The sequence below is a fragment of the Arthrobacter sp. MA-N2 genome (assembly GCF_000517125.1).
Lineage (GTDB): Bacteria > Actinomycetota > Actinomycetes > Actinomycetales > Micrococcaceae > Arthrobacter > Arthrobacter methylotrophus.
The window spans coordinates 2,166,307-2,222,951 of sequence record NZ_KI912155.1 but is presented as its reverse complement, the minus strand read 5'-3'; the positions used below and the strand labels follow the sequence as shown (position 1 = coordinate 2,222,951).

Sequence of the window (56,645 nt, the reverse complement as noted above, 5' to 3'; positions counted from 1 at the left end):
GAGCTCTTCCTTTTCAGCAGGATTGAACCCGGCCGCCGGCTCATCCAGGCACAGGACTTTGGGATCGGTGGCGAGTGCCCGCGCAATTTCCAGACGGCGCTGGTACCCGTAAGGCAGGTGCCGCGACAGGAAATGCGCGTGATCGGCGATCCCCACGAACTCAAGCAGTGCCATGCCTCGTTCAATGGCGGTCTTCTCTTCCCGGACGTGGGTCGGCAAGCGCAGGAGCGCGCCGCCAACACTTGTTCGGTGACGCGCGTCGAGACCGACGACGACATTTTCCAAGGCTGTCATCTCACCAAAAAGGCGGATGTTCTGGAAGGTCCGCGCTAAACCTCGGCGGGTAATCTTGTGCTGCGGCAATCCGTTGAGCAACTGGCCTTCCAGCAAGACCTTTCCCGAAGTTGGCTTGTACACACCGGTCATGGCGTTGAAACAGGTGGTTTTGCCGGCCCCGTTAGGCCCGATCAAACCCAGGATTTCGCCACGGTTGATATCGAACGTGACATTGTCCAGGGCCGTCAGGCCACCAAACTTGACGGTGAGGTTTTGGACCTGGACCAAGGCTTCGCCAACCTTGGTGACGATATCCCTCTCGGGGGCCACCCTCTCGGCAACTTCAAGGTCCACGCCCTGTTCCTTGAGCGCGTCGACATCAATGTCCGGTTCGATCGCTTCACTCATTGCCAGCCTCCTTGCCCGGTTGCGCCACTAATTTGCCCGAAGCGGGGTTACCGCCCACCGCGAAACCCTTGAGCTTGTTGTAAGCCAAACGTCCGTACGCAAGGAGACTCTGGCGTGCCGGGAGCAGGCCGCCGGGGCGGAAGATCATGATGATCACCAACGCCGCACCAAAGATCAAATACTTGAACTCGGCAATCGCTGTGAATCGGAGCGGAATATATGCCACGAGCGAGCCGCCAAGTAGCGCTCCGACCTTGTTTCCGGTGCCGCCCATGACAACAGCGGCAACGAAAAGGATCGAGGTGGCGATATCGAACTTCTGATTATTGACAAAGCCAACCTGGCCGGCAAACAAAGCACCCGAGAGTCCGCCCACGGAAGCACCAATGGCGAAAGCCCACACCTTGTACTTGAAAGTGGGAACGCCCATGATTTCAGCGGCATCTTCATCCTCGCGGATGGCAATCCACGCCCGTCCCACACGGCTACGCTCCAGGTTTCCAGCGGCCAGGAGCACCACGATGATAATGGTCAGCGTCAGCCAATACCACGGAGTTCCGTTCGAGTTCTGGAAGATCGTTTGACCGCTTGAATCCGTTCCAGGAGGATGGCCGACGTTCTGAAAACCAACCTGGCCTTTCATTGCGGGAATGATTGTGGCCAAAATGCGCACGATCTCACCAAAACCAAGGGTGACGATAGCCAAGTAGTCCCCACGCAGGCGCAGCGTGGGGACACCCAGGACCACTCCGAAGAACATGGCCACAGCCATCGCCAGCGGAAGCGTCCACAAGTAGGGGATGTGCACATAAGGCGAGTCCGGGCTGGTGAACATCGCTGCGGTATAGGAACCCAGGGCAAAGAAGGCCACGTAACCCAAGTCCAGAAGGCCCGCGTAGCCGACCACGACGTTCAGGCCCACAGCCACCAAGGCATAGACCGACATTTGCGCGAGCGCAATTTGCCAGTTGTTTCCCGGTTCAGTGGTGATCAACGGCGGATTGAGAATGGGGAGCAAGTAGGCGATGACAACGACGACGATCAGGATCAGCCATTGGGTCTGGCGTGGGAGGGCATTCCATCTATCACCGAGCCCCGGGAACCAACCTCGGCGGGGCCGCATCTTCGCTTCACGGTCGGCAATTTCCTGCGCCGCTGCATCATCCGGAATAAGCGTGGGGCCGTCTGTGGTGCTCATGCCTTACTCTTTCCTAGCGAGCTACCCAAGATACCTTCGGGTCGCACGATCAATACCAACACCAGGACCACGAAGGCGACAACGTCAGTCCATTGTGAGCTGCCCAAAAGCACCTGGCCGTAATTTCCGATCAAACCGATCAGCAAACCGCCCAGCAGGGCGCCGCGCACATTGCCGATGCCCCCGAGAACAGCTGCCGCAAAGGCCTTGACCCCGAGGATGAATCCGCCGTTGTACTGCACTCCCGACGGGATCTTCATGACGTAAAACAAAGCCGCTGCTCCGGCCAAAATACCGCCGATAATGAAGGTTGTCACGATGATTTTTTCCTTGTTGACACCCATCAAAGTTGCGGTGTCCGGGTCCTGCGCGACAGCACGAATTCCTCGTCCGGTCCGGGATCGCCTAATGAACTGATCGGTGGCAATCATCAGGATAATCGCAGCGATGACAATGACCACTTGCTGTGAGTCGACAATTGTCCCGAAGACATCGAAAATCGGCAGTGGCCGGAACATGGTCAAGGCGGCCTCGGGGCTAGGTCCGCGCCACCAGTAGATTGTGTACTGAATGGCAAAGGAAACACCAATGGCGGTGATCAAGAATGCCAAGCGGGGCGCCTTGCGCTGGCGCAATGGTTTATAAGCCACGCGTTCCACGATGACCGCCGTCAAGGCCGAGGCAATAATCGCCACAACAAGGGCAAGGACGAGGTTCCCGACAATTGCCCAAAAAGCCAGTCGTGGAGCGGATGGTCCAAAATTGAGGGCGCTGAGGGTGAAGAACACCCCATAACAGCCCACGATAAAGACTTCCGAATGGGCGAAGTTGATGAGGTTGAGAACGCCGTAGACGAGGGTATAGCCGAGGGCAACGAGCGCGTAAATTGCGCCGAAGGTCAACCCGTCAAAGGTGGAACTCCAGAAGTTCTGGGTAAAGGAGTTTACGTCGAAGGTGATCCACGTGTCGTCCATGGGGACGGAGTGGAGCAGGGCCGGAATTACTTCGCTGATCATGGGCACTTCCTGATGTGATCAAAAGAAATGCTGGGGGTCGGCATGGATGCTAACCCCCAGCATTCACCTGGGCTTCCGTTGTTATTTTCCGATGACGCCGATGGGAACGATCTTGCCGTTCTCAACCTTGTAACCGTAAACATCCGGGGTTGCCAGTTCGCCGGTTGAATCCCACTTGTAGTGCTTGGACAGGCCGTCTGCATCGTAGGACTTAACCCAGGAGAGCAGGTCCGCACGGGACTGCTTGCCCTTGTCGATACCCGAAAGGAGGACAGTGGCTGCGTCGTAACCTTCAATGGAGTAGGTTCCAGGCTCAGCGTTGGCCAGTTTCTTGTACTCCGACTCGAAGCTCGGGATCAGTTCGCCTGGGATGCAGGGGCAGGTGAAGTACGAGTTGGACGAGGCATCGCCGGCTTGCTTGATGAACTGGTCATCCTTCACACCGTCCGGGCCCACGAAGGAACCGGTGAATCCCTTTCCGACCAGCTGCTGGTCGAAGGGGGCGCCTTCTGCGTAATAGCCGGCGTAGTAGACGGTGTCTGCCTTGGCGTTCATGATCTTGGAAATCACGGCCGAGAAGTCCTTCTGACCGGTGACGACCTTATCGGACCCCACCATCGCGGAGCCAAGGGCCTGGGACGTGGTGGTTCCCAATCCGATGCCGTAGTCAGAGTCGTCCTGAACCAGATACACCTTCTTCGCCTGCAGCTTGTCCGTGAGGAACTTCGCCGCAGCAGGGCCCTGGACGGCGTCATTGCCGAGGGCGCGGAAGAAAGTGGTCCAGCCGTTCTTGGTCAGGCTCGGATTGGTGGCGGAAGGCGTGATGTGGACCAGGCCCTTCTGCTCGAAAATGTTGCCTGTGGCCTTGGACTCTCCGGAGAAGGGCAAACCCACCACTCCGATGATGTCCGGTTCGGAAACGATCTGGGTCACCGGTCCAGTGGCCTTGTTCGGATCGCCTTCAGTGTCGAATTTCTTGAACTGGACCTGGCAGCCGGGGTTCGCAGTGTTGTGCTGGTTGACGGCCAGTTGGATACCGTTGAAGATGTTGATGCCCAGCTGGGCGTTGGGTCCTGTCTCTGCACCGGCATACGCAATGGTGGTGGTAGACGGGCATGTTCCCTTGCCATCGCCCGCAGGCAAAACGGCCCCGGCAGGAACGTCGACTTTGGAGATTGCAGGGATGTTGATCCTGCCGCTGGTCCCCGAAGTGTCCGTGCCGCTAGGAGCGGTCTGGTTCGCACAGCCAGCCACTAGCATGCCAAGGGTGGCCGCCGCTGCAATCGCCGAAATGACTTGCTTCCTGTACATAAATAGCCTCCGCGGTGCGTATGATTCGTGGTCATTCGCCCGAAGTCACTTTCACTTCGAACATGTTCCATGAGAGTACTACCAAATATGTGTCCTAGAACACATATATGCAGGTCAGGATCTAATAACGGTGGATCACCGCCGCGCGCGGACAAACACCTCGTATGTACGGAAAGTAAATTTCCCGTCACGGTTCAGCTTGGGGAATCAAGAGGGGGCGGCACGGATCGCATTTCGCGTCCGTGCCCCAGGTGGGACTCGAACCCACAACACGCGGATTTTAAGTCCGCTGCCTCTGCCAATTGGGCTACTGGGGCGCCCGGACAATGGTAACCCAACGCACGCCCCAGTTTGGTCCTAGGGAGTTTGGAACGGCGTTGCGTAGCGGAAGGTGCCGCTGGCGCCGTCGGGCCAGGCTTTGAGGGGCAACAGCTGGAAATGGTCTCCCCACGCGGGCTCGGGCGCCGTCACCCCCAGCTCGCGGGCGGGAAGGTATCCGAAGTGCGGATAGTACTCAGTGCTGCCCAACAGCGCGATTCCCGGCTCGCCCGCGTCCTCGGCCCGGCGGGCGGTTTCCCGCAGGAGCGCAGACCCGATGCCGCGTCGCTGCAGGTGCGGCTGCACACTGATCGGGCCCAGTCCCAGGAGCGGGAGATCGCCGTCCCGGCCTGGGCTACGGATCCAAGCGCGGGTGCTGATGACGTGCCCCACGATCTCCCCGCCGATCTCGGCCACGATGCTGAACTCCGGGAGGTACCCATCGCAGTGGAACAGTTCCTGCAGCAGCTTTACCTCCGCCGGGCTCCCTTCGACCGGCAGTCCGGTGACCGGGCTGATCGAGAATGCGCTGGCTGTCAGCTCCAACACTTCCCCGCGGTCGGCCGGCGTTTCCGTCCGCAACACGACGCCTTGGCCCAGCAGTTCCAGAACCTGCATCGCGTGCCCGCGCTGTGCCGAAGGAACCAAGAGGTGGTCGTGATGGAATCCGGCCAGGACGTTGCAGCTGATACCGGCTGCCGTGAGAGCGGAACTGACGGCGGCGGTGAGTCCCACTGCTTCCAGCGCAGAGTGAACCTGAAGAGTGATCCATGCCGCGACGAAATCGTAGGACAACCCCAAGCGCTCGGCTTCCTCGCGGCGCAACACCACGGTGAGGCCCTCCGCTTCGCGGACAGCGGCTTCGACGCCGCCCTCAAGGGCCTTGCCGTGTGGCCATAGCGCGTAGACGTAGTCACCGTCGCGTGCTATGGGGTGCATGGATCTCAGGAGGGTCGTCAGATCGCTTTCGCCAGCCATACTGCCAAGTCTAAGACACCCCCTCGCGGCCGGGCCGGCCGCGAGACTCCGGCAATTAAACGCCGACGGCGGCCGCCTCCTGCGTGGGAAGCGGCCGCCGTCGGCGGGACTGCTTGGCGTTTGCTACTTGGCGTCAGCGGTGACCGGGGCCTTGGCCGGCTCAGCGGCCGGGGCGGGTGCGGCAGCCGGTTTGGGGGCCGGGGTGGCCGCTGCCACGAAGGCTCCGCGCGGGTTGTCGAGATCCAGCAGTTGGGTGGTGTCGCGGCCCATGATCATGCCGAGAAGCCAGTTGAAGATCACGCGGACCTTGCGCTCACCGGTCGGAATGGCCAGGCCGTGGTACCCGCGGTGCGCCAACCAGGCGAGGCCGCCCTTGAGGCCGATACGGCCCAGGATGTTGATGTTGGCAACACCCTTCCATTCGCCGAAGCCGGCAACCGCACCGAGGTTCTTGTGCTTGTAGTCGGACATGGGCTTGTCCCAGCGGGAGGCCCACAGGTTCTTGGCGAGACGCTTGGCCTGGCGCAGTGCGTGCTGTGCGTTCGGGACGCAGGTACCGTCGGGCAGGCCACTTCCGGTGAGGTCCGGAACGGCAGCAATGTCGCCGGCCGCCCACGCGTTGTCGATGATGCCCTCGTCACCTGCGATACGCAGGTCCGGGAGAACACGGACCCGGCCGCGGGGCTCGAGCGGGAAGTCGGTGGAGCGGATCATCGGGTTGGCTTGCACGCCTGCAGTCCACACAAGGGTGTCGGCTTCGAATTCCTGTGCAGGGGTCTTGTCCGGCAGGTTGATGAGCTTGAGGCTACCCTCGGCGTTGTCCAGGGAGGTGTTGAGGAGGACCTCGATGCCACGGCTGCGCAGGTGTCCGACTACCCACTCGGCTTGGGCTGCAGTGACCTCGGGCATGATGCGGCCCATGGCCTCGACAAGGACGAAGCGGACTTCTTCCTGGCGGATGCGCGAGTTGTTCTTCACGGCAGCGCGGGCAAGGTCTTCCATCTCGGTGATGCACTCGATACCGGCGAATCCGCCACCTACAACCACGAAAGTCAGGGCCTTGGCGCGCTCAGCGGCGTCCGTCATGGTGGACGCGACCTCGATGCGTTCAAGGACCTTGTTACGCAGAGCCACTGCTTCTTCGATGGTCTTCAGACCGATGCCTTCGTCAGCCAGGCCCTTGATGGGGAAGGTGCGGGTAATGGCGCCGGCGGCAACCACGACGTCGAAGTAGGGGATCTCGAAGGGATCTCCACCGTCGGCCGGAGCAACAACGGCGGTGCGGTTCTGGTGGTCGATGCTGGTAACGCGGCCCTGGATGAGTTCCGTCTGCTTGAGGTGCTGGCGATGGGAGACGACGGCGTGGCGTGCCTCGATGTTGCCGCCGGCCACTTCGGGAAGGAAGGGCTGGTACGTCATGTAGGGAAGGGGATCGACGACGGTAACGATTCCGCCGGCATTAGCGATCTTCTTCTGCAGCTTGAGTGCTACGTACAGGCCGACGTATCCGCCGCCGACAACGAGAACACGGGGACGGTCAATGAGCTCAGGGGTGGTTGCCATAAGACTAGGGTACAGCACCTTGTGAAAATCTTCACTAACTAGATTCCGAGGCCTCCCACGGCGTGGGACGCTACTTCCTGGTACCCGGATCGACAACCTCGACACCGGAGGTCCGGGGTTCCTTACGAAGCCCGTGGGAAATCCGGTAAGCGCGCGTCAAGTGGATCGAGGCACCCGCAATAATCCCCGCGAACAGCAGCCCAAAGCCAAGGACCACTGTTGCCGGAACGGCCGTATCGGCCTCGGTTGGCGTCTTCGCGACAGGAACCGTGGGGTCCGCCAATGCGGCCGGGGGGCTGCTCGGTTTGGCGCTTGGACTAGGTGTGGGGTTGCTGAGGTCGCCGCGGCGATGGACCCGGATCCAGTCCGCGATGGACCCCTCCGGATTGCTCGTGGCCTCGGGAACATCGGCCGTGAGCGCCGCCTCGGCGTTGAGGATCCCGTAGCCGTAAATGGGATCCTTGCCGGCCACTCCGGCATCCTCCGCGGTGGACACAATCCGGTTGATGACCTGCTTGGCGCTCATATCCGGCCATTTCGATCGGATGAGTGCCGCAACTCCCGAGACAATCGGCGCGGAGCCGGACGTGCCGGCCCAATCTTCGTAGCTTCCCCCGGGGAGTCCACCCACCAGATTTTCCGCCGGGGCCGAAACGCCGATGCTGATCCCCTGCGAAGAAGCGTCGACGCTGGCCGTACCGTTCCGGTCAAGACCTGCCACGGTCAAGACCCCCGGAATGGTGGCAGGTGCGCCCACTTGGACATTTCCGCCGATCCGATTGCCTGCAGCGGCCACGATCACCACGTCCTTCTGTTCGGCATAGAGGAACGCCGCGTCCCAGCTCTGGGGCCAATCAGGGGAAGTACTGCCGAGGGAAATATTGATGACCTTGGCCCCATTGTCCACCGCCCATCGAACGGCTTCGGGAATCTGTTCCTGGTCCGTCTTTCCCGCCGGGTTCGGCGAGCCGAGCCATGCGGAAACGGACAAAATCTCGGCTTCGGGGGCAACGCCGACGATTCCGTCCGGACCGACGCCGGAAGCGGGCGAGGGAGAAGCCGACGCCGATGCGTCGGCTGAAGCGTGTCCGCGCCCGGCCAACAGCGTAGCGACGAGGGTCCCGTGTTCCGGTTTGGCCCCGATGCTCTTTTGTCCGTCCGGATCGCCGGCGCCGGAAGCGTCAGTTCCGCCGACCACCGCACCCTTGAGATCCGGGTGTTGCCCATCCACCCCGCTGTCGATGATGGCCACTTTCACGCCCGCGCCCTTGGATACCTGCCAAGCGGCGGAAATGCCGTAATCGTTGAGCCAGTATTCCTTGTCCCGCCAGGAGTCCGCGGACGCCGCTTGCGCAGTGAGCAGGGTCCCTGCCAGGCTTCCCCCGGCGAGCATGGCGGCCAGCGTGGCCGACGCGGCTCGGCGGCGCCAGCGGTGTTGCAGCGTCATCAGCGAATACTCAGGGCGATGCCGTCGAGGATGTCATGTTCGCTGGAAACAGCCTCGCTGATGGAGCCATCTCCGAGCTCAGCCACGCGCTGAAGGATGCGGCGCCACACGAGTGCTCCGGCCCCGATGACATCGACACGTCCCGGATGCATGTAGGGCAGCCGGGCACGCTCTTCGCGGCTCATTTCCAGTAGGCTCGTGGCCGCGTCGCTGATGGTCGCCAAGTCAAGGCTGGCACCGTGGATCAGCGCGGGATCGTACTCATTCAGGCCCAGGGCATGCGCCGTGATCGTGGTGATGGAGCCCGCAACGCCCACGACGGCGGTGGCCTGGCCAAGCGGGACCGTGCGGCTCGCGAGGTCAATGGCTGCGTCGACGTCGGCTTCCGCTGCGGCGATCTGCTCCGCCGTCGGAGGATCGTTGCGGAGGTGCCGTTCGGTCAGCCGAACGCAGCCGATATCAACGGATTTGGCGGCGATGACCCCGTCGGAGTCGCCCAGGACGAACTCAGTGCTTCCACCTCCAAGGTCCACGACAAGCACCGGGTCCTTGCCGCGAGACGGCAACACGCTGCTTGCGCCCGCGAAGGATAAAGCGGCTTCCTCGTCGCCGGAAATGACCTCGGGTTCAACGCCCAGCAGATCCCGGATTCCGTCAACGAAGACGTCCCGGTTGCGGGCGTCGCGGCTCGCGGAGGTGGCCACGAAGCGGACCCTCCCGGCTCCATGATGGCGGATCATCTCGGCGTAGTCGCTGGTGGCCGCAAAGGTGCGCTCAAGGGCGTCCGGGGCGAGCTCGCCGGTCGCGTCCACTCCCTGTCCCAGGCGCACCACGCGCATCTCACGGACAACATCATGCAATGGGGATCCTGCATCGATACCGTTGGAATCCGCGATCAGGAGGCGGATCGAATTGGTGCCACAATCGATGGCAGCTACCCGGCTCATGCGTCGCGCTCCCCCACGATTGATTCGTCCAGCGGCTGTGTTGCCGAAGAGGACTTGGATTTGCGGACCGGCGCGGGACGGCCCACGATGTCCGGCAGGCCCTGCGGCCCGTGACGGCTGAGGTCTCTGGACGGTACCTCTCCAGCGCTGTCCCACGCACCGTCGCAGTAGCAGCGGTCCGCGGTCCACCATTCACTGATCGCCTCGATGGCCTCGTCGCCGAGCGGATTGACCCCGGGGCCAGCGGCCAAGGAATGGCCAACCAGGACGTGCAGGCACTTGACGCGGGTGGGCATGCCTCCGGCAGAGACGCCTGCGATCTCGGGGACTTCTCCGGTTCCGGCACGTCCGGCGATCTCGTCACGGGCCCGGAGATAGGCTTCGTGGGCGTCCCGGTATGCCGCGGCCAACGGTTCCTCGGCCGTGAGCCGTTCGTTCATCTCATTCATGAGCCCACCGGCTTCAAGCCTTGACACAGCGGCGGTGATGACGGGGTGGGTCAAGTAGAACGTCGTGGGAAACGGGGTGCCGTTGCTCAGCCGAGGCGCGGTGGCGGCGACGAGCGGGTTGCCACACACACAGCGCGCCGGGATTTCGACGACGTCGCGCACCGGCCGTCCCAGCTGCCGGCTAAGGATTTCAAGATCGTGTGCTGATGGCTTGCGGGACTCCTGCGATGCAGGTGCCGAGTTGTTCTCCACTGGCGCTGCCATCCTTCCTGCCCTGTTTGGCCGCACCCTTCCGGGCGCGACGGCGGCGGGCACCGCGTCTAGTCTGTTGCCGAGCGCCTGATGGATTCCCACAGCCCATCTACCCAAGGCAGATTGCTCGGGCTTCCGGAAGCTCCTGAGCCGGTGCTTCCGCCCGGTGTGCCGGCGGGAACATCTCCACCAAACACCCAGTAGCCTGCTTCACCCGGCATAACCATGTTAATGCGGTCCCGGGCCTGTTGTTTCACATAGTTGGGGTCCTGCCACCGTGTGATCTGCTTCTCAAGGCTGGCTTGCTCGGTCTTTTTGCTCGCGATGTCGGCTTCCAGTCCGGAGATTTCCGCCTTTTTCTCCAACCAGATTTTGACCGTGGGCGCGAGCATGATGGTGATCGCGATCATCACCACGGCGAGGGCAATCATGCGGCCGGAGAAGGCCTTTGCCGGTACCGGGCGGGCGCTTTTGTGGCTGTCGCCCGGATTCGAATGTCCTGGCTTCGGCGCCGGAGATCCAGCCTTAGCGGCAGGCTGTCCTTTGTTTTGCGCGCCGCCGTTCCGTGTGCTGTCTTCGGCGCTGGCATTGGACGCCGAGCTGGAGCGCGCGTGCGCCGGAGTCTCCGGCTGCGCACGGGTTGGATTGCGGGGCTCACCGAAGTCGGCACGGATAACGTGACCGCCGTCGGGGTTCTTTTGGGGCGAGCGGCCCAGGGCATCTGCCCGGGGGACCTTGGGGCGGCGGGTGGCCATGACACTCCTGTAATGCCTGGTGCTTGCCTGGCGGGTTGCTGCGCGTTGCGTGCCTCACGGAGCCTGCGGTTGCCGAAGTGCTCGCACATTTCGTTAAACAGAACCGGTGGCTATGGTCTTTCCACCATAGCCACCGGCCAGCTGTTTCAGCGGATACTAGCCCTTGAAACGCGGAAAGGCGCTCCGGCCGGCGTAGCGTGCGGCGTCGTCGAGTTCTTCTTCGATGCGCAGCAGCTGGTTGTACTTGGCAACACGCTCGGAGCGGGCCGGGGCACCGGTCTTGATCTGGCCGGCGTTGGTGGCAACGGCGATGTCAGCAATGGTGGTGTCTTCGGTTTCGCCGGAGCGGTGCGAGGTGATGGTGGTGTAGCCGGAGCGCTGGGCCAAGGAAACGGCGTCCAGGGTTTCGGTCAGCGAACCGATCTGGTTGACCTTGACGAGCAAGGAGTTGGCCGTAGCCGAGTCGATGCCCTGCTGCAGCCGGACCGGGTTGGTCACGAAGAGGTCGTCGCCAACCAGCTGGACCTTGTCGCCGATGGAGTCGGTGAGGGTCTTCCAGCCTTCCCAGTCGTTTTCGTCCAGCGGGTCTTCGATGGAGACCAGCGGGTAATCGGCAACGAGTTCGGCGTAGTAGGCGCTCATCTCGGTGGCCGAGAGTGCCTTGCCTTCGAACTGGTAGGCGCCGTCCTTGTAGAACTCGGAGGAGGCGACGTCCAGTGCCAGGGCGATGTCCTTGCCCGGGGTGTAGCCGGCGTTCTTGATGGCTTCCTGGATCAGGTCCAGTGCGGCGCGGTTGGACGGCAGGTTCGGTGCGAAGCCACCCTCGTCACCGAGACCGGTGGAGAGGCCCTTGGCCTGTAGGACGGACTTGAGGTTGTGGTACACCTCAACGCCCCAGCGCAGGCCTTCGGAGAAGGTCTCGGCACCGATCGGGACAATCATGAATTCCTGGATGTCCACGTCGGAGTCGGCGTGGGAGCCGCCGTTGAGGATGTTCATCAGCGGGACGGGCAGGACGTGGGCGTTCGGGCCACCGAGGTACTTGTACAGGGGAAGGTCTGCGGACGCAGCAGCTGCGTTGGCCACGGCGAGGGAAACGCCGAGGATGGCGTTAGCGCCGAGCTTGCCCTTGTTCGGGGTCCCATCGAGATCGATCATGGCCTGGTCGATGCTGCGCTGGTCCGTGGCGTCGAAGCCGATCAGGGCCGGGGCGATTTCATCGATAACGGCGTCAACGGCCTTCTGGACGCCCTTGCCGAGGTAACGGCCCTTGTCGCCGTCGCGCAGTTCAACGGCTTCGTGCTCGCCGGTGGAAGCGCCGGAGGGAACTGCCGCGCGGCCGATCTGGCCATCGGAAAGCAGAACTTCAACTTCTACTGTCGGGTTTCCGCGGGAGTCAAGGATCTCGCGGGCGTGGATGGCATCGATAAGCGCCATGGACTGCTCCTTATGGTGAAGCGATTTACTGGGAATCTTGAGGGAAATTCTCGACGTCCTCGTCGCCACTAGCCTAGTCGAGACCGGCCAACGTTACGGAACAGCGTCGGGCTCCTCACGTTTTGTGGCTTCTCCGTCGCGTCCCTGGTAGCGGCGGACGGCGCCGCGCAAGGCCCGTTCGGCGTCGAGCCCCTTCTCCCGTGAGCCCGCGACGACGGCAAGCAGCAAGTCTCCAAGCGCAGCTTCCGAGTCGGGAACCTCCGCCGCCGCAACGGGGCGGCCACCGCGTTCCGCACCACCCGAGCGCGCCGCGCGCTCGGCACGGTCAAGGGACTTTTGCGCCAGGGCGAGGGCCGGCAGGTGGGGTGGAATGCCCTCGAAAGGATCCGAGCGTTCAGGTTTTTCTGCCTTCTTCACGGCATCCCACTTTTCGACGATCTCCTCCACGGTGGCCGGGAAGGAATCCTGCAAGCTTCCGTCCGGCCTGAAGACATGGGGATTGCGCCGCACCATCTTTTCCGTAATGGTCCGGGCGACGTCGTCGAAGGTGAACTGTCCGCGTTCCTCGGCGAGCCGGGCGTGCAGCACCACTTGAAGCAGCACATCGCCCAGCTCGCTACGGAGTTCGTCGGCAGTATCGGAACCGGACGCGCCGGCCTCGATCGAGTCGACCACCTCGTACGCTTCCTCGATCAGGTACTCCACCAAGGATTCGTGGGTCAGCGCACCCATCCACGGACAGTGCTCCCGCAACGAGGCAATTTTCCCCAGCAGCTCCCCAACCTCGCAAGCTCGGCCGGGGACCCCTGCAGGCGTCTGGTTAGCCAAGGTTGGCGTAGGCGTCGTTGATGTACTCCACCAGGGCTTCCTTTTCGTCGAGCGGTAGGAACGAAGACTCGGCAGCGTTCAGGGTCAGCTCCAGGAGATCGTCGAGATCATAATCGAAGGTCTCCACGAGAAGTTCGAACTCGTCGGTGAGCGTCACGCCGCTCATGAGCCGGTTGTCCGTATTGATGGTGACGTTGAAGCCGAGCTGGTAGAGCATGTCCAGCGGGTGGTTCTCGATGCCTTCGCCGAAATTCGCGATCGCTCCGGTCTGCAGATTGGACGAAGGGCAGATTTCCAGCGCAATGCCACGATCGCGGACCCAACCAGCCACTTCACCCAACGTGACCATGCCAACGGTATCCTCGGCGTCGTCGGCGGCTTCTTCGCCCTCGGCGTCCTCGAAGTCCACGGTGATGTCCTCCGCGATACGCACGCCGTGGCCCAAGCGCAGGGCACGTCCGTCCACAAGGGCGGACTGGATGCTTTCCAGTCCTGCTGCCTCGCCGGCGTGCACGGTAGCCGGGAAGTTGTGCTGGGCCAGGTAGGTGAACGCATCCTTGAAACGGGAGGGCAAGAAGCCGTCTTCGGCTCCGGCGATGTCGAAACCGACGGCCCCGTTGTAGCGGTGACGCACGGCGAGCTCAGCGATTTCCTGGCCGCGGTCAGCGTGGCGCATCGCCGTGATGAGCTGACCCACCTGGATCTGGCGGCCGGACTCCTCCACGGCGTCCACGCCGGCGTCGAGCCCTTCCTGGACGGCATCCACAACCTCGTCCAGGGTGAGACCCTTCTGGAGATGCTGCTCAGGTGCCCAACGGATCTCGCCGTACACGACTCCGTCGTCAGCCAGGTCCTCAACGAACTCCTTGGCAACCCGCGCCAGGCCTTCCTTGGTCTGCATGACGGCGATCGTGTGATCAAAGGTCTCGAGGTAGCGGACCAAAGAACCGGAATCGGCCGACTCACGGAACCACTGGCCCAGCGCTACGGGATCCGTCGAAGGCAGTGTGTGGCCGACGGCCTCCGCCAGCTCGATGATGGTAGCCGGGCGAAGTCCCCCGTCCAGATGGTCGTGAAGGGAAACCTTCGGCAGGCTCTTCAGGTCGAAGTCAAGGGCAGGGGCGGCATCAACAATGGGGTCAGTCACCCCTCAACTCTAGGGGGACGGAAGGTGCTTAGCCAGCGCGCTTCGAGCGCTCGACGCCGGCCGTCGCGTTGACGGCGGCATCTGCATCTTCCGCGGTAGCCGCTTCCGCGGGAGCCGCTTCCTTCTTTTCGGCGTCTTTCTTTTCGAGGTGCTTGTGCCACCAACGCAGCGTGTGGTCGACGATCACACCGAGCACCACAGCGAATGCCACGGCAATTCCGACTCCCAGGAGCGGATTGTTGTGCACCCAGTGGCCGGCTAGTGAGCCGACCCCGATCGAATACCCCACCCAGGTGAAGCAGGCGAAGGCATCCAGCCAGAAGAAGGTCTTGTGGCGAAATCCTGTCTGTCCAGCCACGTAGTTCACCGCCACACGGCCCCAGGGGATATACCGTGCGGTGAAGATAAGGACTGCGCCGCGCTTGTCCAGTTCGTAGTGGGCCCAAGCGAACATCTTCTGGACCTTCGGCTTGCGCATCCATTTCCAACGGTCCAAACCGATCTTGCGGCCAAGGATGTAGGCCATGTTGTCACCGGCCATGGCCCCGACAAGCGCGGTAGCGCCGAGGAGCCACAGATTGGGCTCGCCCCGGTGCATTGCCAGGGCCGAGAGCCCGACGATCGCGGTTTCACTCGGAAGGATCGTGGCAAAGCCGTCAATGAAGAAGAAGACCAGGAGGACCGGATAGATCCACGGTTGCCCGGCGGCGTGCTCGAGCATGTGGTTCATGAATTCCACGCAGGCATTGCTCCTCAAGGAAAGTCACACGGTTTGGTGACATAGGTCGCTATCCAGTGTCCCACGGCCGGAGCGTCGTTCGCTACGCCCCGGCCGGAGAGGAACACAACTTAACGCTAGTCCGGAAGACCCGGCCAAGGCATCCTCCCCGGGATGGATCTTCCCGTACGGACGGTTCATACCCAGGGAGGAGACATCGCCGCCCCAGGTTTACGATCCCGCCTACTGGACCGGTTCCCCTTCGGGTTCGCCCGCTTCTTCGTCCACTTCCGTGGTGGGCGTTGCACCGCGGAGTTTGCTGATGATCCGGTCCACGATGAGGCCCAGGATGACTGCCGCGACGATCGCGATGATTGCCCCGAGCAGGTGATTGTGTTCGAACCACTGGCCGAAGAACAAACCGATAGCCACGGAGTAACTGGCCCACAGGACGGCAGACACGGCCGTGAGCGCCACGAACATGCCGTGTGAGAAATGCGTGGCACCGGCCGTGAGATTGACCGCCACACGGCCGATGGGAATGAAACGGGCCACAATGATCAGTGACGCGGCCCGGCGTCGAAGTTCCCGTCCAGCCCACCGGAAGGCCCCTTGCATCCTTTGGGAACGCATCCACCTCCAGCGCCGGACACCTATTCGGCGGCCGATCAAGTAGGCAATATTGTCCCCCGTGAAAGCCCCCAGCGCTCCCACGAGAATCAGCAGCCACGCACTCGGCACCCCCGTCGTCGCGGAAACGGCCGCGAGCCCCACCACCACCGACTCGCTGGGGATAGGCGGGAAGAAACCGTCGATCACGCAGCAGGCAAAGACCAGAAGCAAGACCCAGGGCTGCCCGGCTGCGGCGAGGATGAAGTCGTTGATGGCTTGCACAGTCTGCCCAACGAACGGCGGTGGGGATTGTCTCCCCGACGTCCGAAAATGCGCGGGAGACCCGCCTAGGAGATCCGGTCGATGATGAGCCGTTGCGCCGGCCGTGAGCCTTCCGGCGCGATGAGCACGGCTTCTTCCAAGGCTTCCTTGGCTCTTTCGAATCTTTCCGGCGTGTCGCTCAGCAGAGTCATGAGGGGCTCCCCCGCCCGCACCAAGGCGCCCGGCTTGACATGCATCCGCACCCCCGCACCGGCCTGGACGATATCCTCCTTCCGAGCCCGTCCCGCACCGAGGCGCCACGCAGCCACACCCACGGACAAAGCGTCCAGCTCCACCAGGACGCCGTCGGCCGGAACCGGGATGATCTCGGATTCCCTGGCCACGGGCAGGGCGGCACGCGGATCGCCCCCTTGGGCTGTGATCATGCGGTTCCAGACGTCCATCGCGCGGCCATCCTTGAGGGCGGCCGCGGGATCGGCGTCGTGCACTCCAGCGCAGGCGAGCATCTCCTCGGCGAGCCTGATCGTCAGTTCGACGACGTCTTCCGGACCGCCGCCGGCCAGCACCTCTACCGATTCCTCCACCTCGATGGCATTGCCCGCGGTCAGGCCCAGCGGAGTGCTCATATTGGTCAGCAGGGCCACCGTGTTGACACCCGCATCCTTGCCCAGCGCCACCATGGTTTCCGCCAGTTCGCGGGCGCGGGCTTCGTCCTTCATGAACGCCCCCGAGCCCACCTTCACGTCAAGCACCAAGGATCCTGTGCCCTCGGCGATCTTCTTGCTCATGATGGACGAGGCAATCAGCGGAATGGCTTCCACCGTGCCCGTCACGTCCCGGAGGGCGTATAGTTTCTTGTCCGCCGGAGCCAAGCCCGTGCCGGCAGCGCAGATCACCGCCCCCACGTCCTGCAGCTGCGCCAGGATTTCCGCATTGCTTAGGTTCGCCCGCCAACCGGGAATCGATTCGAGCTTGTCGAGGGTGCCCCCGGTGTGGCCCAGTCCCCTGCCGGAAAGCTGGGGAACCGCCACACCGAAGACGGCCACCAAGGGCGCCAGTGGAAGCGTGATCTTGTCCCCGACGCCCCCGGTGGAGTGCTTGTCGGTGGTGGCTTTCACGCCGCCGTCGGGCCGCCGAAGGCTGGAGAAGTCCATCCGCTCACCCGAGGCGATCATCGCCGCGGTCCAGCGCGAGATCTCGGCACGGTCCATCCCATTGAGCAGGATGGCCATGTTCAGGGCCGCCATCTGCTCGTCTGCGATGACACCACGGGTGTAGGCATCGATGGTCCAGTCGATCTGTTCCGGGCTCAAGGTGCCCTTGTCCCGCTTGATGCTGATGATCTGAACGGCATCAAACGCCTCAGTCTGTGTCACCGGTTCTCCTTCAGGTTGTCGGGACCGAAGGCATCGGGCAGCACTTGGTCCATGGTCTTGATGCCTTGCGTTGTCATGAGCTGCATGCCGGGTGCCCGGAATTCATACAGCAATTGCCTGCAGCGTCCACACGGCATGAGGACATTGCCCTTCGCGTCGACGCAATAGAAGGCCCGTAGCCTGCCGCCGCCACCCATATGGAGATCTCCCACCAGGGCGCACTCGGCGCACAGCGTGAGACCATAGCTGGCGTTCTCCACGTTGCAGCCACTGACGATCCGGCCGTCCTCGGTGAGGGCTGCAGCCCCCACCGGGAACTTCGAATACGGAGCGTAGGCCTTCTCCATGGCGGCAACCGCGGCAGCCTCGAGGGCAGCCCAGTCCACGTCGGTATCCGTGATGGCCACCGTCAACCCTTGACGTACGGTATGCCGCTTGCCGCCGGTGGACGGGACCTACCCACCAGTCCAGCGACGGCGAAGACCGTCAGCGCGTAGGGCAGCATGGCCATGAACTGGCTCGGCACGGGAGATCCGATGATGGTGATGACGCTCTGGAGGTTGTCTGCGAAGCCGAACAACAATGCGGCCAGGAAGGCGCCGATAGGGTTCCAGCGTCCGAAGATCAACGCCGCCAGGGCGATATAGCCGCGACCACCGGACATGTCCTTGCTGAATGCATCCACGGATACCAGCGTGAAGAACGAACCGCCAATGCCCGCGATCGCCCCGCCCATGAGCACGTTCCAGAAACGGGTCCGGTTGACGTTGATGCCCACGGTGTCCGCTGCCTGCGGGTGCTCACCGACGGCTCTCACTCGAAGCCCCCACTTCGTATGGAAAAGGCCGAGGTAAACGACGATCACGGCGACATACATCAAGTAGCCCACCAGGGATTGGTGGAACAGGATCGGTCCGATGATGGGGATATCGGACAGGAAGGGAATATCGACCGGAGGCAGGCGGCCGGGCTTGTTCAGTCCGTCCGGGTTGGCGGTCAGCAGCGTCGAAAAGAGGAAGCTCGTCAGGCCGCTGATCAGGACGTTGAGCACGACGCCGACGATGATCTGGTTGACAAGGTACTTGATGCTCACCACGGCCAGGACCAAGGAAACAAGGGCTCCGGCAACGGCAGCCGCGACCAGTCCGGCGTAAACGTTTTGTGTCACCGTGGCAACGACCGCAGCGGAGAACGCTCCCAGCAGGAGCTGGCCTTCAATGGCGATGTTCACTACGCCGACGCGTTCGCACAGGACGCCGGAAAGGGAGCCGAAGACCAGCGGCACGGCCAAGGTGACAGATCCGGCGATCAGCCCGGCGAGGGATATCGACGGAGCGTCGCCATTTCCACCGGCCACGATCCAGACCATGAACCCAATGAGGAACACTGCGGCAAAGGTACCTCCCACCCAGCGCGGTGTGGCCTTCTTCGCCTGTGTGCGGTAGACGGAGTAGCCAGCCAAGCCCAGGAGAACCACCGCACTGATCCAGCCGATGGCGGCGGAAGGAAGCGTTATCTTTGCAACCTTCGCGACTCCCAGCGCAGCAAGGCCCAGAATCGCAACGGCGGCGACCGTGGAGGCGGGCAGCCAACGCGGTACTGTGCCTCCCCCCGGCGTGAGGCCAGCACGACGCCGGACGAACCACAAGTAGCCGAGCCACGCCGAAAGCAGGAGGGCCAGGACCAGCGTGACCCACGCAGCTACGTTGGAGGCCGCTTCGTTGGCCGCCTCGGCGATGCCGAAGCCTGCGGACTTCGAATCGGACATGAAGCCGAACAGCACGGTTCCCAGGATGGCGAGCAGGGACAGGCCGATTCCGGCTTTCCAGCTCACCAGCTCGCTGGAACCCGTCTTGGCGGAGCTCGCAGGTGCGCTGCCGGCGGGCGTACCACTACCGGACTGGGTTGTTGTAGTGCTCATGCTGTCGCAGCTCCGCTCTCGATTTTTCCGGAGGTGACGGATCCGGAGCCAGGGCCGCCAGTGGCCTTCTTCTTTTTCCGGGGGTTGAGTCCGAAGATCGCGCGCACAAGCGGCGGTGCCGCAATGAACAGGACGATCAAGGACTGGATGACCAAGACGATGTCGATCGGCGTCTGGGTCTCGGCCTGCATCGCGACGCCTCCCGCACGGAACGCACCGAAGAGCAGACCGGCGAAGAAGGTTCCCCACGGCGTCGAACGTCCCAGCAGCGCTACAGTGATGGCATCGAATCCGATGGAAGCCGCTACGCCTCCCGAGAGGTATTTTTCCGTTCCGGATACCTGCGCGATGCCTGCCAGTCCAGCAAGGGCACCCGCGATCGCCATCACCAGTATCACGGCGCGCGGCACGTTGATGCCTGCGGTGCGTGCGGCGTTCTGGTTTGCACCGACGGCCCGGAATTCAAAGCCGAGCGTGGAGCGTTTCAGGAGCCACCAGACGAAGACCGTTGCCAGCACTGCCAAGAGGAATCCGGCGTGGAGCCTGAATTGGGGCCCCAGGAGTTCGGGGAAAAGTGCCGACTGGTCCAGGAAGGGCGAAATCGGGTTGGTCGAGCCCTTGCGCTGGAAAGCCGGAGTGGTCAGGAGGAACAGGAGCAGGAAATTGGCGATGTAGTTGAGCATGATGGTCACGATGACCTCGTGCGCACCGGTCCGGGCCTTCAGGAGTCCTACGACGCCGCCCCACACTGCGCCGCCAACAAATCCGGCAACGATGACAAGCAGCAGGTGAACCAGGAACGGCAAATGCCAAGTGAAGCCGACGTAAGCGCCGAACAGGGCGCCGAAGATGATTTGCCCTTGCGCGCCGATGTTGAACAGCCCCGCGCGGAAGGCCAGGGCCACGCCGAGTCCTGCCAAAATCAAGGGCGTGGAAACCGTGAGTGTCTCCGTGATCGGGTACAGCTGGGCTGCGGCGTCGGCCCCGGCCCAGTTGAACAGCGAGCCTTGGACCAGTGCCACGTAGGGCTTGAAGACCTCAGTGAGCATGTCCCCCGGCTGTGCGAAGAAATATCCCGCAGTTTCGGCCACTCTGGGGTTTGTCACAGCCATCAGGATTCCGCCGAGCACAATCGCGAGAACAACGGACAACACCGACACCATGGCGTTTCCCGTCACGATCTGACGGAAGAGAGAAGCACTTGGGGCATGCGGGATCCGGCCACCCTGGCTAGTGGCCGGAATCGCAGACGGCGCCTTGGCACCGTCCGCGGTGTCCAAGGCGACATCCAGGACGACCTCATCGCTTAGTGTTTCCGGGCGCTCCGGCTCCACGCCGTTTTCTTGCCGAGGGGTGTTGGACTCAGACATGTGTTCCTCCCTCGAGGGTTTTGTGCGCGGCCAGTTCAGCCTCATGTTCCGGAACGCCGGCCATCATCAAGCCCAGCACATCGCGGGAGGCGCCGGCGGGAACAATTCCAACCAGCTTTCCGCGGTAGAGAACGGCGATCCTGTCAGCGAGCTCAAGAACTTCATCGAGCTCCGTTGACACGATCATCACCGGAGTTCCGTTGTCCCGTTCGGCAATGACCCGTTTGTGCACGAATTCTATGGAGCCGACGTCGAGGCCACGTGTGGGCTGGGATGCGATGAAGAGCCTCAATGGCCTGGACAGCTCCCTCGCCAGCACCACCTTTTGCTGGTTACCGCCGGAGAGCGTGCCCACGGCGGCATCGATCGACGGCGTCCGAACATCGAACTCCTCGACCTTTCTCGCCGCATGGGAAGCAATCAGGGCCGGTTTCATGCCGATCCCCTGGGCAAAGGGCGGCTTGTCATAGAGGTCCAGGATCATATTCTCGGAAATGGAGAACGTACCTACCAGGCCATCGATCTTGCGGTCCTCGGGGACGAATCCAACGCCGGCGGAGAGGACCTCTTTGACGCTCTTGCCGAGCAGTTCGACCCCGTCGAGGGTGATGGACCCGGTCACGTGGGGTTGGACGCCGAGGATGGCCTCCGTCAGCTCCGTCTGGCCGTTGCCTTGGACACCGGCGATGGCGAGCACTTCGCCCTTGGCGATGTCGAAGCTCAGCCCGTCCACGACGTGTTGGCCATTGTGGTCGACGACGGTGAGGTCCCGGACCTTGAAGGTCACCTCACCCGGTTGCGCGGGTTTCTTTTCCAGGGTCAGGTTGACCGCCCGGCCCACCATCGCCGAAGCGAGCTCCGTCGGGGAGGCTGAAGGATCGGCCGAGCCCACCACTTTCCCCCGACGGATGACGGTGATGATGTCCGAAATTTCCTTCACCTCACGCAGTTTGTGCGAGATGAAGACAATTGATTTTCCGTCCGCTTTGAGCTGTCGGATGATATCCAGGAGTTCATCGGTTTCCTGCGGAGTGAGAACGGCTGTCGGCTCATCGAGGATGAGGACTTCGGCGTCGCGTACCAGCGCCTTGATGATCTCAACCCGTTGCTGCACGCCCACGGGAAGGTCCTCCACAAGGGCATCAGGGTTGACGTGGAATCCGTACTGCTTGGAAATCTCGGAGATCTTGCGGCGCGTTTCATCCAGGTTCAGGAATCCGCCTGCCTTGGTGGCTTCATTTCCCAACGCGACATTTTCGGCCACGGTAAATACCGGAATAAGCATGAAATGCTGGTGGACCATGCCGATTCCGGCCGCCATGGCGTCCCCTGGGCCCTTGAAGACGACCGGCTTGCCGTCGACCAGGATTTCACCGTCACTGGGGTCATAGAGTCCATAAAGAACATTCATCAGGGTGGATTTTCCGGCACCGTTTTCGCCCAAGAGGCAATGGACTTGGCCGGGTTCAACCACGAGGTCGATGTGGTCATTGGCTACAAGGGATCCGAAGCGTTTCGTGATCCCTTTCAGTTCGAGTTTCAAAACTCCAACCCATCTATAAAGGATGGCTCCTCGTCATCACCGTGCTCTCAGCATAGTGCCCGGCCAATGAGTGTCGAAGAGCAAAATTGAAGGCAACACAGAACACGCTGCCCTTCTGCCAAAACTCGGCTAAAGGGCAGCGCGACGTGGTTTAGCCCAGATTCCTACTTCGGGCTGGACTTTGATTCGACTTTGACTGCGCCGGAGATAATGTCCTTCTTCAGCTGGTCAAGATCGCTCTTCATGTCAGCCGGCACTGCGGAGTCGAGATCGTGGAACGGGGCAAGCGCCACACCCCCGTTGTCGAGCGTGCCGATGTACGGGCTGGGGTCGAACTTGCCGTCCTTGTCCGCCTTGATGACCGTTTCGACGGCGGTTGCCATGGTCTTCTGGACGGAAGTCAGGATGACCGACTTGTAGGCGGGGGCGGTCAGGTAGCCGTCAGAGTCGACCCAGATCAGCTTGGCGTCCGTGCCCTTTGCCTTGGCGTCGAGGATCGCACTGCCGGCGCCCGCGCCTACCGGCCCTGCGACAGGAAGGACAACGTCGGCGCCCTGGTCCAGGAATCCCTGAGTGAGGACCTTGCCCTTGTCGACCTGCTTGAAGTCGCCAACGAACGTCCCGTCCTGCTTGTCCTTGTCCCAGCCAAGCAGTTGGACGGACTTGCCCTTCTTCTGGTTGTAGTACTTCACGCCATCGGCGAAGCCGTCCATGAAGATGCTCACGGTGGGGATGTTGAGTCCGCCGAAAGTGGCGACTTTGCCGGTCTTGGAGGTCCCAGCGGCCAGGTAACCGGCCAGGAAGGCGGCCTGGGCCGTGTCATAGACAATCGGCTTGACGTTCTTCGGGAAGGTGGGGTCCGAGTAGTCGATGATGGCGAAGTGGCTGTTCGGGTTTGCCGTGGCGATGTTCTTGGTGGCGTCGCCCAGGAGGAAGCCGACAGTGACCGTCAGCTTGCAGCCCTGCTGGACCATCGAACGGAGGTTGGGATCATAGTCCGTGTCGGCCTTGGACTGGACGTGCTTTTCCTGGATGTTCAGGTCCTTCGCTGCCGCCTGAAGTCCCTCATAGCCTGACTGGTTGAACGACTTGTCATCGAAGCCACCGGAATCGGAAACCATGCACGCGGTGTAGTCCGATTTGGTGGCGCTGCCCGAGCTGGACGCAGACGGTGGGCTTCCGCAGCCTGCCAGCAAAAGAGCAGCGGCACCCGCAGTTGCGACGCCTGCAAATGAACCGCGCTTGAGGGTGCCACGCAGTGATTGCTTCAATTTTCCTCCAAGAAGAAAGTGATTGATGCTACGACAGTCGGTCAATGAGTGTCCGTTTCGAAAACTCGAGGTTGAAATTCTGTTTTCACTGATGCTTCGCAGCACTGCGCCGAGACGCACTGATGGCACAACTTTAGTGGGATGAAACACACCCCGCTAACACAAAAGCTCAACAATCCGAAGATTGTTGAGCTTTTGTTACCAAGCAGTAGAGGAACTCCCAGCTAGCGGTCGTAAGATCCGGCCCCTATGCTTTAGCACTCAGGGCAGGCGGACCAGCATCTTGCCCGTATTGGCCCCATCCAGGAGATCAATGAAGGCCTGCGGGGCGTTTTCCAGCCCGTCAACGATCGTCTCGTCATAGCGGACCGTTCCGTCGGCCAGCCATCCGGCCATCCGCCCCGCGAACTCGGCGGCGTGCTGGCGCTGCCCGCTCACCAGGAAGCCCCGGAGGGTCAGTTGCTTTCCAATGGCCACCGCCAGATTCCGAGGGGCAGCACTTGGCTCCGTGGAGTTGTACTGCGAGATCGCACCGCACATTGCCACGCGACCGCCTACTGTGAGGACTGAGAGGGCCGCCTCGAGGTGTTCGCCGCCCACGTTGTCGAAGTAGACATCGATGCCCCGCTCCCCGGCCGCTTCACGGAGCTTCTCCACAACGGGACCGTCGTGGTAGTCGAAAGCGGCATCGAAGCCGAGCTCCAACAAGCGCGCCACCTTTTCCGGGGAGCCAGCGCTGCCGATGACTTTGGCGGCACCCATGGCTTTGGCGATCTGGCCAACCATCGAGCCGACGGCGCCTGCGGCACCGGAAACGAAGACGACGTCCCCGGCTTTGAACTCGGCCACCTTGAGCAGGCCGGCGTACGCCGTCAAGCCCGTCATGCCGAGCGCGCCTAGGAATGCCGAAGTCGGCGCCATACCGGCCGGGACCGGCGTCGCGCTTGCGGCGTCCACCACGGAGAAATCGCGCCAACCGAGCTGGTGTGCGACGACGTCGCCCACCTTGAGTGCCTCGGAACGGGACGCGATGACCTCGCCGACCGCACCGCCGTCGAGCGCTGTATCGAGGCGGAAGGGTGCGGAGTAGGACTTCACGTCATTCATGCGGCCGCGCATGTAGGGATCGACCGACATGAACTCATTGCGGACCAGGACCTGGCCGTCCTGAAGCTCCGGCAGATCGGTTTCGGCCAGCCGGAAGTTCTCCTGCACAGGGCGTCCCTGCGGGCGGGACGCCAGCTGGATTTCGCGGGTGCTGCGGGGAAGTGCGGTGCTCATGCGGCCACCTCCACAAGCTTGATGTCGACGGCGATGTTGCCGCGGGTCGCGTTGGAATACGGGCAGATCTGGTGGGCCTTGGCCACGAGCTGCCCGGCCGTCTCGCGGTCTACGGCGGGAAGGGCGATTTCAAGTTCGGCGGCGAGACCGTAGCCTTCGCGGTCTTCCAGGGCGCCGAAGCGGATCTTCGCTGCGACCGCGGAATCGCTCAGATCCACCCGTGCCTTTCGCCCCACCAGCCTGAGTGCGGAGTGGAAGCATGCGGCGTAACCGGCGGCGAAAAGTTGCTCCGGATTGGTACCCAGGCCGTTTCCGCCCAGTTCCACCGGGCTGGCAAGAGCCACATCCAGCTTGCCGTCGTTGCTGCGTGCGTTGCCGTCGCGGCCTTCGCCGGAGGCCAGCGCCTCGGCCGTGTACAAAGTCTTCACTGTTGGTCCTGTTCCTTTGAAGGGGATGGGTGATCAGATGGCTGAATGGAGGGCGGCCGTGAGCCGGCCAAGGGTCTCGTGAAGCTGCGCAAGCTCAGAGGCACTCAAGCCGGCGGAGTCGGCTAGCCGTTGCGGCACCGTCTTCGCCCGACTGCTGAGGGCATGTCCCGCATTGCTGAGGTGGACCTCGACGCGGCGCTCATCCTCGGCCGAACGCCGGCGTTCCACGAGGCCCACGGATTCAAGCCTCTTGAGCAGCGGCGACAGGGTACCCGAGTCGAGTCCCAATTCCGCGCCCAGTTCACGGACGCTTCGTGGCTCGTTTTCCCAGAGGACCAGCATCACGAGGTACTGCGGATACGTTAGCCCAAGCTCGTCCAGCACCGGCCGGTAGACCGCCGTCGCCGCCTTCGAAGCGGAGTAGAGGGCGAAACAAACCTGGCGGTTGAGACGGGGGGTGTCACTCATAAGACAAACGATAGCCAACAATTAAATTGTGCACAACTCAACTCGCATAAAATAAGCGCGAACTGGCATCAGATGACCGCAAAATCGCGGCAAAGGGGCATCTGCTGCCAGTTCGCGCCGAGGTTTTAGAGATCCCTGATGGTGCGTAACGCGGCGGCGGCCAGGACTTGGATCGCGAAGCCGAGCGCACGTTCGTCCACGATGAAGTCACCCCGGTGGAGATCGTATTCTTCACCGCCTGGCGTGTGGGTTCCGAGCCGCATCATGGCGCCGGGCAGGTCAGCCAGGAACCAGGCGAAATCCTCACCACCCATGGACTGCGGCGTCAAGACGACGGCATGCTCGCCGAGTTCGGCACGTGCCGCGGCCTCAATAAGGGCAGTTTCGTGTTCCGAGTTGACCACGGGAGGGACGCCGCGCGTGTGCTCAAGGTGGACATCCACCCCGTACGGCGCAGCAACTTGCTGGACGACATCGTCCAACAACTCCCCCGCACTGTGCCAGGCGTCACGATCCAGGCAACGCATGGTACCGGCCATGTAGCCGCTGGCGGGGATGGCGTTGGGTGCCGAACCAGCCGTGATCTGGCCCCACACCACCGAGACGCCGCTGCGCACATCCACGCGACGCGACAGCACGGCCGGGACATTGACCGCGATCTGGGCAAGCGCGAAGACCAGGTCCTCGGTCAGGTGCGGACGGGACGTGTGGCCACCCCGCCCTGTCAGTTCAATCTTGATGGTGTCCGACGCCGAGGTGATGGCGCCGATGCGCGTACCTATCTTGCCAACGTTGATACGCGGATCACAGTGGAGTGCCAGGATCCGCGGAACACCCTCAAGGACCCCCTGTTCGATGCAGGACAACGCCCCGCCGGGCATGGTTTCCTCCGCCGGCTGGAAGATGATGCGGACCGTGCCGCCCAGCGGGGACTCCTGGTGCATAGCATGCAGCACCAAGGCGATGCCGAGCATACTGGTGGTGTGGACGTCGTGCCCGCACGCGTGGGTGACACCATGGTTCTTCGACGCGAAGGGAAGCCCGGTCTCCTCGATGATGGGGAGGGCGTCAATGTCACCGCGCAGCGCGGTGGCGATGGGTCCGTCGCCGACGTCGACCGTCAGCCCTGAGCCTTCGAGCCTGCGGGGTTTCAGCCCCGCAGCTTCGAGCCGTTCCGCCAGTTTTTCCGTCGTTCGGAATTCCTTGAAGGAAAGTTCCGGGTGCGCATGCAAGTCCCTCCGGAATTCGATGAGTTCCGGCAGGAGGTCTTCAAGCCACGGCTTCACCACGGGGGTCGGCTCGGTTTCAGTAGTGAAATTGCGCACCTCACAACTCTAGTCATCCGCGCCCCCCGAATATCGAAAGAGGTCTCTTGGTTACGGACGACGCCCCCAGCGCTTGGGCTGGAGCCGAGCTAGAGAACGTCAGTGTCCCCGCTTGCCTTGAGCGCGTCCACCGCGCCCTTGACGCGCTGCGCATGCTCCTTGGTGGTGACCAGCAACGCATCCGGCGTGTCCACGATCACAACGTCCTTGATCCCGATGAGCGCGATCACGCGCTTGGTATCGGAAACAACCACGCCGCTCGCGTTCTCGGTGAAGACGCGCGCACCTTCGCCGAGAACCGTCACTTCGTCGACGTCGCCGGCGTTGTTGAGGCGACCGATCGCGGCGAAATCTCCGACGTCATCCCACCGGAAAGTACCGGGCACGACGGCGACGTCCCCCGCCGCCGCGGCGGGTTCTGCCACCGCATAGTCAATGGCGATCTTGGGCAAGGTGGGCCACACCCGGGCCGTCACCTCGTCGCGTTCCGGAGTGTCCCAGGCGTCCGCAATTTCCTGCAGCCCGGCAAACAGGACCGGCTGGTTCGCTTCAAGGTGCTTGAGCATGAGGGCAACGGGCGCGACAAACATTCCGGCATTCCAGACGTAGTCGCCGGTCTCCAGGTACTTCTTGGCGATGTCCTCGCTTGGCTTCTCGACGAATTCCACGACGGCATGCGCGTTCGGTGCATCGTCGATATTGAGCAAATTGCCGGTGCGGATGTAACCGAACCCGGTGGAGGGATGCGTGGGCTTGATGCCGATCGTGACTATCTTTCCCGCGGCCGCGGTGTGGATAGCCTCTCGCACCGTCTCCTGGAACAGGTTGTCCGGGCTGATGACATGGTCCGCGGCGAAGGAACCCATGATGGTGTCCGGGTCGCGACGGTGCAGGATGGCGGCGGCCAGACCGATTGCCGCTCCTGAGTCTTTGGGTTCGCTTTCGAGGACCAGCTCATCGTCGCCCACTTCGGGAAGCTGGCGGCAGACGGCTGCACGATGGGCCACGCCTGTGACCACCAGAACCCGATTGCCGGCCAACGGCTCCAAGCGGTCATACGTCGCCCGGAGAAGGGTGCTCCCCGAGCCCGTGAGGTCGTGCAGGAATTTGGGCGCAGCGGCACGCGACAGCGGCCATAGGCGCGTGCCCACTCCGCCGGCCGGAATGACCGCGTGGAAGTGGCGCATTGGCGATTCGGGGCTTACCGCGTTGTCTATACTCACCGCAACACCATATCGGACACCCGCGCAAGTCCCACTTTGTGGTCTTCGTCTCACCCTTGCGGCGAAAAGCGCGGAATTCAGGCAAACACCCGCCATCTCGTTGCGGGAAGGCGGGTGTAAATTGAATAAGCTGTGAGCGAAGCCTAGATTTAGGCTGAGCTACGAGTGCTCTCGCAGCTGGCGTTCCCCCCGCATGGATCCCGTGCCAGCGCCGCTGTGTTGCAGGAAGGTTTATTCAGTGCCGACAAAACCAGCTGGCACCTTGTACCGCGGCCGTGAAGGCATGTGGTCCTGGGTTGGACACCGCATTACCGGTGTTGTGATCTTTTTCTTCTTGTTGGTCCATGTGCTGGACACCTCATTGGTGCGTGTGTCCCCGGAGGCCTACACGGCCGTTATCGGCGCCTACAAGAACCCCCTCATGGCCCTGGGCGAAACGGGCCTCGTCGCAGCGGTCGTCTTCCACGCCTTCAATGGCCTGCGAGTGATCGCCATTGACTTCTGGAAGAAGGGCGCCAAGTACCAGCGTCAAATGCTGTGGACCGTCCTCGTATTGTGGCTGGTCGTTTTCGGGGCCTTCGCCATCCGCCACTTGTCCCTCGCTCTGGGAGGCCACTAAGCCATGAGTACTGAGATTCAGAACCCCCGCAGTGGAAAGATCGCGCCCAAGTACCGTCGCGGCGCCGGTTCCAAGGGCAACTTCGAAATGTTCGCCTGGCTGTTCATGCGGCTCTCCGGCGTCGTGCTGGTGGTGCTGATCTTCGGCCACCTCTTCGTTAACCTGATGGTGGGCGAGGGCATCCACGGCATCGACTTCGGCTTCGTGGCCGGCAAATGGGCCGATCCGTTCTGGCAGTTCTGGGATCTGGCCATGTTGTGGCTCGCCATGTTGCACGGCACCAACGGCGTCCGCACCATCATCAACGACTACGCCGAGAAGGACGCCACGCGATTGTGGCTCAAGGTGGTCCTGTACGCGGCCTCGGTCGTCACCATCGTTCTGGGCACCCTGGTGATCTTCACGTTCAACCCGTGCCCCGTCGTCAACGGCGTTCAGCTGCCGGGCGGGTTCTGCCCGTTGCCGTAGCGGCTTCGCTGCACCACCGGGAATCTCCGGCGGTGCGTAACACGCGGAGCAGGCTCCGCCGACCATCTGACTTAGAGAGAAAGAGCATCTGGTATGCAGGTCCATAAGTACGACGTCGTTATTGTCGGTGCCGGCGGCGCCGGCATGCGCGCCGCGATCGAATCCGGTCAGCGCGCACGCACTGCAGTACTGACCAAGCTCTACCCCACCCGTTCCCACACAGGCGCGGCCCAAGGCGGCATGTGTGCAGCTTTGGCCAACGTCGAAGAGGACAACTGGGAGTGGCACACGTTCGACACCATCAAGGGTGGCGACTACCTGGTTGACCAGGATGCAGCCGAGGTCATGGCGAAAGAAGCCATCGACGCCGTGCTGGACTTGGAAAAGATGGGACTGCCGTTCAACCGGACCCCCGAAGGCCGCATTGACCAGCGCCGTTTCGGTGGCCACACCCGTGACCACGGCAAGGCTCCCGTCCGTCGCGCCTGCTACGCAGCAGACCGCACCGGGCACATGATCCTGCAGACGCTGTACCAAAACTGCGTCAAGCACAATGTTGAGTTCTACAACGAGTACTACGTCCTGGACCTGCTGACCGTCGAGGAAGACGCCGTCCGCGAAGACGGCACACCGTACAAGCAAAAGCGCGTTGCCGGCGTCGTGTCCTACGACCTGGCCTCGGGCGAATTGCACGTGTTCCAGGCAAAGTCCGTGGTGTTCGCCTCGGGAGGCGCAGGAAAGGTCTTCAAGACGACTTCCAACGCCCACACCCTGACCGGTGACGGCATGGGCATCGCTTTCCGCCGCGGAATTCCGCTGGAGGACATGGAATTCTTCCAGTTCCACCCGACCGGTTTGGCAGGCTTGGGCATCCTCCTTTCGGAAGCTGCCCGCGGTGAAGGCGCGATCCTCCGGAACTCGGAGGGTGAACGCTTCATGGAACGCTACGCCCCCACTATCAAGGACCTCGCGCCCCGCGACATCGTGGCCCGCTCCATGGCAAACGAAGTCCGTGAAGGACGCGGCTGCGGCCCGAACAAGGACTACGTCCTTCTTGACCTGACGCACCTCGAGCCAGCTCACATTGACGCGAAGCTTCCGGACATTACCGAATTCGCACGCACTTACCTCGGCGTCGAGCCGTACACCGAACCGGTTCCCGTGTTCCCGACGGCGCACTACGCCATGGGCGGCATACCAACCAACATCACCACGGAGGTCCTGCAGGACAACGACACGATCGTGCCGGGCCTGTACGCAGCCGGTGAGGTTGCTTGCGTCTCCGTGCACGGTTCCAACCGTCTGGGTACCAACTCACTGCTGGACATCAACGTCTTCGGCAAGCGCGCCGGCATCGCCGCCGCCGAATACGCCAAGACTGCTGACTTCGTGGAACTCCCGGAAGACCCGGAGGCATACACGCTGGATCTGCTGAACCACGTCCGCACTGCCGACGGCGGCGAAAGGGTTGCCGCGATCCGCAAGGAACTGCAGGACACCATGGATGCCAACATGCAGGTGTTCCGTACGGCGGACACCCTGAACCAGGTGCTCAAGGACATCGCGTCCCTCGAAGAGCGCTACCAGCGCATCAGCGTCCAGGACAAGGGAAAGCGTTTCAACCTTGACTTGCTCGAAGCGGTGGAGCTGGGCTTCCTGCTGGAACTGGCCAAGGTCATGACAGTTGCTGCCCTGCACCGGGAGGAGTCCCGTGGAGGCCACTTCCGGGAGGATTTCCCGGAGCGCGACGACGAAAAATTCATGAAGCACTCCATGGCGTATAAGGATGAGCACGCCCCGGCGGACGGATCTGCGGAAGCAATCGCGGGCATCCGACTTGGCACCAAGCCTGTCGTCTTTACGCGCTACGAGCCGATGGTGAGGAAGTACTAAGATGTCTGCTGAACTTGCTGAGCCAGCATCCAAGATCGAGCTGCCCGCACACATTGGTGGTGGTGGGGAAATTCCCACCTTCAACATCACCTTGCGAGTACGGCGCTACAACCCCGAGGTCTCGGAAGAGCCCGTATGGGAAGACCACCAGCTCACGATGTACGGCACCGACCGCGTGCTGGACGCCCTGCACAAGGTCAAGTGGGAGATCGACGGCTCGCTGTCCTTCCGCCGTTCCTGTGCACACGGGGTGTGCGGCTCCGACGCTATGCGCATCAACGGCCGTAACCGCCTCGCCTGCAAGACCCTGCTGAAGGACCTGGACACGTCCAAGCCCATCACCGTTGAACCGATCAAGGGCCTCCCGGTGGAGAAGGACCTGATTGTGGACATGGAGCCGTTCTTCCAGTCCTTCCGCGAGGTCATGCCCTTCCTGATCAACAAGGGCCACGAGCCCACCAAGGAACGCCTGCAGTCCGTCGAGGACCGTGAACGCTTTGACGACACCACCAAGTGCATCCTGTGCGCTGCGTGCACCTCGTCGTGCCCTGTGTTCTGGACCGACGGGCAGTACTTCGGGCCGGCCGCCATTGTGAACGCGCACCGCTTCATCTTCGATTCCCGCGACGATGCCGGCGACATGCGCTTGGAGATCCTCAACGACAAAGAAGGCGTGTGGCGCTGCCGCACCACCTTCAACTGCACGGAGGCTTGCCCGCGTGGCATCCAGGTGACCCAGGCTATCGCCGAAGTCAAGCAAGCCATCCTGGCACGCAAGATCTAGTTTCCGAAGTTATAAGCACGACGACGGCGCCGCCCACCTTTGGTAGGGGGCGCCGTCGTCGTTTGAAGTGGAAGGCAAGCGCATGACAACGTCCGTCAAGGTCAACTTCGAGGGCACCACCGGGGAAATGCTCTCGGGGTTGCTGGACGTGCCTGAAGGCCCGGTCCGCGGCTGGGGTGTGTTCTCCCACGGTTTTACCCTGGGGAAGGACAGTCCGGCCGCTGCGCGGATCTGCAAGGGCCTGGCAGCTGCCGGCGTAGGGATGCTCCGCTTCGACAACGTCGGTCTGGGCGGCTCGGGCGGGGAATGGTCTCAAGGGTCGTTCAGCCATAAGGTTGCCGACACCGTGCGCGCCACCGAGTTCATGCGGTCCGAAGGCAAGACGATTTCCCTGCTTGTCGGCCATTCCTTCGGCGGAGCGGCCGTCCTGGCCGCCGCGCGGGACATTCCGGAACTCCGTGCGGTGGCGACCGTCGGCGCACCCTTCTCGCCCAAGCACGTTGAGCATGTCTTTGACTCAGCAATGGACAAGATCCTCAGCGAAGGAAGCGCGGAAGTCGATTTGGGCGGCAAGCGCGTCGAGATCCGCCGCCACTTCGTGGAAGATCTCCAAAACGCGGACCTCAGCGACTGCATCCGGACCCTGCACAAGCCCCTCATGGTGCTGCACTCCCCCACCGACAACACGGTGGGCATCGAAAACGCCAGCACCATCTTTCAAACCGCCCGGCACCCGCGTAGCTTCGTGTCACTCGAAGGCAGTGATCACCTGTTGACAGGCAAGGGCCAGGCGGCACGGGTAGCCAAAATCATTTCGGCGTGGGCAGGTCAGTACCTCGGCGACTAGGCCTTATGTGCCTTTGGCGGGGAAGGTTTCGTGGGGAAGGAATGGGGCGTAGGGTGCCGTGATCCGAGAGCCGGTTTGCGATGTGGCCCTTGCCCCTCATCTGATTCCCTGATGGCCGCCCATGCAGCGGAGACCAAGTAGACCTGGCTGACCAGGTTGAACCAAATGAGAAGGCCGATGATGATGGCAAATGAGGCCAAAAGGGGATTCCGTCCGGCATTCGCCAGCAACTCGGTGCTGAAAATCTGGAGAATGGTGGTCCCGATGCCGGCCAGCACTGTCCCTTCGAAGAACGCTCGACGGCGAAGCTTCAGCCGGCCTGCAAAGCGGAACATGATAACCGCCGTCGCCCAATTGAGCACCAGTGGAACGGCCGTGCGGACGAGCCAAGTGACGGGGCCGCCCACGGTGTCAGCCAAGCCGAGCCTTTCGATGATCCATCCGGTCGCCGTCCCGAACACCAGCGAAACACCGGCGCTGACCACCAAGGCGACGCCCAACAGCAGGAGGGTACCGGCGTCGCGGGCCTTCATCAGCAGCGGGTTCTCTTGGAGGGGGTCCAGCCCGAAAACGCCGCGAAGACCTTGCCGGATTCCGGCGATCCAGCCGAGCGCGGAAAACACCGTCACGACGGCGGCAATGGCAGCTGTCCAGCCAAGGCCTGTGGGATTCAAGAGATCATGCGGATCTACCAGGCCGTTGCCTCCTCTGGTTTTCAGGAGCCCGGGAGCCGACGTGGCGACGCTCGAGACGATTGAATCAACCAGTTGGGGTTGCCCGCTGAGAACCAGGCCGGTCACGGCGAATCCCGTGGCCAGCAGAGCTGTGATGGAGAAGAACATCGTGAAGCCTATGCCCGCGCTCAACAGCGGGCCATTGTGCAGATTATAGAGATTGAATGCCCGCATGGGCCGGAAATTGCTCAGCCGCGCGAGGACAAGGTTGATGAATGCCGGTATCTTGGCGCCACCATTGCCTGAGCGGCGAGCCTTTCCCCATTCCACCTGCCGCTGAATGAGCTGCAGCCTGAGCTGCGCGCCTTCAGTGGGCACGGGCGGCCTAGCCGCTTGCTGCCGATCGGGGTGCGTTGCTTTCACGTGATTGGTCTGTGTCGCCGCCAAAGTCGAGCTCTTCCCGTAGCTGCCAGATGCCATTGTCGTCGTGCTCGTAAAGTCCCATGCTAACCACAGGGAAAGTGGCGGTGTAGTTCTTGAGCGCCGTTTCGGCTTCGTCAAGGCTTTCGGGTGCGACGTCGTGGGCTACCGTCACGTGCGGGTGGTAGGGGAACGGAAGCTCGCGTTCCAGAGGGCCGCTCTGCAACTGTTCGTGCAATCCCACGCACTCCGCAAATCCATCTTCGACGTTCAGGAATACCACCGGGGACACCGGCCGGAAGGAACCTGTACCGGAAATGGTGATCTTGAACGGTGCCTGCCGGCGGGCAACCTCCCGGACATGCTCCCGCGTGGCTTCCCAGTCCCGGGCGGGCGTAGTGGTGACGAGGGTGATATGGGCAGGAATGACGTCCGCCATGGGGTCCCCGAAGGAGGCACGCCATTGTTGTAGTTCCCGGGCCACGTCCTGGGGGAAACCCAGGATGATGCCCACGCACAGGCTGTCGCTGCTCGCGCTGTCGGCCTCGTGTGCAGCCGAATCCGTGCGGGCATCAGTGACCTGGCCAGCGCCCCTTGGAAGGGAGCCGACCCGGACGCTGAGCTTGCCAGCAGCGCACATGTGCTTAGCGGATCCCTGTCCGCCCGGCAAGGGCAAGGAAGCCCATCCGTTTGTAGACCTCGCTCAAGGTCACGGAAGCAACTTCCCGGGCCCTCGCAGCCCCCTTGGCCAAGAGACGGTCAAGCTCAGCGGGATCGCCCATGAGTTCGGCCGTGCGGTCCCGCAACGGAGTGATGAAATCCACCATCACGTCGGCCAGATCCACCTTCAGGTGACCGTACATCTTGCCTTGGTACTCCCCTTCGAGGTCCGCAATCGTCTTGCCCGTCAGGCTGGAGTAAATCGTCAGGAGATTGGACACGCCAGGCTTGGCTTCGCGATCAAAGCGAATCACAGTGTCGTCGTCCGTCACGGCCGACTTGATGCGCTTGGCGGCGACCTTCGGGTCCTCCAGCAATTGAATGGAACCGTTCGGCGATTCGCCGGTCTTGGACATCTTGGCAGTGGGGTTCTGAAGGTCGTAGATCTTGGCGCTGCTCTTCAGGATAGTGGCCTCGGGCACCGTGAAGGTCTTACCGAAACGGGTGTTGAATCTCTGAGCCAGGTTTCTGGTGAGTTCAAGGTGCTGGCGCTGGTCTTCCCCCACAGGAACCAAATCCGCTTGGTAAAGCAGGATATCCGCGGCCATGAGCGTGGGATAAGCGAACAGGCCCACCGTGGCGGCGTCCGCCCCGGATTTCTGCGTCTTGTCCTTGAATTGCGTCATACGCGACGCCTCGCCGAATCCTGTGATGCAGTTGAGCGCCCAGGCGAGCTCGGCGTGCTCAGGCACGTGGGACTGGACGAAGAAGATGCACTTCTCGGGATCGATGCCGGCGGCGATGTATTGGGCGGCGACTGTCCGGGTGCGCTTGGCCAGCTCTTCGGGTTCGAAGTCGACCGTGATGGCGTGCAGGTCCGGAATGAAAAAGACCGCGTCGTACTCGGACTGCATGTCCACCCAGTTGCGGACGGCGCCAATGTAGTTTCCCAAGTGCAGGGAGTCCGCCGTGGGCTTGGCGCCTGAGAGGATCCGTTTCTTGGGCTCGGTTTTGGTAGTCGCTGCCATGGTTGCAGCCGCAGCGGGTTCAGTTGTGGTGGAGCTGGTCATGTGGAAACTTTCGAAAGCCTAGAGCCGGTAGTCGACTACCAGCGGTGCGTGGTCGGAGAAGCGGGTGTCCCATGACGGTGCCCGGTCAACGACGGCCGACAGAGCGGCTGCCGCGAGTCCGGGAGTGGCCATGTGGTAGTCGATGCGCCAGCCCGTGTCAGTATCAAAGGCCTTACCGCGCTGGGACCACCAGGTGTAGGGGCCATCGACATTTCCTGCCAGGCCCCTGTGGACATCCCTCCATCCGATCTCGTCGCCGAAGAAGCGGTCGAAGTACGCCCGCTCCTCAGGAAGGAAGCCTGCACGCTTGGTGTTGCCCTTCCAATTCTTGATGTCGAGCTCAGTGTGGCCCACGTTGAGGTCACCCACCACCAAGGCGTGCTCGCTGTGTTTGGCGAGTTCCGGAAGCCTGGTGCTCATGACATCCAGGAAGCGGTATTTGTCCACCTGTTTGGGCGTGTCCACTTCGCCGGAATGCACGTAGGCGCTGACGACGGTCAGGGTGGTGTCCTCGCCACCGCTCGTCTTCACCGCATAGTCGGCCTCGACCCAGCGACCGGTGGTGGCAAAATAATCGTCGCCGATTCCCACGCGGGTAGCGTCGGGCTCCTGCCGCGAGGCGATGGCTACGCCCGCGCGCCCCTTGGCCTCGGCTTCGGCGTGCAGGATGTGCCAGCCTTCGCCGATGAGCTGGTGGACCACCTCATCGGGCGCGCGGACCTCCTGCAGACACAGGATGTCGACGTCGCGCGGCTCAAGCCACTCCGCCATGCCCTTCTTGTAGGCGGCGCGAATGCCGTTGACGTTGACCGTTGCGATGCGAAGGAAGTCCTTCTTCAATGCCGAGCTCACCCGCCTACTCTAGTCGATGATGGTGCCCGAAACGGGCTCGTCGGCGCCACCGGAGGACTTGATCATGTCCCGGGCGTTGCTTGAGGTAATTGCGATGGTCTCCAAAGCGCGGCTGATGGTGTCCTGATTTGCGGACTCACCCTTCGCCCGTTCGTCCTCCACGACGCGAACCTGCACCTGGACAATCTTGAACGAATGGTCCAGTTTGAGGTCCCGCATTTCATCCGCTTCGCTGCGTTCCGAGACCACACGTGTGCCGCCATGGTCAGCGCTCGACGACGACGGCGCCCGGCCGGTGGCCGCGTTGAAGGCGTTTTGTGCCTCAGCGAGTTTTTCTCCAGCCCGTTTTGCGGCCCTCTGGATACTGAAAACGACGAAAGCGGCAAGAGCGAGCCAGCCGAAGGAAACAACGGCGACAATCCAACCGACGACGTCGTTCTGGTTGGCCGCGAAGATGACGGCCACCAGGAACGCGATGAGCACTACCGTCATGCCCAGCCCGCCGACGCGGAAGCCTTTAAAGGCGCTCTTTGCGGAAGCGGATGAGGGAACAGATGACGGGGAGTCGCCGAGAGATCGCATGCACTAATTGTCGCAAACTCCGGACGGCGCACCGGCCGCTTCCACCCCGGGCGAACAGCACGAACCGCTATTTCAGAAAGAGCTTGCGCAACCTTCCGGTGGTGAGCATGATGCCGAGCACGATCATGACGAGGTAGTAACCGACGTGAACTGCCGTGGCCGGGCTGAAGGAAGCAATGCTGATCTGCCGCAGGAGTTCTACGCCGTGCCAGAGGGGAAGCGCTTGGATAAGCCACTGGATGTATTGGGGATAGACGCTCAGGGGGTAGAAAGTGGCGCTGAACAGGAACATCGGCAGCATGAAGAAGTTGATCCAGTCCATCTGCTGGAAAGTCTTCATAAAGCTCGTGATGCCCATCCCGAAGCTCGCGAAGCCGAAAGCGATCAGCACGGACGCAGGGATGACCAGGAGGGCCCACGGGGTAGTGATGAGCCCCATGACGGCCATGACGGCCGTGAATCCTGTGGCGTAGAGGAGTCCGCGCAGCAGGGCCAGGAAGATCTCCCCGATGGCTACGTCCAATGGACCGAGTGATGTGTAGAGCATGCCTTGGTACAACTTGGCGAAGTTCATCTTGAAGAAGACGTTCCAGGTGGAGTCGTACACGGCGCCGTTCATGGCGGACACGGCAAGGAGTGCCGGCGCTATATAGGCCGCATAACTGATTTCCTGGCCGCCCGGTCCCGTCACGCTCCCGACAATCGAGCCCAGTCCTACGCCCATGGAGATCAAGTACAGCACCGGCTCGAAGAACCCGGACACCAGGATCAACCACGTGCTGCTTTTCGCCGCCATGAGGCCCCGGGCCACAACGGCGAGCGCGTTGCGGGAGTACAGCGGACCGAACGTGCGCTCACGGGCAGCGTCCGTGGCGCTATGCGGTCCAGTCAAAACGCTCATGTTCCCATCCTCCTGACGAACTGGCGCCGCGTCAGCATCCAACCTGCCGCGGCCGCACCCACAAGGAACACGACGTGCGTCACCGTCAGCACGGGGTTTTCCTCAAGTCCGTAGGTGAAGACGCGCCCCAACTGCGTACCGTGCCAGACCGGGGAGATCCAACCGATCCAGCGCACTCCAAGCGGCAGCGAATCCAGCGGGAAGAAGGTTCCCGAAAACAGGAACAGCGGCACCACGATGAATCGCTGCACCAAGGCGAACTGCCCGGAATCTTTGGTGATGCTCGAGGCATAGGCCATGAGCGGCAGCCCGAAGGAGAGCCCGGCTACCGTGGCAACCACCGCCGACACCCAGCCCCACGGACTGGGTGAAGCACCGAACAGGGCCACGATGAAGAAGTAGAGCAGCGATTGCGCGAGGAACTTCAAGGTACTGGCCATGATGTGGCCCGCAGCGATCTGCTGCGGAACCAGCGGAGAAGCATGCGGGCCGTAGAACACGCGGCGCCACTTGAAGCCGTCCATGATCGGGTAGGAGAAGTCCCCTGATGCTGTCATGACCGCGGAGGAGACCAGCAGCGCAGGCGCGATGAAAGTCAGGTAGCTCACTCCGCCGAACACCGAAGCTCCATTCGCATCCACCAGGCTCGCCAAGCCGATGCCCATCGCGAACAAGTACGCCACGGGCTGGCCCACGCTGTACAAGAACACCGACCAGCCATATCCACGCATCACCCTGAGGACCTGTTCGGCATAGAAGAACGACCCCCAACGCCGAGCCCGGCTGGCCGAGACGGCCGGCGAGTGGGCGCGCAAAGGGCGGTCCGCCGTCGGGAGCTGAACGTCAGCCATAGGTCCTCCTACTCAGCTGTCCCCTCATCAACACTCCCCTAATCAACAAGGCTCCGTCCGGTCAACCGGAGGAAGACGTCCTCCAAGGAAGAGCGCCGCACGAGGGACGTCAAGGGCCGGAGCCGGCGTGCGGAGACTTGCTCGAGGGCCGATTCGCCGTCGTTAGCGTAGATGAGCACCCGGTCCGGAAGCGTCTCGACGCGTTCGCCGATACCGGCGAGTTCGCTTCCGATGGTCGCGTTGCGTTCCGAACCGAAGCGGAGTTCCAGGACCTCGCGCGTGGAGTATTCCCGGATCAGGCTTGCAGGCGAGCCTTCAGCCATGATCCGGCCCTTGTCTACCACGATCAACCGATCACAGAGCTGTTCGGCTTCGTCCATGTAATGCGTGGTGAGGATCAGCGTGACGCCTTGTTCCTTGAGCCTGAACAACCGGTCCCAGAGAATATGCCGGGCCTGCGGGTCCAACCCCGTGGTGGGTTCGTCCAAGAGCAGGATCTTGGGTTCGTTGATCAGCGAGCGGGCAATCGTCAGACGCCGTTTCATGCCGCCCGAGAGGGCATCCACCCTGGATTTGGCTTTGTCTGTCAGCTGGGCGAACTCGAGCAGTTCGTCGGCCTTCGGGCGCAAATAGCTCATGGGCAGGCCGAAGTAGCGGCCATAGACAATCAGGTTTTCGCGGACCTTCAGTTCCTCGTCGAGGTTGTCCTGCTGCGGCACTACGCCAAGGTGCGCGCGAACTTCGGGCCCATGGGTTTCGGGGTCGAGGCCCATGATGCTGAGCTTCCCGGAGGTGCGCTGGGAGACGCCGCCGATCATCTTCATGGTGGTGGACTTACCCGCTCCGTTGGGACCCAGCAGCCCGAAGGACTCCCCCGCCGGAACCTCGAAGGAGATCCCGTCGACGGCGGTGAGCTCGCCGTAGCTCTTGGTGAGTTTTTCGGCTGTGATGACTGCAGGTGGGTTCATCTGGAAGCTGGCTGAAGTGGAGAAGGAGCGTGTGGCTTCATTGTGCACCCCAGCAGACTAGTAGAGCCAAGGAATACGTGAAAGAGGTATTGCGCAATTTTCTGGAATAACCCCTGTGGAACGCTGCCCCTTGTGACATTCTGCTGGATCATTCCGCGCATCAAGCCCCGGAAACCGCGTGGTTCCGGGGCTCGATGGTTGAGTCAGAGCGAATGATCCAGCAGAACCCGCCGATTCCTCACTTGGTCGGATGTGCCCGTAGCACTTCCAGCCGCTGGCGGTACTCGGTCTCGTCGATCTCGCCACGCGCATAACGCTCCCTCAGCACACTCTCGGCCCCCTGGGTTGCTGCCCAGTCATGGTTACGACGCCACATCCGGCGACCGAAGAGAATGAAGAATCCGATGACCAGGATCCAGAACAACGGGATCAGGAGGAAAAACGGCCAGAAGACGAATCCGCCCCCGGGTCCGTGGACGACGTCGGTGGGCAGCTGGGCGGCCGCGGCGCCGAGGGTGGTGCTCAGTGATGTCAACATGTCCAGTCCAAACTCTCAACGGGCCGTATCTCGGCTCTGGTTCCAGTCTGGTTTTCCGCCCCTCCAAAGGCGTCGGCCACCGGGAGTCACTTGCAGCCGGCCACCTACTCCTCCGGGAGACTGCGCGGACGCGCTAGCTGCTCCAGCCCGGTCGGACCAGACCGGATTCGTACGCGAGAACCACCAATTGCGCCCGGTCCCGGACACGGAGCTTGGTCATGATGCGGGAAACGTGGGTCTTGGCCGTCAAAGGAGTGATGAACAACCGCTCGGCGATCTCGGCATTGTTCAGGCCTTCGCCCACCAGCGCCAGGACCTCCCGTTCGCGTTCGGTGATCTGGTCCAGCGGTACGGCCTTCGACGCCGCCCTGCTGTGCACGGCGAGCTGGGCCATGATGCGGCGCGTCACCGACGGCGAAAGGAGGGCGTCGCCGTCGTGCACCACCCGCACGGCGCGGATCAGTTCCTCCGGCTCGGTGTCCTTGACGAGGAAGCCGGCGGCACCGGCGCGCACCGCTTCGGCGATGTATTCGTCCAGCTCGAAGGTGGTGAGGATGATGATCCGGGTGCTCGTAAGTCGGGGGTTGGCCAGGATCTGCCGGGTTGCGGCCAAGCCGTCGCCGTCCGGCATGCGGATGTCCATCAGGACGACGTCGGGCACCTGGCTTTCGGCCAGCCGGACCGTCTCGCGGCCGGTGCCGGCCTCCGCCACGACCTCCATGTCCGGTTCGGCGTCCAGGAGCGCCCGGAATCCCGCCCGGATGAGGGTCTGGTCGTCGGCAAGGAGCAGGCGGATCATGGCTGGTCCCCTGTCCTTGCAGGGTCCGGCGGGAGCATCGCTTCCACGCGCAGTCCAGTTTCCAGCGGCGTCAGGCGCAGCGTGCCGCCGAGGGCCTCGACGCGCTCGCGCATGCCTCTCAGGCCGTTACCTGCGGGGGCCCCGCGAAGGCCTGCGCCGTCGTCGTCGATCCTCACCTTCAGTGCGTTCCCCGCCCATTCCAAAAGTACGACGGCGGACGCCGCGCCCGAGTGCCTGCGGACGTTGCTCAGCGCTTCCTGGACTACTCGATAGGCCGTTTCCTGCTGTGCCGTTCCTGCTGGTTCAGGGGCCACGGAGTTTTCAAGCCGGACATCCAAGCCACCGCGCCGCGCGTCCTCCACGAGTTCCGGGATCCGCGCGAGATTTGGCGGGGCCGGCGGGCTCAACGGGGCATCGTCGCGGAGCACACCGAGAAGCTGACGGACTTCGGTCAAGGACTCCTTGCTCGCGGCCTTGATGGCTTCGAGCGCCGGCCGGAGCTTCTCCGGATCGTTTGTGCCTAAATGGAGCGCCACCGAGGCCTGGACATTGATCATCGAAAGGGAGTGTGCCACCACATCGTGGATATCGCGGGCGAGCGTGAGCCGGTACTCGTCCCGTTCGGCCTGTTTCGCAGCCTCGCGCCGGCGCCGGTATTCGGCCATCCGCTCGCCCCGCCGTCGGAAGCCTTCACCGATCAGGACGAGGATCGCCGCCCAGGCAACACCGGCGGAGGCGCGAATAAGCGCGGGATCGTTGCCGGCGAAAACGGCGGTCAGCACGATGGCGGCGGCGCAGATTCCAGCTCCCAGCCAGGCCTCCCAGCGCAGCCCGGCGGATGCCGTCAGGATGATCGACACCGCCAAGGACAGCACAATCGGGCCCCATGCGTAGCCGAGGAGCACGTAGCTGAACGTGGCCGCGAGGGTGATCGGCAGCATGACCACGGGCTTGCGGGTCCGGAAAGCCAAGGCGGCGGGCCCTGCCAAGAGCAGCATGAAGGCGAGGGGATCCAAGGGGCGCAGAGTTGCCTGGTGGTTTGCCGAAAACACGGTTCCCAGCACTTGAATCAGGGCCACCGCGATCACGATGAAGCTCGTGGGGGGACCCTGGAAACGCCGCTGCATGCTCCGAGCCTAGCCGCGCACAGCTCCGGCGTCGTCGTGTTAACGGCGTAGGGGACCTACTCCTACGGGAGTAGGTCCCCTACGTCGTTCACGTCCGGTGCTAGGCGATGCCTGCGTGCCGTTCGGCGGTCTCCACCACATTGGCGAGCAGCATGGCGCGGGTCATCGGGCCTACACCGCCAGGATTCGGCGACAGCCAAGACGCAACGCCGGCAGCGGCCGGGTCCACGTCCCCGGTGACAACAGCCTTACCGTTGCCGTCGTCCACACGGCTCACGCCGACGTCGAGCACGATGGCGCCCGGCTTGAGGTCCTCAGCTTTGATCATGTGCGGCACCCCGGCAGCTGCAATCACGACGTCGGCCAGCTTGAGTTCGGCGGGCAGGTCCACGGTGCCCGTGTGCGCCAGGGTGACCGTGGCGTTGACGTCCTTGCGGGTGAGCAGGAGCCCGATGGGACGGCCGATGGTGACGCCACGGCCGACCACCAGGACCCGCTTGCCCTTGAGTTCGATGCCATGACGACGGAGCAGTTCCACGCAGCCCTTGGGGGTGCAGGGCAGCGGGGACTTCATGACACCGCTGACGTTGGCCACGAGCCGGCCAAGGTTCATGGGATGCAGGCCGTCGGCGTCCTTTTCGGGGTCCATGGCCTCCAGGATCACGTCCTGATCGATGTGCTTGGGGAGCGGCAACTGCACGATGTACCCGGTGCATTCCGGGTTTTCGTTGAGCTCACGGACCACCTCGAGGAGCGCTTCCTGGCTGACGTCTTCAGGCAGGTCACGCCGGATCGACGTGATGCCGACCTCGGCGCAGTCCTTGTGCTTGCCAGCCACGTACCATGTGCTGCCCGGATCCGATCCCACCAGGATGGTGCCGAGTCCCGGCACCACTCCCCTTTCGCGGAGGGCGGCTACGCGGATCTTCAGTTCGGACTTGATGGCGGAGGCGGTGGCCTTGCCGTCAAGAACTTGTGCGGTGGACTGGTATGTCATTCCATCAGCTCTTTCTCGTGGGTGGCCTGCGGCTTACCACTGCTCGTGTTGCGGATAGAGCGGGAAGTCCGCGGCGAGCTTGTCGACGCGGGCCTGCAGGGCTTCGACGTTAGCGGCTGATCCGGACTTCAGTGCCGAAGCGATGATCTCGGCAACCTCGGTGAATTCGTTGGCACCAAAGCCTCGGGTGGCCAGGGCCGGGGTACCGATGCGCAGTCCGGAGGTGACCATCGGCGGGCGGGGATCGAACGGAACAGCATTGCGGTTGACGGTAATGCCCACCGAGTGCAGGAGGTCCTCTGCCTGCTGGCCGTCCAGCTGCGAGTTTCGCAGGTCAACGAGAACCAGGTGGACATCGGTGCCGCCGGTCAGGACGGACACGCCTGCTTCGGCCACGTCCGCTTGGTTGAGACGGTCGGCGATGATCTTGGCACCTTCCAGGACGCGCTCCTGGCGTTCCCTGAATTCCTCGCCCGCAGCGATCTTGAAGGCAACAGCCTTGGCAGCGATTACGTGCATGAGGGGACCGCCCTGCTGGCCCGGGAAGACATTGGAGTTGAGCTTCTTCGCCCATTCTTCCTTGGCCAGGATCACGCCGGAGCGAGGCCCTGCGAGCGTCTTGTGCACCGTAGAGGTGACGACGTCGGAGTGCGGCACCGGGCTCGGGTGCAGGCCTGCTGCCACGAGGCCGGCGAAGTGCGCCATGTCCGTCCAGAGGAGAGCGCCGACTTCGTCTGCGATGGAGCGGAATGCTGCGAAGTCGAGGTGGCGTGGGTAGGCCGACCAACCGGCGATGATGACCTGCGGTTTCTCGGCAATGGCCTGTTCGCGGAGCTTGTCCATGTCCACACGGAAGGTGTCGTGCTCCACCTGGTAAGCAGCCACGTTGTAGAGCTTGCCGGAGAAGTTGAGCTTCATGCCGTGTGTCAGGTGGCCACCGTGCGCCAGGGACAGGCCCAGGATCTTGTCGCCCGGTGTGATCATGGCGGACAGGGCCGCGGCGTTGGCCTGCGCACCGGAGTGCGGCTGCACGTTGGCGTACTCGGCATCGAAGAGGGCTTTCACGCGGTCAATGGCCAATTGCTCGGCGATGTCCACGTATTCGCAGCCGCCGTAGTAGCGCTTGCCCGGGTAGCCTTCGGCGTACTTGTTGGTCAGCACCGAGCCTTGGGCCTCCATGACGGCACGGGGCGCAAAGTTCTCGGAAGCGATCATTTCCAGGGTGCCGCGTTGGCGGCCGAGTTCCTGGTCCAGAACCGCTGCGATCTCGGGGTCGAGTTCGGAAAGCGGCTGGTTGCTGATGGTCGCGGAGGTGATGGTGGTGGTCACGAAGATCTCCTGGATAGGCAACGGGTATTTCTACAGGTCAGGCTACCGGCTGGGTTTTTTCCATGCCCGTTGATGACGGGACGGGGCACAGCGACAGTAAAACGTGACCCTCGGCCCAGGCGTACGATCCGTGGTCTTCATCAATGCCGCTCCCTGGTGGTACACCACCCAACGCCAGTCGCGACGACTTAAACAGTACAACAGGTGCGCAACGGTAGGCTTTGCGTGTGACTGACTCCACCCTGCCTACGTCTTTTGTTGTAACCCTGTCCTGCCCGGACCGGCCCGGGATCGTGCACGCTGTTGCAGGCGCCTTGCTGGAGGCGGGCTGTAACATCGCCGACTCTCAGCAATATGGCAGTCCCAGCACGGGAAACTTCTTCATGCGCGTGGAAGCAACGACGTCCTCGACCCAAGCAGAACTGAGTTCGGCGCTGGCCCCCGTGGCCGAAGCATTCGGCATGAAGTGGCAGATCAACCCGGTGGGCCAGAAGGTCCGTACCCTCATCCTGTGTTCCAAGGACGCCCATTGCCTCAATGATCTGCTTTTCCAGCAACGCACGGGGACCCTTCCCATCGAGGTGCCGGCCATTGTGTCCAACCACCGGGATCTCGAAGGCCTGGCCGAGTTCTACGGCATTCCTTTCCACTACATCCCCGTCACGCCGGACACCAAGGCCGAAGCCGAGGCGAAACTCCTCGCGCTCATCCACGAGCACGGCATCGAGCTGACTGTCCTGGCGCGCTACATGCAGGTCCTCTCCAACGATCTCTGCACCGAGCTCAACGGCAGGGCCATCAACATCCATCACTCCTTCCTGCCGTCCTTCAAGGGTGCCAAGCCCTACCACCAGGCCCACGCCCGCGGTGTGAAGATCATCGGCGCCACGGCCCACTACGTGACGGCCGACCTCGACGAGGGCCCGATCATCGAGCAGGAAGTCATCCGTGTAGACCACGCACGCACGGCCGAACAATTCGTGCAGATGGGTCGCGATGTCGAGGGCCGCACCCTTACCCAGGCCGTGCAGTGGCACGCCGAACACCGCGTCCTGCTCGACGGCACCCGCACAGTGGTCTTCAACTAGCTCGCATATCTTGTCGTTATGAGCCTTCATAACGACATCTACTGCTAGTTAGTTGGGTGCTTTACGCTGGGGACATGACGCCGCGCCTGACGGAATGCCGCGATTGGTTCATCCGTCTGCTCAAAGAGGAACACAGGCACTCGCTGTTCGAACTGGGCTGTGCGACCGGCGTCGAAGGATTGGAATTCGTGCGGGCGGGCCTGCACTACACCGGTGTCGACCTGTCCGAGGAAAGCATCCACCTCGCCCGGGCGAAGGGCTTGGACGCCAGTGTGGCCAACGGCCGGTCTCTGCCCTTCGCAGATGCCTCGTTCCCCGCCGTGTGGACTATGGGCACCCTCATGCACGTCCGCAACACTCGAATCAACGACGTCGTCAGCGAACTTGTGCGGGTCAGCGCGACTGGCGCGCCGATCGCCGTCGGGCTCTGGTCAGGTGACGATGAAGAAGTCCTCAACCAAGACGACGAAGACGAGCAGCGGCGGTTCTTCAGCCGGCGGAGCGACGCAACCGTGCTGCGGATCTTCGGGGCCCACGGCGACGTCGAGCACTTTGAGACGTGGCCCGAAGGCATGGGAATTGAGTCCGGGCCGGGAGCCGGGCAATGGGTGCAGCACTACCAGTTCTTGGTCCTTCGGACGCCTCCGGGCCCAACTAGCTAACAGTTGTTGACGTTATGAAGGCTCAAAACGACACCTACTGCGAGCTAGTTGGCTCGGGGCCAGGGTGATCTAGGCTTGCCGCATGACTCCTATTTACACCTTTGCCGGGGATACCCCGGTCATCCATGAAACCGCCTTCGTAGCGCCCACAGCATCGATCATCGGCAAGGCTACCCTCGGCGAGGACTCCAGTGCCTTCTACGGGGTGTCGGTCCGTGCAGACACCGAAATTATCAGCGTCGGCGCAGGCTCGAACCTCCAGGACAATGTGGTCCTGCATGCCGATCCGGGTTTCCCCTGCACCGTCGGCGAGCGTGTCAGCGTGGGACACAGTGCAGTGGTGCACGGATGCACGGTGGAGGACGACTGCCTCATCGGCATGAGCGCCACCATCCTGAACGGCGCCGTCATCGGCACCGGTTCGCTCGTGGCGGCGGGCGCCGTCGTGCTCGAGGGAACCGTTATCCCGCCGCACTCCTTGGTTGCCGGCGTGCCCGCCAAAGTGCGCCGCGAACTGAGCGAAGACGAGCTCGACGGCGTGAAGCACAACGCGGCCCACTACCGGGAGTTGGCGGCGGCGCACCGCGAGATGCACGCGCAGGACTAACGCGGGCGGCCGCAAATTGATGGTTGGTACACATCGGAGGCAAAGTCCATGGTCTCGACACAAGTCCGCCCCGTTGCGTTAACTTCTTGACTGCAAACGTGATTTGAGGCACGCTTCATGTCATGCCCGCAACCTCCCGCTCGACGAAGAGCCACCGCAAGAATCCTGGCTCCCAGTCGGCGTTGCGCCACTTGAACCAGCAGCGACTCATCGAATGCCTGTTGAGCGGCCCTTCCACTCAAGCCGAACTCGCAAGGCAAACGGGACTTTCCACGGCCACAGTGTCCAACATCGTCAAGATCATGCAGGACGCCGGGCTTGTCTCAACCGAACCGATAACCAGCTCCGGACGCCGGGCACTGAACGTCAGGCTAAACAGCAACGGTGCCGTGGCAGTCGGAATCGACTTTGGCCGCCGCCATCTGCGGGTGGTCCTGGCCTCGCTTGGCTATCACATCATCATCGAGGAAACCGTGACCCTACCCCTTGGCCACCACGCCGAACAGGGTATCAGCGCAGCGGTCTCGCTCCTCGACAAACTGCTGGTCGAAAGCGGCGTTGACCGAAGCGCCGTAGTAGGCGCGGGCGCCGGCATCGCCGGCCCCATCGACCGCCGTTCCGGCACCGTGGCGCAAGGCGCCATCCTGCCGGAATGGGTGGGGATCCAGATTCTCGAACGACTGGAGGAAGCCCTCAATCTTCCCGTCTACGTTGATAACGACGCCAATCTGGGCGCCCTGTCCGAGGTGACGTGGGGCCCGCACAGCGGAATCAGCAACCTCATGTTCCTCAAGATCGGTTCCGGCATCGGCGCAGGCCTCATTATCAATGGCGCGCCGTACTACGGGGCGGTGGGAATCACGGGAGAAATCGGCCATGCAACCATCCACGAATACGGCGCCATCTGCCGCTGCGGCAATCGCGGCTGCTTGGAAACGATGGCTTCAACCACCACCATGATCGAGCTCCTCGGCAAAGGGTCGGGCCTGCACCTCGAACCCGCAGATATCGTGCGCAACGCCCTGGCCAGGGACTCAGCGACCCTCCGCGTGGTGGACGACGCAGGTCTCGCGGTGGGGCGCGCCCTGGGCAATGTGGCGAATCTCATCAACCCGGAAGTCATCGTGGTGGGCGGCCCGCTCGCCGGGCTCGGCGACGTCCTCCTCGACCCCATCCGACGCGGCCTCGTCCGCCATGCAGTGCCCGTGATCGGCGAGACGACGCACTTGGCGATGTCCTCGCTCGGCGCCCGGGCGGAAGCGCTTGGCGCGGCCGCTTTGGTGTTCCAGCACGCCGGTATCAAGCAGTCCTGAGTATTTCGTTACCACGCTGTTATCCCCGTCTTGCGTTAAAGTCTTGACGGCAACCGGTGTGATCCAGTTTACTTTCTCATCAGATGGGCTCGCCATCCCCGAGCCGACAACGACGTCAACCATTGGAGGCGCGAGGGTATGTCAACCCCCACAACGCACCCGGACCCGATCCTTCTCGAGATGCGGTCCATCACTAAGGAATTCCCCGGAGTGAAGGCTCTCTCGGACGTCAGCCTCCGGGTCAAGGTGGGCGAAATCCACGCCATCTGCGGCGAGAACGGTGCAGGAAAGTCCACGTTGATGAAGGTGCTCTCCGGGGTGTACCCCTACGGCAGCTATGACGGCGACATCGTGTACCAGGGCGAAGTCCAGCAGTTCAAGGACATCCGCGCGAGCGAGCATGCTGGAATCGTGATCATCCACCAGGAACTCGCGCTGATCCCTGAACTGTCCATCACTGAAAACATCTTCCTCGGCAACGAGCCCGTCCGCCGCGGCATCATCGACTGGACTGAGGCACGCAAGCGGTCCATCGAATTGCTCGCGAGGGTTGGCCTGCGAGAGGACCCCGATACCCCCATCAAGGAAATCGGCGTCGGCAAGCAACAACTGGTGGAAATCGCCAAGGCCCTGAACAAGTCCGTGAAGCTGCTCATTTTGGACGAGCCCACAGCCGCCCTCAACGAATCGGACTCCCAGCACCTGTTGGACCTCATCCTGGGGCTCAAAGGCCGGGGTATCACGTCCATCATGATTTCCCACAAGCTCAACGAAATTGAGCAGATCGCGGACGAGATCACCATCATCCGCGATGGCAAGTCCATCGAGACGCTCAACGTGAAGAAAGACGGCGTCGACGAGGACCGGATCATCAAGGGCATGGTTGGGCGGACGCTCGAGTCCCGCTTCCCCGACCACACACCGAAGATCGGCGAGGTGTTCTTCGAAGTCAAGAACTGGAACGTCGGCCATCCCCAGATCCAGGACCGCTTGGTCTGCAAAAACTCCAACTTCCACGTGCGCCGCGGCGAAATCGTGGGGTTCGCAGGTCTGATGGGCGCTGGCCGCACCGAGCTTGCCCGTTCAGTCTTCGGTCACTCCTACGGCCGGTTCATCTCGGGACAGGTGTACAAGGATGGCAAGCCCATCACCATGCGGAGCGTCCGCCAAGCAATCGACGCCGGTCTCGGCTACGTCACCGAGGACCGGAAGACCCTGGGCCTGAACCTCCTGGACGACATCAAGACCACCACAGTGTCCGCCAACCTTAAAAAGGTCAGCCGGGGAATCGTCGTAGACACCAACAAAGAGTTCATGGTGGCCGAGCAATACCGGAAGTCGCTGCGCACCAAGACTCCCTCGGTGGAAGAAGGTGTCTCGAAGCTCTCCGGTGGCAACCAGCAAAAAGTGGTTCTCGCGAAATGGATGTTCACCGATCCGGACCTTCTCATCCTGGATGAACCCACCCGCGGAATCGACGTCGGGGCCAAGTATGAGATCTACGGAATCATCCAACAGCTGGCCAACCAAGGAAAGGGCGTGATTGTGATTTCCTCCGAACTCCCCGAACTGCTGGGCCTCTCCGACAGGATCTACACCATTTTCGAGGGTTCCATCACTGGCGTACTCAACAAGGATGAAGCCAGCCAGGAGAGCCTCATGAAGCTAATGACATCCAGCCGCAAAGCCGCCTGACCCCGGTCATCTCCAGAAACACACGGACACAAGGACCCAAACAATGAACGCGCTCAAGAAGCTATTCGGTGGCAACACCCGCCAATTCGGCATGATCTTCGCCCTGGTTGCACTCGTCATCTTCTTCCAGATCTTCACCGAGGGCCGGACGCTCACCCCCGGCAACGTCATCAACCTTTTCAACGGCAACTCCTACATCCTGATCCTGGCCATCGGCATGGTCTTGGTCATCATCGCCGGCCATATCGACCTTTCCGTAGGTTCCGTTGCGGCCTTCGTCGGCATCTCGGTGGCGCTAGCCATCAGGGACTGGCACCTACCGTGGTATGCGGCCGTGCTCTTCGGACTCCTGCTTGGCGCCCTGATCGGAGCCTGGCAGGGATTCTGGACGGCATACGTCGGCATTCCGGCGTTTATCGTGACTCTGGCGGGTATGCTGCTGTTCCGCGGTTTCAACCAGTTCGTCGGAAAGTCCAACACCGTTCCAGTTCCCGAGGACTTCCAGTACCTGGGCTCCGGCTACCTGCCCGAAGTAGGGCCTAAAACCGGGTACAACAACTTGACGATCGTCTTGGGGCTTATCGCGGTCGCCTTCGTCATCGTCAGTGCCATCCGTTCCCGCCGTACCGCCCAGGCGCTGGGCGCCGAGGTACAAGAAAGCTGGGTGCTGGTCACCAAGCTCGTGCTGGTGAACGCTGCCATCCTCTACGCGACATACCTCTTCGCCACCGGCCGCACCGGCACTTCTTTCCCGATCCCGGGACTCATCCTCGCCGTCCTGGTCCTGATCTACGGATTCATTTCCGCCAAGACCGTCATCGGCCGCCACATCTACGCAGTCGGCGGCAACCGCCACGCGGCCGAACTCTCCGGGGTCCAGTCCAAGAAGGTCAACTTCATGGTCATGATGAACATGTCCATCCTGGCGGGACTCGCCGGCATGATCTTCGTTGGCCGCTCCACCGCTTCGGGCCCGTTCGACGGCGTCGGCTGGGAACTTGACGCCATTGCAGCCGTGTTCATCGGTGGCGCGGCTGTCACCGGTGGCGTGGGCACCGTGATCGGCTCGATCGTCGGTGGTCTTGTCATGGCTGTGCTCAACAACGGCCTGCAACTCCTCGGCGTCGGCGCCGACCTCACCCAGATCATCAAGGGCCTCGTGCTGCTGGCAGCGGTCGCCTTCGATGTCTACAACAAGTCCCAAGGCAAGAAATCGATCATCGGAATGATGATGAAGAACTTCGGCCGGAGCAGCGAAAGCGCTCCGGACGAGACGACCTCAACCAGGGAAGCCATCTCGAGGGAAGCCTGATCGGCTTCACAGCAACTTGTTCCATCCACAACAAAGAAAGCGAACCAAGTTATGCGAATGTTTGGTAAAGCAGGAAAGGCAGCAGCAGTAGCTGCGATCGCGGCACTGGCGCTGACGGCCTGCGGCCGTACGGACAGCGGCAGCTCCGGTGGTTCATCGAGCGGCAGCGAGGCGTTCCCCAAGGGCTCCTCGATCGGCGTCGCGCTCCCCCAGAAGACCAGTGAGAACTGGGTCCTGGCGGAGAAGCTCTTCAACGACGGGCTCACGAGCGCAGGCTTCAAGCCCGATGTGCAGTTCGCCAACGGCGGCGTGTCGGAGCAGCAGAACCAGATCAGCGCCATGATCACCAAGGGTGACAAACTCATCATCGTCGGTGCTATTGACGGCGCTCAGCTGGGCACGCAACTCAAGCAAGCCAAGGACGCCGGAGCCACGGTCATCGCGTATGACCGCCTGTTGCTGAACACCGCCAACGTGGACTACTACGTGGCTTACGACAACTTCAAGGTCGGCGTGCTGCAGGGCCAGGCCCTGTTGGACGGTCTCAAGTCCAAGAAGCCCAACGGCCCGTACAACATCGAACTGTTCGCAGGTTCCCCCGATGACGCCAACGCGAAGGTCTTCTTCGACGGCGCCATGAGCATCCTGCAGCCGAAGATTACTGACGGTACCCTCAAGGTGGTTTCCGGCCAGACGTCGTTCGAACAGGCCGTCACCCAGGGCTGGAAAGCAGAAAACGCCCAGAAGCGCATGGACACCCTGCTGGCAGGTACCTACACCAGCGCGTCGCTGGACGGTGTCCTCTCACCGAACGACACCCTTGCCCGCGCCATTCTGACGTCGGTCAAGGCCGCCGGCAAGCCGCTGCCGATCGTCACCGGCCAGGACTCGGAAGTTGAGTCCGTCAAGTCCATCATGGCCGGTGAGCAGTACTCCACCATCAACAAGGACACCCGCAAGCTCGTTGAGCACGCCATCACGATGGTCAACGACATCCAGTCCGGCAAGACCCCGGAAATCAACGACACCAAGTCCTACAACAATGGCGTCAAGACCGTTCCGGCATACTTGCTGCCTCCGGTCATCGTGACCCTCGCCAACGTGAAGACTGCCTACGTGGACGATCCGGTCCTCGGCCCGATCACCAAGTAGTTTCCGCTTCAAGTACCACAGCGACGGCGGCCATCCCCACTTCCGGGGGTGGCCGCCGTCGTCGTGTCCGGGTTCATCCGCCGCGTGGACGCTGCTTCACAGGCGCCGCATAGCAACAGCTGCACAGTCGCACAGCCGCAGTGAGCACTGTTAGGTGAGCAGGCGCGCCGCTGGGGCGGGCCAGGTCCAAAAGGAGAATCGTGAGCGTCCTCGCCCGGAGTGTAGGCAATGCCTTCCGCAACAAGATAAGAACCTCGGCTGTGGTGGCAGTGCTGGCTGTCGCGATCGGGCTGGCGCTGGCCATGCTCGTGGCCAACCAAGCCGTCGCCGGCAAAGTCCAGGAGCTCAATGCCTCCGTGGGCACGGTCCTGACCGTGAACCCCGCCGGTGCGCAGGGCTTCGACGGCGGCGGCGAGCCGCTCACCACGGCACAGACCGCGACGGCGGCAGCCGTACCGAACGTCGTCTCCGTGGTGGGCACCAAGGCTCTGCGGCTGCAGACCGCCACGGCGGCCTCAAGCTCAACCACCGGTACCACCGCGCAGCAGGCCGGACCGGGTGGTGGCGGTCCTGGCGGCGGCACCAGCGTTACCACGAACCTTCAGGCAGCCATCGAGGCCGGGACCCTCGGCAATCGCAACAACGCCAGCGGCAGCACCGGCAGCGGAACCGCGGGTGCCGGAAGCACCGGAACCGCGCCAAGCTTCTCGCTGCCCATCACGGCTACTGGTATCGGCGCCGAGGTGGACACGGCTGGCAAAGCCCTGAACATCACTAGCGGCACCGGCCTGGGCGACTACACCGTTGCCAGCACCAAAGCCCTGGTAGGGACCACGCTCGCGACAAAGAACAACCTCAAGGCCGGCTCAACCTTCACCATCGCCGGCAAGACGTTCACGGTGGCAGGCATCTTCGACGCCGGCACCACGTTCGGCAACAACGCCGTCTACACGACCCTCGCGGAAGCCCAGGCCCTCGCTGCCACACCGGGCGAGCTCTCCAGCATGGTGGTGACCGTCAACAGCATGGCGAACGTGGACGCGGCCAAGACGGCGCTGCAGACTGCCCTCGGCTCCGGCAAGGCGGACGTGACACAGGGCCAGCGGAACCTCGAGACCGCAGTCAGTTCCCTGGACAGCGTCAAGAACATTTCGCTCCTGGCCTTCATCGCAGCGCTTGGCACCGCCGGACTGATCATCCTGCTCATCATGGTCATGTTGGTCCGCGAGCGCCGTCGTGAGATCGGAGTCCTGAAGGCCATCGGCGCCCGCAACCGCACCATTGGACTGCAGTTCGTGCTCGAAGCCCTGGTCCTCGTGGCGCTCGGCAGTGTCGTAGGTGCCGCCATCGCGTCCTTCGCGAGCGGCAGTATCGCATCGGCGCTGATCAGTTCGAACAGTTCGACGGCGGCCACGGGCCAGCGCGGCCCCGGCGGCGGAGGCTTCGGGGGCGCTGGTCTTCCCGGCGGGAGCCCCTTCGGCGGCGCTTCCCAGCTCCTCACCTCCGTCACCGCGAGCGCCTCCCCTGATGTGATCGCCTTGGGCATCGCGGCAGTCTTCGGCGTCGCCGTCGTCGGCGCCTTGGTACCCGCGCTGCTCACAGCCCGTATCCGCCCCATTGAAGTCCTGCGAGGAGAATAACCATGATTGAAGTCAAAGACCTGGTCCGCCAGTTCACGTCCGGTGACCGCACCATCAAGCCCGTCAACGGAGTTAGCTTCGAACTCGAAAAGGGTACCCTCGCCTCGATCGTGGGCAAGAGCGGCAGCGGCAAGAGCACCCTGCTCTCCCTTCTGGGTGCCTTGGACAAACCCACCAGCGGAGACGTCGTGGTGGATGGAATCAGCCTCGCCGGCCTTCCTGCCAGCAAACTCACTGAATACCGACGCCGGGACATCGGCTTCGTCTTTCAGCAGTTCAACCTGATCCCCAACCTCTCGGCCGTGGACAACGTCATGCTTCCCATGGAGTTTGCCGGAATGCGGAAGGCTGCCCGATTGGAGCGGGCGCGGTCCCTCCTGGAGCAGGTGCAGCTGGATCCGGAGAAGCAGTCGCGCCGTATCAACAAGCTCTCAGGCGGTGAGCAGCAGAGGGTTGCCATTGCCCGGGCGCTGGCGAATGAGCCCAAGCTCATCCTGGCCGACGAACCTACCGGCAACCTCGATGAGCAGACCGGCGAACACATCATCGAACTGCTGAGTTCTTTGAGCCGTGACCACAACACCACCATTCTGGTGGTGACGCACGACCGGAGCCTGGCGCAGAAGACCGAACGCCGCTTCCGGCTACAGCAAGGCAAATTGAGCGAGGAAACCGTGCGGCCACGGGTTGCTGCCGGGGCCTGATCTTCCAGGAATCGGCCGACTCCCGGGGACGGGAACCGCATGGTTCCCGTCCCCGGGAGGCCGGGAGGTCTCTACAAGCCCGACGCCGCCGGTTCCGCTCCCGCCGGTGGTGGCTCCGGCGTCGACGGCGTTATTCTTCAAGGTCACCGCGGGACATGCGAATGGAGCCGGGCCGCCCGCCAAGGAGATCTGCGCCAAGCCCGGCTTTGCGAGAAGCCCGTATCCACAAAGGCGATCTTCACCAGCGAAACAGAGATCACTGCGAGCAAACAGACATGACTCGTGGTTCGATCGCGTCCTGCCAAGCGCATGCGGGGAATGAGAGGATAGGCCGCATGAGTCTGCATATCGCCAAGCCTTGGTTGTTCAGCCAGCCGAACCAGGATCCCCGGGCAGCCACCGGCAAGGCCCTGAACTGGGGCATTGTGGCCACCGGGGGGATCGCCAGAACTGTGGTTGGCGAGCTCACCCAGCTTGAAGATGCAAAGCTGCATGCCGTAAGTTCGCGACGCCGGGAATCCGCGGAGGCCTTTGCTGCCGCGCATGGCGTCACGAAAGCTTATGGGGACGACGGCGACGTGCCCGGGTACCAGCGGTTGCTCGCCGATGACTCCGTCGATGTTGTCTACGTGGCCACCCCACACGCACAGCATTTCGGCATCGTCAGGGATGCCCTCAACGCCGGCAAACACGTCCTGTGCGAGAAAGCCATGACCATCAACGGCCGTGAGGCCGCTGAGCTGGTCGGCTTGGCCCGGGATCGGAACCTGTTCCTCATGGAGGCGGTATGGAGTCGTTTCCTACCGAGTATCCAGCGGGCGTTCGCTATTGCCGCGTCGGGTGAACTGGGCGACATCAAGTGGGTCAGCGCAGACTTGGGATTCCCCGCGCCCTACGATCCCTCAGCCCGGATCTGGGCCCCGGCAGCCGGTGGCGGGGCACTTCTGGACCTCACGGTGTACGCTCTGTTGTGGCCCTTGGGCACCCTCGGCTTCCCGCAATCAGTCAGCGCGGTGGGCACTTTGACGGACGACGGCGTCGACTCCCAGAACGCGCTCACGCTGGCTTACGACGGCGGCGCTATCGCCCAGCTGACCTCCTCCTTGCTGGCCCACGGGCCTCGCTGCGCCTCTGTCGCCGGCTCCCAAGGTTTTCTGCAGACGCAAGGATCCATCAACAATCCACGCGAGCTTCTGATTCGAACCGGCTGGGACGAGCCGCGCATTGAGCGCTTTGATTCGGTCGGCATCGGCTACACCTACGAATTGCGAGAGGTCACCCGCTGCGTCCAGCAAGGACTGACCGAGAGTCCCGTCATGCCCTTGGACGATTCGCTCAACACGATGCGCCTCTTCGACGGGGTCCGCTCCCAACTCGGAGTCAGGTACGCCAACGACGCCCGGTGAGCGACCCAGTGGTGATCATTGCCTGCCCACTTCTAGACTAGTTAACTAGTTCAGGCCTACGATGGTGGAGATCGTCAATCCAACCGGACGCTGGGGGGTGTCGAGATGGAAGCTGTGCGAAGTGAGCTGCGCGTTCTTCATGTTCTCCGCTCCGTCCTGCTGGCTGGCGCCGGTGCGGTCGTTTGGATGGCTCTGTCCTCCACTGCAGCCAACGCTGATTCGGGTGACAGCAATCATCATTCCTTATTGGGCGGCGCAGGCTCGGCGGTGACAAACGTTGTCCACGACGCCACTGCTCCAACCCCGGCGGTTGTTGCGCACGAACTGCCACGGCTGACCAGGGCAGTCGACCAAGGAGTGGCCAGCACGCCCGTCGTCAACGGCGTCGTCCCCGAGGGCATGCTTGCTACTGTGCCTGCTCCCGTCGTTTCCACCACAACAGGCGCCGTGAACGGGGTTGGAACAGGCTTCGGTACCGTAGCCGGCCAGGTTGTGTCCCCGGTTCTTGGCACCGTTGGATCGACCGTGGGTGCACTTCC

Annotated in this window: 57 protein-coding genes, 1 tRNA gene and 1 riboswitch (2 of these 59 only partly in view); of the genes, 17 read left to right on the top strand and 41 right to left on the bottom strand. The window is 62.7% G+C overall.

Annotated elements, in window-relative coordinates; genetic code table 11:
* From A3M3_RS0111120 to A3M3_RS0110990, 27 genes are all read right to left on the bottom strand, one after another.
* Positions 1-684, bottom strand: the 5' portion of a protein-coding gene (locus A3M3_RS0111120; RefSeq protein WP_035741641.1) for an ABC transporter ATP-binding protein. Its footprint begins 204 nt before the window's first position; the window shows 684 of its 888 coding nt (coding positions 1-684); it begins with the start codon at positions 682-684; the stop codon falls past the left edge of the window.
* Positions 677-1,882: a branched-chain amino acid ABC transporter permease gene (locus A3M3_RS0111115; protein WP_028266386.1), complete on the bottom strand. Its 1,206-nt coding sequence runs from the start codon at positions 1,880-1,882 to the stop codon at positions 677-679. The genes A3M3_RS0111120 and A3M3_RS0111115 overlap by 8 nt, the downstream gene beginning before the upstream one ends.
* Complete coding sequence (locus tag A3M3_RS0111110) at positions 1,879-2,898, bottom strand: branched-chain amino acid ABC transporter permease (protein WP_035741639.1); 1,020 nt, start codon at positions 2,896-2,898, stop codon at positions 1,879-1,881. Before A3M3_RS0111110 ends, A3M3_RS0111115 begins: the two co-directional genes overlap by 4 nt.
* 81 nt (positions 2,899-2,979) lie before the next feature.
* Positions 2,980-4,209, bottom strand: a complete 1,230-nt coding sequence (locus A3M3_RS0111105; RefSeq protein ID WP_028266384.1) for a branched-chain amino acid ABC transporter substrate-binding protein — start codon at positions 4,207-4,209, stop codon at positions 2,980-2,982.
* 243 nt (positions 4,210-4,452) lie between these two features.
* A tRNA-Leu gene (locus tag A3M3_RS0111100) sits at positions 4,453-4,526 on the bottom strand.
* Positions 4,527-4,566: 40 nt separating this feature from the next.
* Positions 4,567-5,505 (bottom strand): N-acetyltransferase, encoded by a 939-nt coding sequence (locus A3M3_RS0111095; protein ID WP_028266383.1) that lies wholly within the window; start codon positions 5,503-5,505, stop codon positions 4,567-4,569.
* 123 nt (positions 5,506-5,628) lie between these two features.
* The gene (locus A3M3_RS0111090) at positions 5,629-7,068 is read right to left on the bottom strand and encodes an NAD(P)/FAD-dependent oxidoreductase (RefSeq protein WP_028266382.1); all 1,440 of its coding nucleotides are present in this window, start codon (positions 7,066-7,068) and stop codon (positions 5,629-5,631) included.
* A 70-nt stretch (positions 7,069-7,138) separates the two neighbouring features.
* Positions 7,139-8,515 carry a S8 family serine peptidase gene (locus A3M3_RS0111085; RefSeq protein ID WP_028266381.1) on the bottom strand — a complete coding sequence of 459 codons (1,377 nt, stop codon included), beginning with the start codon at positions 8,513-8,515 and terminating at the stop codon, positions 7,139-7,141.
* Positions 8,515-9,462, bottom strand: coding sequence for a Ppx/GppA phosphatase family protein (locus tag A3M3_RS0111080; protein WP_028266380.1), 948 nt, complete (start codon positions 9,460-9,462; stop codon positions 8,515-8,517). Before A3M3_RS0111080 ends, A3M3_RS0111085 begins: the two co-directional genes overlap by 1 nt.
* Positions 9,459-10,175, bottom strand: a complete 717-nt coding sequence (locus A3M3_RS24755; protein WP_051423122.1) for a DUF501 domain-containing protein — start codon at positions 10,173-10,175, stop codon at positions 9,459-9,461. The genes A3M3_RS0111080 and A3M3_RS24755 overlap by 4 nt, the downstream gene beginning before the upstream one ends.
* Positions 10,176-10,231: 56 nt before the next feature.
* Positions 10,232-10,918 carry an FtsB family cell division protein gene (locus A3M3_RS0111070; RefSeq protein WP_028266379.1) on the bottom strand — a complete coding sequence of 229 codons (687 nt, stop codon included), beginning with the start codon at positions 10,916-10,918 and terminating at the stop codon, positions 10,232-10,234.
* A gap of 156 nt (positions 10,919-11,074) precedes the next feature.
* Entirely contained in the window at positions 11,075-12,355 is a 1,281-nt protein-coding gene (gene eno / locus A3M3_RS0111065; RefSeq protein ID WP_028266378.1) for a phosphopyruvate hydratase, read from the bottom strand.
* Between the two features lie 93 nt (positions 12,356-12,448).
* The gene (locus tag A3M3_RS24750) at positions 12,449-13,087 is read right to left on the bottom strand and encodes a MazG nucleotide pyrophosphohydrolase domain-containing protein (protein WP_035741637.1); all 639 of its coding nucleotides are present in this window, start codon (positions 13,085-13,087) and stop codon (positions 12,449-12,451) included.
* Positions 13,088-13,175: 88 nt separating this feature from the next.
* Positions 13,176-14,330 (bottom strand): adenosine deaminase, encoded by a 1,155-nt coding sequence (locus tag A3M3_RS0111055; protein ID WP_028266377.1) that lies wholly within the window; start codon positions 14,328-14,330, stop codon positions 13,176-13,178.
* 28 nt (positions 14,331-14,358) lie between these two features.
* Positions 14,359-15,051 (bottom strand): DedA family protein, encoded by a 693-nt coding sequence (locus tag A3M3_RS0111050; protein WP_035742720.1) that lies wholly within the window; start codon positions 15,049-15,051, stop codon positions 14,359-14,361.
* A 240-nt stretch (positions 15,052-15,291) separates the two neighbouring features.
* A complete protein-coding gene (locus A3M3_RS0111045; RefSeq protein ID WP_028266375.1) occupies positions 15,292-15,942 on the bottom strand; it encodes a DedA family protein in 651 nt (216 codons plus the stop codon).
* A 65-nt stretch (positions 15,943-16,007) separates the two neighbouring features.
* A complete protein-coding gene (locus A3M3_RS0111040) occupies positions 16,008-17,318 on the bottom strand; it encodes a thymidine phosphorylase (protein WP_028266374.1) in 1,311 nt (436 codons plus the stop codon).
* Positions 17,315-17,719 carry a cytidine deaminase gene (locus A3M3_RS0111035; protein ID WP_028266373.1) on the bottom strand — a complete coding sequence of 135 codons (405 nt, stop codon included), beginning with the start codon at positions 17,717-17,719 and terminating at the stop codon, positions 17,315-17,317. Before A3M3_RS0111035 ends, A3M3_RS0111040 begins: the two co-directional genes overlap by 4 nt.
* Before the next feature lie 8 nt (positions 17,720-17,727).
* A complete protein-coding gene (locus A3M3_RS0111030) occupies positions 17,728-19,239 on the bottom strand; it encodes an ABC transporter permease (RefSeq protein ID WP_028266372.1) in 1,512 nt (503 codons plus the stop codon).
* A complete protein-coding gene (locus A3M3_RS24745; protein ID WP_035741635.1) occupies positions 19,236-20,609 on the bottom strand; it encodes an ABC transporter permease in 1,374 nt (457 codons plus the stop codon). The genes A3M3_RS0111030 and A3M3_RS24745 overlap by 4 nt, the downstream gene beginning before the upstream one ends.
* Positions 20,602-22,152: an ABC transporter ATP-binding protein gene (locus A3M3_RS24740; protein ID WP_051423121.1), complete on the bottom strand. Its 1,551-nt coding sequence runs from the start codon at positions 22,150-22,152 to the stop codon at positions 20,602-20,604. Before A3M3_RS24740 ends, A3M3_RS24745 begins: the two co-directional genes overlap by 8 nt.
* A gap of 164 nt (positions 22,153-22,316) precedes the next feature.
* Positions 22,317-23,423, bottom strand: a complete 1,107-nt coding sequence (locus tag A3M3_RS0111015) for a BMP family lipoprotein (RefSeq protein WP_028266371.1) — start codon at positions 23,421-23,423, stop codon at positions 22,317-22,319.
* Positions 23,424-23,684: 261 nt separating this feature from the next.
* Positions 23,685-24,704, bottom strand: coding sequence for an NADP-dependent oxidoreductase (locus A3M3_RS0111010; RefSeq protein ID WP_028266370.1), 1,020 nt, complete (start codon positions 24,702-24,704; stop codon positions 23,685-23,687).
* Positions 24,701-25,132 (bottom strand): organic hydroperoxide resistance protein, encoded by a 432-nt coding sequence (locus tag A3M3_RS0111005; protein WP_028266369.1) that lies wholly within the window; start codon positions 25,130-25,132, stop codon positions 24,701-24,703. The genes A3M3_RS0111010 and A3M3_RS0111005 overlap by 4 nt, the downstream gene beginning before the upstream one ends.
* A gap of 33 nt (positions 25,133-25,165) precedes the next feature.
* Positions 25,166-25,600: a MarR family winged helix-turn-helix transcriptional regulator gene (locus A3M3_RS0111000; protein WP_028266368.1), complete on the bottom strand. Its 435-nt coding sequence runs from the start codon at positions 25,598-25,600 to the stop codon at positions 25,166-25,168.
* 125 nt (positions 25,601-25,725) lie between these two features.
* Positions 25,726-26,925, bottom strand: coding sequence for an amidohydrolase (locus tag A3M3_RS0110995; protein WP_028266367.1), 1,200 nt, complete (start codon positions 26,923-26,925; stop codon positions 25,726-25,728).
* Between the two features lie 89 nt (positions 26,926-27,014).
* Positions 27,015-28,112 carry a mannose-1-phosphate guanylyltransferase gene (locus tag A3M3_RS0110990; protein ID WP_155854443.1) on the bottom strand — a complete coding sequence of 366 codons (1,098 nt, stop codon included), beginning with the start codon at positions 28,110-28,112 and terminating at the stop codon, positions 27,015-27,017.
* 274 nt (positions 28,113-28,386) lie between these two features.
* On the opposite strand from A3M3_RS0110990, the gene sdhC reads away from it, so the two are divergent.
* The 5 genes from sdhC (at position 28,387) to A3M3_RS0110965 (ending at position 32,759) form a co-directional block, all read left to right on the top strand.
* Positions 28,387-28,767: a succinate dehydrogenase, cytochrome b556 subunit gene (sdhC, locus tag A3M3_RS0110985; protein ID WP_035741630.1), complete on the top strand. Its 381-nt coding sequence runs from the start codon at positions 28,387-28,389 to the stop codon at positions 28,765-28,767.
* 3 nt (positions 28,768-28,770) lie between these two features.
* Positions 28,771-29,235 carry a succinate dehydrogenase hydrophobic membrane anchor subunit gene (locus A3M3_RS0110980; RefSeq protein ID WP_028266364.1) on the top strand — a complete coding sequence of 155 codons (465 nt, stop codon included), beginning with the start codon at positions 28,771-28,773 and terminating at the stop codon, positions 29,233-29,235.
* Between the two features lie 93 nt (positions 29,236-29,328).
* Positions 29,329-31,128, top strand: coding sequence for a succinate dehydrogenase flavoprotein subunit (sdhA, locus tag A3M3_RS0110975; RefSeq protein WP_028266363.1), 1,800 nt, complete (start codon positions 29,329-29,331; stop codon positions 31,126-31,128).
* A gap of 1 nt (position 31,129) precedes the next feature.
* Entirely contained in the window at positions 31,130-31,912 is a 783-nt protein-coding gene (locus A3M3_RS0110970) for a succinate dehydrogenase iron-sulfur subunit (RefSeq protein WP_028266362.1), read from the top strand.
* Positions 31,913-31,994: 82 nt separating this feature from the next.
* Entirely contained in the window at positions 31,995-32,759 is a 765-nt protein-coding gene (locus tag A3M3_RS0110965; RefSeq protein WP_028266361.1) for an alpha/beta hydrolase, read from the top strand.
* Here A3M3_RS0110965 and A3M3_RS24735 read toward each other — a convergent pair.
* From A3M3_RS24735 to glyA, 13 genes are all read right to left on the bottom strand, one after another.
* A complete protein-coding gene (locus A3M3_RS24735; protein WP_442853101.1) occupies positions 32,756-33,811 on the bottom strand; it encodes a YihY/virulence factor BrkB family protein in 1,056 nt (351 codons plus the stop codon). The two genes, A3M3_RS0110965 and A3M3_RS24735, sit on opposite strands and share 4 nt — an antisense overlap.
* A 7-nt stretch (positions 33,812-33,818) precedes the next feature.
* Complete coding sequence (locus tag A3M3_RS0110955; protein WP_028266360.1) at positions 33,819-34,493, bottom strand: 2'-5' RNA ligase family protein; 675 nt, start codon at positions 34,491-34,493, stop codon at positions 33,819-33,821.
* A gap of 4 nt (positions 34,494-34,497) precedes the next feature.
* Entirely contained in the window at positions 34,498-35,541 is a 1,044-nt protein-coding gene (gene trpS / locus A3M3_RS0110950) for a tryptophan--tRNA ligase (protein WP_028266359.1), read from the bottom strand.
* Between the two features lie 60 nt (positions 35,542-35,601).
* Positions 35,602-36,435 carry an exodeoxyribonuclease III gene (locus A3M3_RS0110945; RefSeq protein ID WP_028266358.1) on the bottom strand — a complete coding sequence of 278 codons (834 nt, stop codon included), beginning with the start codon at positions 36,433-36,435 and terminating at the stop codon, positions 35,602-35,604.
* Positions 36,436-36,444: 9 nt separating this feature from the next.
* The gene (locus tag A3M3_RS0110940; RefSeq protein ID WP_028266357.1) at positions 36,445-37,017 is read right to left on the bottom strand and encodes a hypothetical protein; all 573 of its coding nucleotides are present in this window, start codon (positions 37,015-37,017) and stop codon (positions 36,445-36,447) included.
* 67 nt (positions 37,018-37,084) lie between these two features.
* Positions 37,085-37,918 (bottom strand): ABC transporter permease, encoded by an 834-nt coding sequence (locus tag A3M3_RS0110935; RefSeq protein WP_028266356.1) that lies wholly within the window; start codon positions 37,916-37,918, stop codon positions 37,085-37,087.
* A complete protein-coding gene (locus tag A3M3_RS0110930; RefSeq protein WP_028266355.1) occupies positions 37,915-38,769 on the bottom strand; it encodes an ABC transporter permease in 855 nt (284 codons plus the stop codon). The genes A3M3_RS0110935 and A3M3_RS0110930 overlap by 4 nt, the downstream gene beginning before the upstream one ends.
* 38 nt (positions 38,770-38,807) lie before the next feature.
* Positions 38,808-39,737, bottom strand: coding sequence for an ABC transporter ATP-binding protein (locus A3M3_RS0110925; RefSeq protein WP_028266354.1), 930 nt, complete (start codon positions 39,735-39,737; stop codon positions 38,808-38,810).
* 238 nt (positions 39,738-39,975) lie between these two features.
* Positions 39,976-40,275: an SHOCT domain-containing protein gene (locus A3M3_RS0110920; protein ID WP_028266353.1), complete on the bottom strand. Its 300-nt coding sequence runs from the start codon at positions 40,273-40,275 to the stop codon at positions 39,976-39,978.
* 133 nt (positions 40,276-40,408) lie between these two features.
* Entirely contained in the window at positions 40,409-41,074 is a 666-nt protein-coding gene (locus tag A3M3_RS0110915) for a response regulator (protein WP_028266352.1), read from the bottom strand.
* On the bottom strand, positions 41,071-42,201 hold the full coding sequence (locus A3M3_RS24730; RefSeq protein WP_051423120.1) for a sensor histidine kinase: 1,131 nt from the start codon (positions 42,199-42,201) through the stop codon (positions 41,071-41,073). Before A3M3_RS24730 ends, A3M3_RS0110915 begins: the two co-directional genes overlap by 4 nt.
* 100 nt (positions 42,202-42,301) lie before the next feature.
* Positions 42,302-43,198 (bottom strand): bifunctional methylenetetrahydrofolate dehydrogenase/methenyltetrahydrofolate cyclohydrolase, encoded by an 897-nt coding sequence (locus tag A3M3_RS0110905; protein ID WP_028266351.1) that lies wholly within the window; start codon positions 43,196-43,198, stop codon positions 42,302-42,304.
* 33 nt (positions 43,199-43,231) lie between these two features.
* Positions 43,232-44,527 carry a serine hydroxymethyltransferase gene (gene glyA / locus A3M3_RS0110900; protein WP_028266350.1) on the bottom strand — a complete coding sequence of 432 codons (1,296 nt, stop codon included), beginning with the start codon at positions 44,525-44,527 and terminating at the stop codon, positions 43,232-43,234.
* 106 nt (positions 44,528-44,633) lie between these two features.
* Positions 44,634-44,719: riboswitch (ZMP/ZTP riboswitch) on the bottom strand.
* 35 nt (positions 44,720-44,754) lie between these two features.
* Here glyA and purU point away from each other — a divergent pair.
* The 11 genes from purU (at position 44,755) to A3M3_RS0110845 (ending at position 56,106) form a co-directional block, all read left to right on the top strand.
* Positions 44,755-45,615 carry a formyltetrahydrofolate deformylase gene (purU, locus tag A3M3_RS0110895; protein WP_028266349.1) on the top strand — a complete coding sequence of 287 codons (861 nt, stop codon included), beginning with the start codon at positions 44,755-44,757 and terminating at the stop codon, positions 45,613-45,615.
* A 74-nt stretch (positions 45,616-45,689) separates the two neighbouring features.
* A complete protein-coding gene (locus tag A3M3_RS24725) occupies positions 45,690-46,277 on the top strand; it encodes a class I SAM-dependent methyltransferase (protein WP_035742708.1) in 588 nt (195 codons plus the stop codon).
* A gap of 82 nt (positions 46,278-46,359) precedes the next feature.
* On the top strand, positions 46,360-46,884 hold the full coding sequence (locus tag A3M3_RS0110885) for a gamma carbonic anhydrase family protein (RefSeq protein ID WP_028266348.1): 525 nt from the start codon (positions 46,360-46,362) through the stop codon (positions 46,882-46,884).
* Positions 46,885-47,006: 122 nt separating this feature from the next.
* Positions 47,007-48,197, top strand: a complete 1,191-nt coding sequence (locus A3M3_RS0110880) for an ROK family transcriptional regulator (protein ID WP_028266347.1) — start codon at positions 47,007-47,009, stop codon at positions 48,195-48,197.
* A 138-nt stretch (positions 48,198-48,335) separates the two neighbouring features.
* Entirely contained in the window at positions 48,336-49,892 is a 1,557-nt protein-coding gene (gene mmsA / locus A3M3_RS0110875; RefSeq protein WP_028266346.1) for a multiple monosaccharide ABC transporter ATP-binding protein, read from the top strand.
* Between the two features lie 43 nt (positions 49,893-49,935).
* A complete protein-coding gene (gene mmsB, locus A3M3_RS0110870; RefSeq protein ID WP_028266345.1) occupies positions 49,936-51,204 on the top strand; it encodes a multiple monosaccharide ABC transporter permease in 1,269 nt (422 codons plus the stop codon).
* Between the two features lie 51 nt (positions 51,205-51,255).
* Complete coding sequence (locus A3M3_RS0110865; RefSeq protein ID WP_035741627.1) at positions 51,256-52,356, top strand: substrate-binding domain-containing protein; 1,101 nt, start codon at positions 51,256-51,258, stop codon at positions 52,354-52,356.
* Positions 52,357-52,556: 200 nt separating this feature from the next.
* On the top strand, positions 52,557-53,996 hold the full coding sequence (locus tag A3M3_RS0110860) for an ABC transporter permease (protein WP_028266343.1): 1,440 nt from the start codon (positions 52,557-52,559) through the stop codon (positions 53,994-53,996).
* Positions 53,997-53,998: 2 nt separating this feature from the next.
* Entirely contained in the window at positions 53,999-54,700 is a 702-nt protein-coding gene (locus tag A3M3_RS0110855) for an ABC transporter ATP-binding protein (RefSeq protein WP_028266342.1), read from the top strand.
* 39 nt (positions 54,701-54,739) lie between these two features.
* A complete protein-coding gene (locus tag A3M3_RS0110850; protein WP_028266341.1) occupies positions 54,740-54,979 on the top strand; it encodes a hypothetical protein in 240 nt (79 codons plus the stop codon).
* Between the two features lie 56 nt (positions 54,980-55,035).
* Entirely contained in the window at positions 55,036-56,106 is a 1,071-nt protein-coding gene (locus A3M3_RS0110845) for a Gfo/Idh/MocA family protein (protein ID WP_028266340.1), read from the top strand.
* A gap of 45 nt (positions 56,107-56,151) precedes the next feature.
* Here A3M3_RS0110845 and A3M3_RS28880 read toward each other — a convergent pair whose 3' ends face one another.
* Entirely contained in the window at positions 56,152-56,346 is a 195-nt protein-coding gene (locus A3M3_RS28880; RefSeq protein WP_231497239.1) for a hypothetical protein, read from the bottom strand.
* 27 nt (positions 56,347-56,373) lie between these two features.
* Between A3M3_RS28880 and A3M3_RS0110835 the strand changes: the two genes are divergently transcribed.
* Positions 56,374-56,645: the start of a hypothetical protein gene (locus tag A3M3_RS0110835; protein ID WP_028266338.1), read on the top strand. 442 nt of this gene lie beyond the right edge of the window; the window shows 272 of its 714 coding nt (coding positions 1-272); its start codon is at positions 56,374-56,376; its stop codon lies off the right edge, out of view.

Excerpts from the sequence above, each read along its gene's own strand:
- A3M3_RS0111115 (WP_028266386.1), bottom strand. The coding sequence starts at position 1,882 with ATGAGCACCACAGACGGCCCCACGCTTATTCCGGATGATGCAGCGGCG.
- A3M3_RS0111110 (WP_035741639.1), bottom strand. The coding sequence starts at position 2,898 with ATGATCAGCGAAGTAATTCCGGCCCTGCTCCACTCCGTCCCCATGGAC.
- A3M3_RS0111105 (WP_028266384.1), bottom strand. The coding sequence starts at position 4,209 with ATGTACAGGAAGCAAGTCATTTCGGCGATTGCAGCGGCGGCCACCCTT.
- A3M3_RS0111095 (WP_028266383.1), bottom strand. The coding sequence starts at position 5,505 with ATGGCTGGCGAAAGCGATCTGACGACCCTCCTGAGATCCATGCACCCC.
- A3M3_RS0111090 (WP_028266382.1), bottom strand. The coding sequence starts at position 7,068 with ATGGCAACCACCCCTGAGCTCATTGACCGTCCCCGTGTTCTCGTTGTC.
- A3M3_RS0111085 (WP_028266381.1), bottom strand. The coding sequence starts at position 8,515 with ATGACGCTGCAACACCGCTGGCGCCGCCGAGCCGCGTCGGCCACGCTG.
- A3M3_RS0111080 (WP_028266380.1), bottom strand. The coding sequence starts at position 9,462 with ATGAGCCGGGTAGCTGCCATCGATTGTGGCACCAATTCGATCCGCCTC.
- A3M3_RS24755 (WP_051423122.1), bottom strand. The coding sequence starts at position 10,175 with ATGGCAGCGCCAGTGGAGAACAACTCGGCACCTGCATCGCAGGAGTCC.
- A3M3_RS0111070 (WP_028266379.1), bottom strand. The coding sequence starts at position 10,918 with ATGGCCACCCGCCGCCCCAAGGTCCCCCGGGCAGATGCCCTGGGCCGC.
- eno (WP_028266378.1), bottom strand. The coding sequence starts at position 12,355 with ATGGCGCTTATCGATGCCATCCACGCCCGCGAGATCCTTGACTCCCGC.
- A3M3_RS24750 (WP_035741637.1), bottom strand. The coding sequence starts at position 13,087 with ATGGGTGCGCTGACCCACGAATCCTTGGTGGAGTACCTGATCGAGGAA.
- A3M3_RS0111050 (WP_035742720.1), bottom strand. The coding sequence starts at position 15,051 with ATGCTCGAGCACGCCGCCGGGCAACCGTGGATCTATCCGGTCCTCCTG.
- A3M3_RS0111030 (WP_028266372.1), bottom strand. The coding sequence starts at position 19,239 with ATGAGCACTACAACAACCCAGTCCGGTAGTGGTACGCCCGCCGGCAGC.
- A3M3_RS24745 (WP_035741635.1), bottom strand. The coding sequence starts at position 20,609 with ATGTCTGAGTCCAACACCCCTCGGCAAGAAAACGGCGTGGAGCCGGAG.
- A3M3_RS0111010 (WP_028266370.1), bottom strand. The coding sequence starts at position 24,704 with ATGAGCACCGCACTTCCCCGCAGCACCCGCGAAATCCAGCTGGCGTCC.
- A3M3_RS0111000 (WP_028266368.1), bottom strand. The coding sequence starts at position 25,600 with ATGAGTGACACCCCCCGTCTCAACCGCCAGGTTTGTTTCGCCCTCTAC.
- A3M3_RS0110990 (WP_155854443.1), bottom strand. The coding sequence starts at position 28,112 with ATGCGCCACTTCCACGCGGTCATTCCGGCCGGCGGAGTGGGCACGCGC.
- A3M3_RS0110980 (WP_028266364.1), top strand. The coding sequence starts at position 28,771 with ATGAGTACTGAGATTCAGAACCCCCGCAGTGGAAAGATCGCGCCCAAG.
- sdhA (WP_028266363.1), top strand. The coding sequence starts at position 29,329 with ATGCAGGTCCATAAGTACGACGTCGTTATTGTCGGTGCCGGCGGCGCC.
- A3M3_RS0110970 (WP_028266362.1), top strand. The coding sequence starts at position 31,130 with ATGTCTGCTGAACTTGCTGAGCCAGCATCCAAGATCGAGCTGCCCGCA.
- A3M3_RS0110965 (WP_028266361.1), top strand. The coding sequence starts at position 31,995 with ATGACAACGTCCGTCAAGGTCAACTTCGAGGGCACCACCGGGGAAATG.
- A3M3_RS0110955 (WP_028266360.1), bottom strand. The coding sequence starts at position 34,493 with ATGTGCGCTGCTGGCAAGCTCAGCGTCCGGGTCGGCTCCCTTCCAAGG.
- trpS (WP_028266359.1), bottom strand. The coding sequence starts at position 35,541 with ATGGCAGCGACTACCAAAACCGAGCCCAAGAAACGGATCCTCTCAGGC.
- A3M3_RS0110940 (WP_028266357.1), bottom strand. The coding sequence starts at position 37,017 with ATGCGATCTCTCGGCGACTCCCCGTCATCTGTTCCCTCATCCGCTTCC.
- A3M3_RS0110935 (WP_028266356.1), bottom strand. The coding sequence starts at position 37,918 with ATGAGCGTTTTGACTGGACCGCATAGCGCCACGGACGCTGCCCGTGAG.
- A3M3_RS0110930 (WP_028266355.1), bottom strand. The coding sequence starts at position 38,769 with ATGGCTGACGTTCAGCTCCCGACGGCGGACCGCCCTTTGCGCGCCCAC.
- A3M3_RS0110925 (WP_028266354.1), bottom strand. The coding sequence starts at position 39,737 with ATGAACCCACCTGCAGTCATCACAGCCGAAAAACTCACCAAGAGCTAC.
- A3M3_RS0110920 (WP_028266353.1), bottom strand. The coding sequence starts at position 40,275 with ATGTTGACATCACTGAGCACCACCCTCGGCGCCGCGGCCGCCCAGCTG.
- A3M3_RS0110915 (WP_028266352.1), bottom strand. The coding sequence starts at position 41,074 with ATGATCCGCCTGCTCCTTGCCGACGACCAGACCCTCATCCGGGCGGGA.
- A3M3_RS24730 (WP_051423120.1), bottom strand. The coding sequence starts at position 42,201 with ATGCAGCGGCGTTTCCAGGGTCCCCCCACGAGCTTCATCGTGATCGCG.
- A3M3_RS0110905 (WP_028266351.1), bottom strand. The coding sequence starts at position 43,198 with ATGACATACCAGTCCACCGCACAAGTTCTTGACGGCAAGGCCACCGCC.
- A3M3_RS24725 (WP_035742708.1), top strand. The coding sequence starts at position 45,690 with ATGACGCCGCGCCTGACGGAATGCCGCGATTGGTTCATCCGTCTGCTC.
- A3M3_RS0110885 (WP_028266348.1), top strand. The coding sequence starts at position 46,360 with ATGACTCCTATTTACACCTTTGCCGGGGATACCCCGGTCATCCATGAA.
- A3M3_RS0110880 (WP_028266347.1), top strand. The coding sequence starts at position 47,007 with ATGCCCGCAACCTCCCGCTCGACGAAGAGCCACCGCAAGAATCCTGGC.
- mmsA (WP_028266346.1), top strand. The coding sequence starts at position 48,336 with ATGTCAACCCCCACAACGCACCCGGACCCGATCCTTCTCGAGATGCGG.
- mmsB (WP_028266345.1), top strand. The coding sequence starts at position 49,936 with ATGAACGCGCTCAAGAAGCTATTCGGTGGCAACACCCGCCAATTCGGC.
- A3M3_RS0110865 (WP_035741627.1), top strand. The coding sequence starts at position 51,256 with ATGCGAATGTTTGGTAAAGCAGGAAAGGCAGCAGCAGTAGCTGCGATC.
- A3M3_RS0110855 (WP_028266342.1), top strand. The coding sequence starts at position 53,999 with ATGATTGAAGTCAAAGACCTGGTCCGCCAGTTCACGTCCGGTGACCGC.
- A3M3_RS0110850 (WP_028266341.1), top strand. The coding sequence starts at position 54,740 with ATGGTTCCCGTCCCCGGGAGGCCGGGAGGTCTCTACAAGCCCGACGCC.
- A3M3_RS0110845 (WP_028266340.1), top strand. The coding sequence starts at position 55,036 with ATGAGTCTGCATATCGCCAAGCCTTGGTTGTTCAGCCAGCCGAACCAG.
- A3M3_RS28880 (WP_231497239.1), bottom strand. The coding sequence starts at position 56,346 with ATGATGATTGCTGTCACCCGAATCAGCGTTGGCTGCAGTGGAGGACAG.